Here is a 55,717-nt window from a genome sequence, read left to right as displayed (position 1 = left end):
CCCCAGGCGGTGTTTAAAGGGGCGGGGCATTGTGGCGAAAAGCGGAAGGGCTTTTTTCAAGACACTTTTTCCGTCCCTTGCCTACTGACCGTACGGTTAGTTACCCGCGTGCAGATCTTTGCGTAAATTTCGCCCCGCACAAGCTGCGGTCCAGGGAGGAGCTTATAGACAGCCCCCGTGCCGCCCAAGACGCTGGCATAACGGGGGGGAAGGGCCATGCGCCTGAGTAAATCCGATTTAATCGCAGGGCTGGCGGTAACGATAATCTGGGGCGCCAACTTCTCGGTCATTGGCCTGGGCCTCGAGGATTTGGACCCGTTTGTGCTGACCCTGCTGCGGTTCACCTTCTGTGCGTTACCCCTGGTGATGTTCATTCCTAAGCCACAGGGCGCTTCCTACGTCCTGCTGGCCGCCTATGGCGTGTTGTTCGGCGCCGGGCTGTGGGGCGTGGTCAACGTGGCGATGCACAACGGGCTGTCGGCGGGGATGTCTTCGGTGTTCCTGCAGTTCAGTGCGTTCTTCACCCTCATCATGAGCCGGTTGTTTCTCAAGGAACCCATAAGCAGGGTCCACGGGGCGGGAATGCTGTTGTCTGCGCTGGGGCTGTTCATGATCCTGCACCTGTCGGCACACGCCTCGACCACGCTGGGCATTTTGCTGGTGTTGCTGGCGGCGTTGTCGTGGTCGTTGTGCAACTTGATCGTCAAGGTCAACCAGCCTGAGGACATGGTGGCCTTTATCGTCTGGTCCAGCCTGTTTTCGATTCCCGTCCTGTTGTTGATGACCTTGTGGTTCGAGGGTGCCGAGCCGCTGACCCACCTGGTCACCGACCTGACCTGGGGAGCGGGGTTCTCGATTGTGTTCCAGTGCTATATCACTACCATCGTCGGGTACCGGGTATGGAACAACCTGATGAAGAAATACCCGGCTTCGCGGGTGGCGCCGTTGTTGTTGATGGTACCGGTGTCGGGGCTGTTCACGTCCTATGTGTTCTTCGGTGAACAGCTGAGCCTGGGGCAGGGGGTTGCGATTGGGCTGGTGTTTGTGGGGATTGCGATTTTCGTCAATTCGGCGGGGATCATGGCGAGGTTGGCGCGCTAGAAATGCGGGGCTGGTGTGATGATTCGATGGCGGTGGGTCGGTCACAGATCTGTTTGCTGACATTCCCTCATCGGGAGCAAGCCCCCTCCCACAGTTGATCGCATTTATTCAGGCAAAACGCGGTTGAAATGTGGGAGGGGGCTTGCTCCCGATAGCGGTGGTTCAGTCAGCACCTTGCGAAACGTTTCCACCAATGGTCGCAGGTTGACCCGGTGCCATGCCGCCCACAGCGGTGTGGTGTAGCTCAGCCATGGCAGCTCGCGCAACACCACGCCGGGCGGTGCGTTGCGGCTCAGGCCCTTCTGCACCATCGCCACTCCAAGCCCCGAGGCCACCAGGCCCAATGCGGTAAAGGGCTCGCTGGCTTCCATGGGAATCTGCGGGGTGAACCCGGCACGGATGCAGGCGGCGACGAAATCATCGGCGGGGTTGGCGCCGGGTTTGCGCTGCACGCCGATCCATTGTTGTTCGGCCAGGTGTTCAGGCAACAATTCGCTTTGCCTGGTCAGCGGATGCTGTTCGGGCAGGGCCAGCAGCATCGGGTCGTCGAGCACTTGCAAGGCGGTCAGGTCCGGGTCGTCGGCGGCAGGCGGTTCGCCCACCAGGGCGATGTCCAGGCTGCGTTGGCGCAAGCCCTCCAATTGCTCAAGGGAGGGCAGGTTGTACAGCTTGATGTGCACGGTGGGCCGGTCATCGCGCAGGATGCGCAGGGCATTGGGCAGTACGCCGGCATGCATGGCATTTTCGATATAGCCGATGCACAAGCCGCCTTCTTCCCCACGGCCCAGGCGCTTGCCCAGGGACTCCAGGCGATTGGCGTGGGTCAGCAGCGCCTTGGTTTCGGCCAGGAAGGTCTGGCCGTCGCGGGTCAGGCGGATTCGCTGCTGGCTGCGTTCGAACAGGGTCAGGCCCAGCCGCTCTTCGAGCTGGGCGATCTGGCGGCTCAGGGGTGATTGAGAGATGTGCAGGCGTTCGGCGGCGCGGCCGACGTGTTCTTCTTCGGCGACCACTTCGAAGTAGCGCAGTTGGCGTAGATCGATCATGTAAGACCTCTGGGGACTCAAGTTGGTCGCAGTATGTCTTGGACGGTCTGACCAGCGCAATCTAGGATCTGCTCAACGGTCACCCCCTTGAACCGATTGAGGATCCCACCATGAGCTTGAAAGACAAACTGCCCGGCGTACTGGGCTTTGGCACCGCCCCCCTTGGCAATATGTTCCGCGCCATTCCTGAAGATGAAGCCCAGGCCACTGTCGAGGCCGCCTGGAACCACGGCGTGCGTTACTTCGACACTGCACCCTTCTACGGCTCGGGCCTGTCGGAAATCCGCCTGGGCCAGGCCCTGTCTAACTACAATCGCGATGACTACGTGCTCAGCACCAAGGTCGGCCGGGTGATTCTGGATGAAGTAGAAGCCGGCTCTCGCGACCTCGGCGAAAAAAGCGGCGTGTTCGAACACGGCCGCCCGAACAAGATGCTCAATGACTACAGCGCCGACGCCACTCTACGCTCCATTGAAGACAGCCTCGAACGCCTGCAGACCGATCGCCTGGACATCGTGTGGGTTCACGACATCGCCCAGGACTTCTACGGCGACCAATGGCTGGAGTACTTCAACCAGGCCCGTACCGGCGCGTTCAAAGTACTGACCCGCTTGCGTGAAGAGGGCGTGATCAAGGCCTGGGGCCTGGGCGTCAATCGTGTCGAACCTTGCGAACTGACCCTGGACCTGGCTGAGGCCCAGCCCGACGGTTTCCTTTTGGCCGGCCGCTACACCCTGCTGGACCACGAGCGCGCCCTGCAACGCTTGATGGATTCGGCCTTGGCCCAGCACGTCGAAATTGTCGTTGGTGGCCCCTACAGCTCCGGCATTCTTGCCGGCGGCACGCACTTCGAATACCAACCAGCCAACCCGGCGATCATCAGCAAGGTCGAACAGATCAAGGCGATCGCCCAGGTGTTTGGGGTGAGCGTGAAAGCCGCGGCGCTGCAGTTCTCTCTGGCGCACCCGGCAGTGGCGGCGGTGATTCCCGGTGCCAGTCGTCCGGGGCGGATTGCCGAAGACGTCGCGGCGTTGTCAGAGAAGATTCCAGCAGCCTTCTGGCAAGCGTTGCGCGAGGCCCGATTGATATCTGACCGTGCGCCTTTGCCTCTCTAATTCCCAAGGAGTTTAAGTATGAACATCGATGTGAGCGGCAAAGTGGCCATCGTCAGCGGCAGCACCGCTGGTATCGGCCTGGGCATCAGCCAGGCCCTGGCGCAATCCGGGGCCACGGTAGTGGCGATCGGTCGGGACCCGGGCAAGGTCGAAGACGCCTTGGCCAGCATCCGCCAAGTGGTGCCCGGCGCCGAACTGCGCGGATTGGTGGCCGACCTCGGCACCCTTGAGGGCGCCGAGAAACTGTTCGCCGCCGAACCTCGCGCCGATATCCTGGTCAACAACCTCGGCATCTTTAACGATGTTGATTTCTTCGAGGCGCCGGACAGCGAGTGGGCGCGCTTCTATGAGGTCAATGTGATCTCCGGCGTGCGCCTGGCGCGCCATTATGCGCCGGGCATGGTCGAGCAGGGCTGGGGCCGGGTGATCTTTGTGTCGTCGGAGTCCGGCGTGGCTACGCCGGCCGATATGATCAACTACGGCGTGACCAAAAGCGCCAACCTTGCGGTGTCCCACGGTTTGGCCAAGCGCCTGGCGGGCACCGGCGTCACCGTGAATGCAATCCTGCCGGGGCCGACCTTTACCGACGGCCTGGAGCAGATGCTCAAGGACGCTACGGCCCAGTCCGGGCGCAGTGCGCGGGAAGAGGCCGATGTGTTCGTGCGTAATGCGCGGCCCACCTCGATCATCCAACGCGCCGCTAATGTGGATGAAGTGGCGAACCTGGTGGCGTACATTGCTTCACCGCTGTCGTCTGCCACCACCGGTGCCGCGTTGCGGGTCGACGGCGGCGTTGTCGACAGCATGGCGATCTGATTTTTCTCTGTTTGGAGTATTTATCGTGGCAACAGCATCTTCTGTAATTGAAATCCCGGCACCGGCCGATCAGGTCTGGCAACTGATCGGCGGCTTCAACAGCCTGCCCGACTGGCTGCCCTTCATCGCCAAGAGCGAGCCAGGCGACGGCGGCCGTGTGCGCCACCTGACCACGGCTGACGGCGGCCAGATCGTCGAGCGCTTGCAGAGCTTCGACAACGTGGCGCGCACCTACAGCTATACCATTGAGGCGTCGCCGTTTCCGGTGAGTGCTTATCTGGCGACCCTGCAGGTTGAAGCGCTGACTGAGACGTCGGCGAAAGTGACTTGGTCCGGCGTGTTCACCCCGGCAGCAGGCACTACGGATGCGGCAGTGGAAGAACTGTTTGCCGGCGTCTACAGCGGTGGGCTCGAGGCGTTGCGCGGTAATTTCCCCGACTGAATCCGGCTAAAGCTCGACAGCTCCCACATTGAATAGGTGTGCGTGGGCTGTCGCGACTGCCTGTGCCGGCGTCATCCGCGCTGTATCAAGCCTGAACGCCGGTTCATCCCAGGGTTCGTACTCATGCACCAGCACTGACTGCCAGGTCGGCGACGTCAGCCCGGGAACATCGCCCACCCGGCTTTCCACACGGCGCCGGTGCTCCTGCTGATCAGAACACACCACCTGGATATTGATCAGTTCTACCCCCGCTGTCGTCGCCACCGCCTGCCAGGCTTGGCGGCTCTCCCTGACCGGGTTCACGCAATCGGCAATGACCCGCTGCCCCAAGCGCAAATTACTCAGCGCCAGCGCATTCGCGACGCCGTAGCCGCTGGCACCCACATCGCCCATCAATACCGCTGCGTCCCGCAGTGCCTGTTCGATCACATCAATGCGCAGGTAAACCGCGCCGATCTGTCGCGCCAGTTCCCTGGCAATCGTGGTCTTGCCGCTGCCGGGCAGGCCGCTGAATACGATAAGCATGACCATCAACCCTTTGTAGGCGCGAGCTTGCTCGCGAAGAACGTCAACGATAACGCGTACTTGCAGGTAAAACGTGTCGTCTTCACGATTTTCGCGAGCAAGCTCGCTCCTACAGTGTTATTAGAACTGCTTCACTTCGACAACAGGACCTGCACCCATGACCTTGCCGTTCGTGAAAATGCACGCCCACGGCGACGACTTCATCATCATCGACCGCCGTGGCCAGGACAACCCCATCACTGCGCAGGTTGCCCGTCGCCTGGGTAATCGCCACACGGGCATCGGTTTCAATCAACTGGCGGTGGTGCTCGACTGTGAGGATGCCGCCGCGCGTATTCAATTCTGGAACCCCGACGGCACGCGCCTGCACACTTGCGGCAGCGCTACCCGCGGCGTGGCTGACCGCCTGATGCACGAGGCCGGTACCCAGACCGTCGTGCTGCGTACCGAGCGTGGGTTACTGACGTGTACCCGCGTCGAAGGGCAGCAGGTGTCGGTGGACATGGGCGCGCCGTTGCTGGACTGGGCAGCGGTGCCCCTGGCCAAGGCGATCGACACCCGCGTGCTGCCCATCGATGGCAGCCCGGCGGCTTGCAGCATGGGCAACCCGCACTGTACGTTTTTCGTGGAGGACATCGCCGCCATCAACGTCGCGACGGTCGGCCCGGCACTGGAAGTTCACCCACTGTTCCCGGCCAAGACCAATGTACATTTCGTACAAGTGCTGAGCCGCAGCCATATCCGCCTGCGCATCTGGGAGCGTGGCGGCGCTGTGCCGTTGGGGTCCGGTTCGTGTTGTTGCGGGGCGGTGGTCAATGGAATTCGGCGCGGGCTGCTCGATGACACCGTGGCGGTCGAGTGCGACGGCGGTACGGTCACGGTGCAATGGGACGGGCAGGGCGGGGTGATACTGACCGGCCATGTAGAACCGATCATGCAGGGCGCCGCGTACCTGTACTAGAACATCACGGTAAAGGTGGTGCCGGCCACCACACAGGAACTCACCGCCACATCGCCGCCGTGCACCCTGGCCAGTTCGCGCACGATATACAGGCCCAGGCCGACGCTGCGCACGTCGCTGCCCTGATCGGTGCCACGGGTCATGGGTTCGAACAGCCCCGCAAGCAGTGTTTCGGGAATTGCCGGGCCATGGTTGTGCACGGCGACGGCGCAGGCGTTGTCGCCCAGGCGCGAGGTGATGGTGATCGGTTGCAGCAGGTCGCCATAGGCCACGCTGTTGGCGACGAGGTTGCCAATGATCTGCTGCACCCGGTCGGCATCCAGGCACGCTTGGCCAAGGCCCTCGGCGTGATGCACCAGCGTGGCGGCAGGGAAGGCTACGCGCAGTTCGTCCACCGCATGCTGGATCACATTGTGCAAATCCAGCGGTACCGCCTTGATGGTGATGCCTTGGCCGACTCGGGCCTGGGTGAAGTCCAGCAGGTCGGCGATCATGCGTTGAGCGCGTTCCGACGACTGGCCGATGTGCCCCAGCAACTGGCGCTCCTTGGCCGTGCGCTCGCCGCGCTGGAGAAAGTCCGAAGCCATGCGGATCGCGGTGAGTGGGTTTTTCAAATCGTGGCTGACAATCGCCACCATCTGCTCAGCGAACAACGCCCGGCGCTGGGCGATGGCATAGGCCTCGCTCAATTCGGCCTGGGCCTGGTGCAAGGCCAGTTCGGTGGCGGTTTTTTCCTGGAGCAGGGCTTCGGCCAACTTGCGCGCATTGAGCAGTTCGCGCTCGTACTTGTCACGGTCGGTGGTGCCGAACAGCGCCAGGTCATACACCACGCCGTCGGGCTGCTGGCGCTGGCTGGCGTTGAGCAAGACGGTGAATTTGTGCCCGGCGCAATGGCGGATGTCGAGCTTCACCTCGGTGACGCTGCCATGCATGCGCAGCATCGGTGCCAGGTGGGTCTGGTAGAAGATCCGCCCGCCCATGGTCAGCAGGTCCTGGAACCTGCGCCCCTGCAACTCGGCCGCGCTGAACCCGAGCCAGTCGCTCAGGCGCGGGTTGACGTGCAGGATGCTGCCGTCCTCCTGGGTCACGGCCAGGGCGCAGGCGGCGCTGTCAAACAGCGAGTCAGGCATCGGCAACTGCCCATGGCGCCAGGAACGAGTCCATCGCCGCCGCGCACGCCTGGGGCGCGCTCATGTGTGGGCAATGGCCGACATTGTCCACCAGGCAATAGGTGCTGTTGGGCATCACGGCATGCAGGTATTCACCCACGGCCACGGGGGCGATCAAGTCGTCGCTCGATTGCAGGATCAGTACCGGAGTGGCCAGGCCCTGCACGTCGTGGCGGTTATCCGAGAGGAAGGTCACGCGGGCCAACTGCTTGGCGATGTCCGGCTCGGTGCGGCAGAAGCTTTCGGTGAGTTCGTTGCTCAATGCCGGTTGCGTCGGGGCGCCCATGATCACTGGGGCCATGGCGCTGGACCAGCCCAGGTAGTTGCTGTCGAGGGTATCGAGCAGGTCTTCGATATCGTCGCGTTTGAAGCCGCCGACGTAATCCTCGGTATCGATATAGCGCGGCGATGGGCCGATCATCACGTGCGCGGCAATGCGCCCGGGGGTGAAACGGTCGGCGAGGGTGCCGATCATCGCACTGACGGAGTGGCCAACCAGAATCACCGGGCCTTGGGCGTAGGCGTCGATGATCTCGTTGAGGTCGCGGGCATAGCCGTCCAGGCTGCTGTATTTGGCTTTGTCGAACGCACTCAGGTCCGACAGCCCGGCGCCGACCAAGTCATACAGCACCACGCGAAAACGCTCGAGAAAGTGCGGCGCCAGGTAATTCCACATCGCCTGGTTACAGCCAAAGCCGTGGGAAAACACCAGGGTCGAAGGGCCATGGCCCATCACACTGACATTGTTGCGGTGGCGTAGGTCCATGGCGTTCTCGTAGATGGCGAATAGCTATGTGGGCGTGGCGGCAGTTTAGATAGTCGCAGGCCTGGGGTCACGTGTTATACGTCGATAAGGTAAAGTCGGCGCCTTCAGGAAGATACTTCAGGTAACAAAGCATGGTGATGATTCTGCGGCAATCGGTGTTGAGTCTATTGGCCCTGTTGCTTGTCGGCGTGATGAGCCTGGCCCAGGCTGACCCGTCGCCTATCGGGGTGGCCCTGGACCAACGGGTGATTGATCTGACCAATACCCTCGACGCCACCACCACCCAGCGCTTGAAAAACCAACTCGCCGAGCTTGAACGGCGCAAAGGTGCGCAAGTCGCGATATTGCTGGTGCCGACCACCGGCAGCGACGGCATTGAGGACTATGCCAACCAACTGTTCCGCGCGTGGAAGCTGGGGCGCAAGGACGTCGACGACGGCATCCTGCTGGTAGTGGCCAAGGGCGACCGCAAGGTGCGCATCGAGGTGGGCTACGGCCTGGAAGGCACGGTCACCGACCTGCTGGCCCACCGCATTATCGAAGAGCGCATCACCCCGGCGTTTCGCCAGGGGGACTTTGCTGGTGGTGTCCAACAAGGTGTGGATGCGCTGATCGTGTTGGTGGACGGCGGCGACCTGCCCAAGGTGGCCGGGCCCGGGGTCAACCCCCGATTTATCGCGATACTGGCGGCGTTTGTCCTGGGTGGCCTGGGTGGCGTGCTGATCGCCGCCGGCAAGCTGCGTTGGCGCAAAGGCTTGATCCTTGCGGTGGCGGCCACGTTGTTGCTGGCACTGCTCGGTGGCGGTCAACAATGGCCGATGTTCCTGTTTGTCATGCCGCTGACCCTGTTGATTGGCGGCGCCACCTTCGGTGCCTTGTGGCAGGTACGCCCGCTGTTCTACGGCGTGATCGGGCTGCTGGTCTATAGCGTCGGGTTGGTGGTTGCGGATCACTATGTGGACGTCAGTTTTATCCATTGGCTGCTATGGCCGCTGTGCGTAGGGGTAGTGCTGGGCTTGTACCTGGTGCTGCTGCTGATCATGAGGCACACCTGGAGGAGCAGCCGCGCAGGGTTTTTCGTGCGACTGCTGGCGGCGTTGGCCGTGTACGTGGTCGCCGGGCTGGTGATCGATGGCGGACGCGATGGCTGGCTGCTGGCGTTTCCCATCGCATCGTTTGTCGCGCTGATTATCTTTGGCAAGGTTGGCGAGGGGGCTGGATCTGGCTCGGGCGGCGGGTCCGGTTCGAGTTCCAGCAGCTCCAGCTCCAGCAGCAGTTCGTCTGGTGGCGGTGGTTCCAGTGGCGGTGGTGGGGCTTCTGGCAGTTGGTGACGCGTTGGTTGATACCCAATTCAGACGTGGGAGCGAGCAAGCTGGCGCCCACATTCAGGCTGTGATTCGGCTCTGGCAGGGTTTGTAGCCCGCCCAGCCTTTAAAGCCTGGGTTAGGCTTTTACCCAACCGGGTTTTACTCTTGGCAACATAAATACGATGATTTCCATGAATGGCGCTACAGCACCATCACCATCTCATGCCACGCCATCCCACCGTGATCCGACGGCGACGGGCGCACATAGGTGTAGCCCATGCGGGTGTACAACGGCACATGCTGCTCCTTGCACATCAGGTGAATGGTCTGCTTGCCCAGCGTACGCATGCGTTGCACGAACTCAGTCATCAGGGTTGTTGCATAGCCTTTGCCCTGATACGCCGGGTCGACCACTACCGACATGATCACCACATTCTGTGCCTCGGGTGAATGACCGACCAACTCCTTGAAGGCTTCGTCCGACATTACCACCTCGTGGGCGCAGCCTGAGTTGATAAACCCGACCACATCGTCGTCTGCTTCCAGGATCAGAAAACCCTGGGGATACTGCGCGATGCGCGTGGCGATCTTTTCCAGGGTGGCGGCTTCGTCGCCTTCGTAGGCGCTGGTTTCGATTTCAAAGCAGCGGTGGGCGTCAGCGGGGAGGGCGTTGCGCAAGGTGAGGGTGGGCATGGGTGTTTCCTGGGGCGTTGAGCGAAAGGCCACATCATAGAGAAACATTGGGTGTATGGCACCGGAAGGCTATTTGCTTCGAGGGGAAGAAGTGAGGTTCAACTGACCCATGCAGATCCAGATCAAGAGCGGCTCGCTTCGCATCGTGGTTACGTATCGGGGGCAAGCCCCCTCCCACAGTTGACCGAGTTCGACATATCCTGGCGGTAGGTTTGAGTTCTTCAAAAACCAGAAAACCCGCCGAGGCGGGTTTCGTCACAGCCTTGCTGCTGCGAAACAGACTGGGGGGCGACTGTGCGCGGGTTCGCAGACCAGGAAGAATCACCCCCGGCAGACCCGAAGGTCTCCCACGCACAGCTGCCGTTAATCAGACCCCACCCACCAACTTGCCCCCATCCATGCGGCGCTTATACGCACTGTCGCGACTCGCCAACCAGAAGTACAACGGCGACGTCACCACCAACCCCACCACCCAGGACAGATCCGCACCGTTGATGTGCTCGGAAATCGGCCCCACGTACAGCGGTGTGTTCATAAACGGAATCTGCACCGCAATCCCCACCGCATACGCCAGCAACGCCTGGGGGTTGTACTTGCCGTAGATGCCGCCATCCACGCGAAATATCGAGGCGATGTCGTACTTGCCTTTGTGGATCGCATAGAAGTCGATCAGGTTGATCGCCGTCCACGGCACCAGCACCACCAGCAGCACCAGCACCATGTCGACGAAGTGGCCGATAAAGTCCTTGGAGGCGAACACTGCCGCAATCGAACAGGCGGCCAGCACGATGATGGAGATCACGGCGCGGCTTTTGGCCGTGGGGATCCAGCGGTAGGCGAAGGTCTGCACCAGGGTGATGATCGACAGTACCGCGCCGTACAGGTTGAGGGCGTTGTGGCTGATCACGCTGAGCAAAAACAGCACCAGCATCAACGGGCCGATGGCCCCGGTGGCGAGTTTGACGGCGTCCATGGTGTCCATGCCTACCGGGGTGGCGAGCACGGCGACGGCACCGAAGATGAAGGCCAGGCTCGAACCCAGGGCCGAGCCCAGGTAGGTGGTCCAGAAGGTCGCGGCGACGGGTACGTCGGCCGGCAGGTAGCGGGAGTAGTCCGAGACGTACGGCGCAAAGGCGATCTGCCACAGCGCAGCCAGGGAAACCGTCGCCAGCCAACCGGAGATGTTGAAGCTGCCGCGGGTCAGGAAGTCGGTGGTCTGCACGTGGGTGAAGATGTAGCCGAAGCCCAGCACGATGCCGGCGCCCAGCACCCAGGTGCCAATACGGTTGAGCACGTGGATAAAGCGATAGCCGATGATGCCGATGATGCCGGAGCCGATGGCGCCGATCACAATGCCAACCGGCACGGGCACCGCGTCGACCACGCCGTGCAGGGATTTACCGGCGAGCACGATGTTGGACGCGAAGAAACCGATGTACATCACCCCGGCAATCACCACCACCAGCAGCGCACCGAGGGAGCCGAACTGGGCGCGGCTTTGGATCATCTGCGGGATGCCCATCTGCGGGCCCTGGGCCGAGTGCAACGCCATTAACACACCGCCAACCAGGTGGCCGACGAGGATGGCGACAATGCCCCACACCAGGTTGAGGTGGAACAGTTGCACACCCAGTGCGCCGGTGACGATCGGCAACGGCGCAATGTTGCCGCCGAACCATAGAGTGAACAGGTCTCTTACCTTTCCATGGCGATCTTCCGGGGGCACGTATCCAATCGTGTGTTTTTCGATAAGCGGGGCGCTGGATGTTGCAGTGGTAACCATGACGAGCTCCAAGGCAAGGTGAGTACGTTGACGTACTTCGCTATGCGCTGCACGGGGCGGCGCTTTGTTGTTGGAGTGATCATCTGCAATGGGCGCGGGGAGGTAAATTAGTAAGTTTGTTGCTATAGACCTTAAAAAAAGTATCTCGCGCAGATTTTTGCTCCGGTATGTTGCATGGGCTCGAATCGATGAAAAAAGCGCGATTTTTTCGCACTTGTTTGGGGCGAAATCCCACGTTTATGGAGGTGCCGATGGCTGCCTATAACCTGCGCCAGCTCAGATATTTTGTGACAACTGCCGAATGCGGCAGCGTCGCCGAGGCGTCGCGCAAGCTGTATATCGCTCAGCCGTCGGTGTCCACGGCGATCAAGCACCTGGAGGAGAGTTTTGGCGTGCAGCTGTTTATCCGCCATCACGCCCAGGGCGTTTCGCTCACCCCCAGTGGCGCGCGTTTTTATCGCAAGGCCCTGGAGCTGTTGCGGGTGGCCCATGAGTTCGAGCAGAACGCCCTGGCGGACAATGATGTAGTGGCGGGGCAGATCGATATTGGCTGCTTTGAAACCGTGGCGCCGCTGTACCTGCCGCGTTTGATCGCCGGTTTCAAGGCGCGCTGGCCGGGGGTTGAGATCCGTATTCGCGACGGCGAGCAGCAGGAGCTGGTGCAGGCGCTGACGGCAGGCAGTATCGATGTGGCGATGCTGTTCGAACACGACCTGGGCGGCACCATCGAGACCACGTCACTGATGCCGCCGCAACAGCCTTATGCGTTGCTGCCGGCCGATCACCGTTTTGCACAACAGGCCAAGGTGTCCCTGGCCGACCTGGTGCTGGAGCCGATGATCTTGCTCGATGTGCTGCCCAGCCGGACCTACTTCGTGAGCATCTTTGAAGAGCGCGGGCTGACGCCGAATATCGTGTTCAGCTCGCCGTCCATCGAGATGGTGCGCGGCATGGTGGGGCGTGGGTTTGGGTTCTCGATCCTGGTGACCAAGCCGTTCAGTGAATACACCTATGATGGGCAGAAGGTGGTGTGTATTCCGTTGGCGGAAACGGTGACGGGGTCGGGGTTGTCGGCGGTGTGGCTGAGGCGGGCCCCGCTGACCAAGCCGGTGCAGTTGTTTGTGGATTACTGCCGTGAAGAGCTCGCACGGTTACTCGGCTGAACGCAGGACCCAGTGTGGGAGGGGGCTTGCTCCCGATGGCGGTGTGTCAGTCACAGCTGCTTTCACTGCCACTCCCTCATCGGGAGCAAGCCCCCTCCCACATTGGATCTGTATTTTCTTCAAATCTGAATCGAGTCCAGCATCCTTCGCAGCATGGCATCGCAGCCGTCGAGCTGTTCCACACTCACAAACTCATCCGGCTTATGCCCCTGGTCCATGCTCCCTGGCCCGCACACCACGGTCGGAATACCCACCGCATCAAACAACCCACCTTCGGTGCCAAACGCCACGGTGCCAAAGTCCCGCGAGCCTGAGAACGCGGCGATCAACTCCGCTGCCTGGCTGCGTTCATCCGTGACCAATCCCGGGTAGGCCGACAACTCGGTAAACCGAATCGAACTCTGCTTACTCACGGCCTGCATCTTCGGCAGCACCTGCTGCATCGCGTACGCTTGCAACTCTTCAGCCACTTCACCTGGGTCCATGGCAGGCAGGGCGCGCACTTCGAAATCGAAGCGGCAATCGGCGGGCACGATGTTCAATGCCTTGCCGCCGCTGATCATGCCGGTCTGTACCGTGCTGAACGGCGGATCGAACCTCGGGTCCTGGCGCGAGCGCAAACGCTGGCCAATACGGCCCAGCTCGCCGATCAATTCGGCGGCGTGTTCAATCGCATTCACCCCCGAGGGCGCATACGCCGAATGGCATGCGTGGCCCTGCACATCGCAGCGCATAGCCAATTTGCCCTTGTGGCCCAGCACCGGTTTGAGTTCGGTCGGCTCGCCAATAATGCACAGCATGGGCTTTACCGGGCGCTGTTCCAGCACGGTGAGCAGCGAACGCACACCGAGGCAGCCGACTTCCTCGTCATAGGACAGGGCGATATGCACCGGCAGGCGCAACGGCGTCTTGACCAACTCCGGCACCAGCGCCAGCACACAGGCGATATACCCCTTCATGTCGGCAGTGCCGCGCCCGAACAGCTTGCCGTCACGCTCGGTCAACTCGAACGGCGGCAGTGTCCAGGGTTGCCCATCCACCGGCACCACATCGGTGTGCCCCGACAGCACGATGCCTGGCAGTTCTACCGGGCCGATGCTGGCAAACAGGTTGGCCTTGCTGCGCTGCGCGTTATAGACGAGTTCACTGGCTACACCAAATCCGGCGAGGTAATCGCGCACAAACTCGATCAACTGCAGGTTGGTTTCGCGGCTGGTGGTATCGAACCCCACCAGCGTGCGCAGCAATTCGCGGCTGCGGCTCATCGGTCGTCTCCGGCCACGCCGTAGCCGGGGGAGCGGTCGGGGGCGAGGGCGCGGTCGATATAGTCCTGCACTTGCGGGCGGTAGGCGTCCCAGAGTGATTGAAGTTCGACAAGGGGGGCTTCATCGGCCCAGTCCACACGCAGATTGATGATCGGCCAGGTCAGCTCGCCCACCACCACCAGCGCGGCAGAGTGCACCGGACCGGCTTCGCCACCGGCGGCGATGGCGGCATGCATGGCCGCCAGCAGCCGGTCTGCCAGTTGCCCTTCACCCTGTTCGAAGGCGGTGACCATCGCCGTGATGACTTCGCGGTCGGCGAGCATATTGCCCGCCGCCACGCATTGCTCGCCCGATACCGCATGATGGGTACCCAGGGTCTGGCTGCCGCTGAAATGCACGCTGCGGCCCAGGTGGTCAATCGCCGTCACTTGCCGGTATTGGCTGTAGCCGTTGCGCGTTAGGGCTTGGTCGAGGGCCTCGGCCGGAGCCAGGCCCTGTTCCAGCAGGTCGAGCACGTCCGGGCCGAGGGCGGGCAGGGTGATGTTCTGGGTCGACACCGCGCCCACACCGGGCCGCAGCCACGGGCAGCGGGCGCCCACGGCAATGCTCGATGAGCTGATGGCGATGCCCAGCTGGCCGGTTTCCGCACAACGGCCGACGATGGAAAAGGTCATGGCTAGCCTCCTTACTCTGGAATAACCGCGATCACATCGATTTCCATCAGCCACTGTGGCTGGCCGAGGGCCGAGACCACCAGCCCGGTGGAGATCGGGAACACGCCTTTGAGCCACTTGCCGACTTCTTGGTACACCGGTTCGCGGTAGCGCGGGTCGATCAGGTAGGTGGTGGTCTTGACGATATGGCTGAGGTCGCTGCCGGCTTCTTCGAGCAGTTGCTTGACGTTCTTCATCGCCTGTTCGGCCTGGGCGCGGGCATCGCCAAGGCCCACCAGGTTGCCGTCGAAATCGGTACCCACCTGGCCGCGTACATACACGGTGTTGCCGGCGCGCACCGCCTGGCACAGGTCGTTGTCCAGGCTCTGGTTGGGGTAGGTTTCTTTGGTGTTGAACATGCGGATGCGAGTGTGGGTAGGCATCAAAAAAACTCCAGGAAAAAGTGCTCAGGCGCTGACAGGGGTGTGGTGAACAACCGGTGCGGGTTCGCGGTACTCAAGGTACTGACGCTGGATGGCGATGTGGTCGGCCACGTATTTGGCGTCGTGCCACACACCCCAGATGAATGACGAACCACGCCGCGATTGCCACGGCAAGCCGAGGAAGTAGATGCCCGCTTCACTGGAGACCCCGCGCTGGTGCTGGGGCTTGCCGGCGGCGTCGAAGGCGTCGACTTTCAACCAGCTGTAATCCGTGGCAAACCCGGTAGCCCAGATGATCGAGGTGATGCCGGCCTGGGCCAGGTCCAGTTGCAGGATCGGGTTGCTGATGCATTCGGCATCGGGAAACACGCGACGCGCTTCGGGCTCCAGCGGCAGGTCGAGGCCGTTGCGCTCGATATAGGCGTCAGCCGCATCCAGCAGGGCCAGGTAGTTTTCGTCGCCGCGGGCCAGGTTTTCCACCAGGTTGGGCTGGAAGGTGGCCACGTTGCCGTCAAAGGCTTGGGTCAGGCCGACCAGGGTCATGCCTTGCTGGGCCAGTTCACGGAAGTCGATGGTCTTGCCGCCGTGGGCGCCGCTGACCGCGATGGTCACATGCTCGCGGCCGGGCTTCATCGCCACCTGGTCCCATTCACCCAGCACCCCCAGCCACCAGCAGAAATCGCGGTTGCGATAGGCGCGGGGCGGGCGGTCATGGGCGCCGACCGACAGGTACACCCGGCGCCCGGCGCGCTGCAATTCATCGGCGATCTGCACCCCGGAAGAGCCGGCGCCCACCACCAATACAGCGCCCGCCGGCAGTTGCCCGGGGTTGCGATAGTCGGCGGAATGGATCTGGTGCAGCGCGGTGTCTTTGGGCGCAATGGCCGGAATCACCGGCTTCTGGAACGGCCCGGTGGCAGCCACCACGCGGTTGGCTTCGATCACACCTTCGCTGGTGTGCACACTAAAACCGGGACGGCCGACGTTGCGTACCACTGAGGTGACGTCCACCCCGGTGCGGATCGGTGCATTGAACTTGCGTGCATAGGTTTCAAAGTAATCCGCCACGCGTTCTTTGGGCGCGAAACCATCGGCGGGCACATCAATGAATTCCAGGCCGGGGAAGCGGTCATGCCAGGCCGGGCCATTGGCGACCAACGAGTCCCAGCGCCCGGTGCGCCAGCGCTCGGCGATACGGCTGCGCTCCAGCACCAGGTGCGGCACGCCTTGCTTGCTCAGGTGCTCGCTCATGGCTACGCCAGCTTGACCCGCTCCCACTACCAGCGTGTCTATTTTTGTTATTGCTTGAGTCATGTGTCTGTCCTTGCGTAATGCAGTTGGATTCAGCTTGGGCATGACGTCAAGTTAGGCGGCGGGGGGGGATTAATAAAATATTATTAAGCTGGGAATTGAGCATAAATATCGGATGCAGAGCCGTGAAGGGCCGACTGCTGCACCTCGGTCTAATGTGGGAGGGGCGGTGGACCTACAACTCTCCGGAATACTTCACCGCTGCTGCCGCCCGTGACGGCACGTCCAGCGTGCGCAGCAGCGATGACACATGGATACGCACGGTAAACGGCGAGATATCCAGGGCCTTGGCAATTTCCTTGTTGGTCTTGCCCTGGGCAATCAGGCGCAGCACTTCCCGCTGGCGGGTGGTGAGGGTGTGAGTGCCCAGCGGCAGCAGGCCCGAAGGCGCGAACTTGACCAGCACTTCGCCGTCGCGGATCGCCAGCAGCGCCTGGCCGATCTCGTCGGGGGTGATGTTCTTGCCGATAAAGCCGTCCATGCCCAGGGCCATGACCTGTTCGATCAGCGCGGCGTCGTCGACCATCGACACCACGATCAGGGTGGTACGTCGCAGTTGCTGGCGCAGTTCGGCCAGTTGGCTGATGCAGGTCAGGCCGGGGAAGCGCAGGTCGAGGATCAGGGTGTCGACTTCGCCAGCCTCGCGCAGCAGCGCATTTACCGTGGCCAGGTCGCCGGCCTCTTTCACCTGGGCATCGGGCAACAGGCGTTGCACGGTACGCGCCATGCCTTCGCGAAACATCGGGTGGTCGTCGGCGATGATGATCCGGCCGGTCATGGTGTGCTCCTTCCTGGGGCAAGGGTGTGCTGAGGCATGTTACTTTACCCCTCTCAATACTGTAGGAGCGAGCTTGCTCGCGAAGGACGCACAGGCACCGCGTAATATCAGACAACACGCGTTATCGGTAGCGTTTTTCGCGAGCAAGCTCGCTCCTACAGTGGATATGTCAAGGATATGACTATGGGTCTCGAGACCAACTCTGAACTCGACCAGGCTAACCTGCGCATTGTGGTGGCCACCATCGCCATTGTGTATATCAGCCTACTGGGTTTCCTACCCGGGCACTCGCTGGACACCTACCTGCCGGTGATCCTGTATATCTTCATGTTCCTGCTGGCGTCCATCGTGTTGCGCCAGGTCATCGCACGTTGGCCCGGGCATTACCCGGCGCGGCGCATCTTCGGCATGCTTCACGACTACACCGGCACTTCGTTCGGCCTGGTGGTGGGCGGTGAAGCGGCGTTGCCGCTGTATGCGGTGATGGTGTGGGTGAACCTGGGCAACGGCATGCGCTACGGCTCGCGCTACCTGGCGATTGCCACGGGGCTGGCGTTGCTGGCGCTGTTGGTGGTGTACCAGCTCACGCCGTTGTGGCAGGCGCAGCCGTTCATGGTGCTGATGCTGATGATCACCAGCACGGTGATCCCGGTGTACGCCCATATCCTGCTGGAGCGTACGCGCAAGGCTTCCGAAGAAGCCATCGCCGCCAACCTGGAAAAATCCCGTTTTCTCGCCCAGGCCAGCCATGACCTGCGCCAGCCGATCCACTCCATCGGCCTGTTCACCGCCTGCCTGCGCGAAGCCCGGCTGGGGGATGACGAGCGGCGGCTGGTGGATAACATCGACCGTTCGCTGCTCAACGTGTCGCAACTGTTCCGTTCGATTCTTGATCTCTATACCCTCGACAATGGCCGGCTGCTGCCCAAATACCAGGTGATCCACCTGGGCGACTTCCTCGCCGACCTGATGCGCCAGAACGCCGAAGCCGCACGCTGGGCCGGCGTGGAGCTACGCTTGCGGCCTTGCACCCACTGGGTACTGGTGGACCCGGGTATGTTGGCGACCATGGTGCAGAACCTGCTCTCCAATTGCTTCAAATACGCTGCACAACGGCCAGTGCTGGTCGGCGTGCGTATTCGCGATGACGGTCTGGTGGTGGAGGTGCATGACCAGGGGCGGGGGATTGCCAGGGAGCATCTGTCACAGGTCTTCGAGGAGTTCTATCGCGTGCGCCAACTGCGTGACAAGGACGTCGAAGGCGTTGGCCTGGGGCTGTCCATCGTCAAGCGCCTGGGGCAATTGATGGGGCTGCGCGTGAGCCTGCGTTCGCGGGTGGGCCGTGGCACCTCAGTAAGCCTGCATGGCCTGGCACTCGCCACTGCGCCGGTTCAACCGACATTGCGCGCCGATGCGCGCCAGGCCGGCCTGCTCACGGGTTTGAAAGTGTGCCTGGTGGAAGATGACCACAACGTACTGCTCGCCACCCAGGCCCTGCTGGAGCGCTGGGGTTGCGAGGTGCAGGCCGAGTCCAGTGGGCAGGGCCTGGTCAGCGACTGCGACATCATCGTTGCCGACTATGACCTGGGCAACCACGCCACCGGTATCGAATGCATCGATCAGCTACGCCAGCAACGTGGCTGGGCGGTGCCGGCGTTGATCCTCACCGGTCATGACGTGGAGAAAATCCAGGCCGCGTTGCACGACCGTCAGATCGCAATACTCTCCAAGCCGGTGCGCCCAGCGGAACTGCGCGGCAGGTTGCGCGACCTCAGACGGGAAAACATTACTGCATGAATGGCGTCAGCCCGTTGCCACGTGCGCCTTTGGGCTGGCAGTAGGCGGCAGGTTTCATCAGGCCAAAGCTGGCGATTGCGAACGCACCGCCGCTGGCGCCGCTGGGTACGGAGCAGTTGTATTCGCCGGATGCGGTGTTGGCCACATAGTAGGTGGTCATGGAGTCGCTGCGCACATTGGAGATACGTTTTACCGGCTCGCCCAGGTTGGTCTCCGAGAGCGTCTTGAGATGGTCTTCGGTGGGCTTGATATTGCTGCAACCGGCTACGCCGATGATCAGGGCGCCCAGCAGGGCAAGGCGAGTAACAGAGGAGTGGAGTTTCATGGTGCTTCTTCCTTGGGGTTGTTATGGTTTTTCCAGCGCACAACGAACCCGCGCGCAATGGATGCGCGGTGCCGGAGGAGCGTTGGAAGTGCCGGGGAATATAGCGCCGCAGGTGGGAAGGGTCGATTAGCACAAATGGGCTAATGGCAAATTGAGGTCACACAAGGACATTGCAATGCTGGAGATAATCCGCGCGACACCCGAGGACGCCAACTGCGCGTTTGACATCCGCCGCGACGCCATCCTTGGCCAGTGCATCGGCGCCTACAGTGCCGAGCAGATGGCGCTTTGGACGCGGGGCAAAGCCGCCGATGGCTATGACACGCTGATGGACAAATTGTTTTACCTGGGGTGGGTGAATGGCGCGGCCGTCGCCACCGGCATGCTCGATCTTGATAACAATGAAGTGGGGGCGTTATTCGTGCGGCCTGGGTTCACCGGACGTGGATATGGCAAGGCGATGCTTGACTATTTGGAGGACGTTGCGCGACTGAGGGCCATTGAAGAGGTGATGCTCGATTCCACCTTGAATGCGGTGAGTTTCTATCGGGCGTGTGGTTATGTGGGCGATGAGCCGGCGGAGTATCACTCGCCGTCGGGGCTGGCGCTGGCGTGTATTCCGATGGTGAAGCGGCTGCGTGTCATGCCTGAGGCTTGAATGCCGCACGCAGTTGCTCAATCACCTGCTCAACCCCCGGCCCTTGAATCTGCGGGGGTGTAGTGCTTTCGCCAAACTCACGCCATACAAACAGGGTCAGTTCGGCCCCATCGGTCAGTGTTTCCTGGAGTTCCTGGGCGCCAAAACGCTGCAGTGTGCGATAGCGTTCATCCTGCCAGAAGGCTTGCTCTACCCAGTCATAGACGGGGATGAAGTGAAAGTGCAGCGGCAAGCCTGGCATATGACCGTAACGGCTGATGTACAACCATTTTGGCTGGAGTTGGGCTTGCATCACGCGCTGGATGTTGGCGAGCAAGCCGCCCAGTTCGGCCAGCGCGGCGTCAGGCATATCGGCGAGCGAATCGATCTGTGCCTGGGCGCCCAGCATCAGGTAGCCCGGCAGCTTTGACGCCTGGTGGTGATTGAGCAGCCAGTGCTCGGTCTGGTGCAGGATGAAGGCGGGGGCGATCTGCATAGGCGCGCGTCCATGTGGGTTGGAGCGGCAGGATAACAAGTATTTTTGGATTGGTTGTATTCGGTCAAAATGTGGGGCTTGTCCTAATGCCAGTCAGTTAAGGCTTTTGTAGGAGCGAGCTTGCTCGCGAAAAACTCACAGGCGCCGCGTTCATTCAGGAAGCACGCGTTATCGTTGACGTTTTTCGCGAGCAAGCTCGCTCCTACAAAGGGCCCTCTGCCACAGCCCAATCAATGCATCTTGCTATGGTCCATCTTGCTGTGGTCCATCCCATCCAGGCCACGGGCGGCAGCCTTTACTTCAACCGTCTGCTTTTCACCCTTGGCATCCTGCACCGTAAGGGTCAGCGGCACCTGGTCGCCTTCCTTGATCTGGCCGGTCAGGCCCATCAGCATCACGTGGTAGCCGTTCGGGTCGAGCTTGACGGCTTTGCCAGCAGGCAGGGCCACCGAGTCCACCGGGCCCATGCGCATCACGTCGTCCTTCATGCTCATTTCATGGATCTGCACGTCCTTGGCCACCGGCGAGGCCACGCTGAGCAGCCGGCTGTCGCTGTCGGCGGTGACGGTCATGAACGCGCCGCTGGACGGCTGGCCTGCTACTGAGGCGCGCACCCAGGCGTCGGTGACCAGTACCTGGGCGCTGGCGTGGGCGGCGATGCCCAGCAGGGTGAGGCCCAGGGTCAAGCGTTTGAGGTGTTGAACGGCAGTCATTAGCAGACCTCCATGACGGTGAGCAGGTCTTCTGCACACTCTTGAGCGGTAAGGGATGCCTGCAAGCCAAGGCGCAGGTTGCCACGGGTGTCGAACACGAAACTGGTGGCGGTGTGGGACAGGGTGTAGGTGTCGCCGGCAGGGATCTTTTCATAAAAGATCCCGAATTCCTTGGCGGCCACGGCGATTTCTTCCGGGGTGCCGTAGAGCGCTTCGAAGCTGGGGTCGAAGGCCTTGACGTATTTGTCGAGGATTTCGGGAGTGTCGCGCTCGGGGTCCAGGGTGATGAACACCACCTGCATGATCTCACCGTCGCGGCCCATCAGCTTCTTGGCCTGGGCGGCGCGGGCCAGGGTCGTCGGGCAGACCGCCGGGCACTGGGTGAAGCCGAAGAACACCACCGGCATCAGCCCACGGTACGAACTCAGGGTGACGGTTTCGCCGTCGGTGTTCTTGAGCTTGAAGGTGCGGCCCATGATCTTGTCACTGAGGTCCTTGCCGTATTTGAAATTCAGCTTGGGGCTGTAGTCACAGCCGCCCAGCAGGCTGCCCAGGCCCAACAGGCCCATGCCGGTCAGCACTTTGCGGCGGGTGAATAACGTACTCATTAACTGTGCATCCTGTGAAACGCCTGCATTGCTCTGGATCTACACATCAGGCTTTGAAAGCCAGGCTTTGAAACGTAGAAACGAGGAGGGCCCACAGTCTAGCAACCCTGGCTGGCCCACGTAATCTGCGACGTTCTGCCACAGGGGCGCGCCGCACTTCATCCTTTTGCGGCTTCGGTGGTAGAGTCGCCGCCATGAAATTGCGCCATTGTGACCGTTCGCTGATCGCCTGGGCCCTGTACTTTTGCGTGCTGATGAACCTGTTCGCCTGCGGTTTAGGGCATGGTCAGATGATGGGCCAGCAACTCAATGGCATCGGTGGCCTGTTCTGTTCAGCCGACGGCGGCCAGTCGCCGATTTCCGATAAAGGGTTGGCTAACCCGAATTCCAGCAACATCTCGAACTACTTTGCCTGCCCGGTGTGCAGCGCCGTTACCGTCGCCATCGTCTTCCTGATTGGCCTGGCCTGGCTGTTGGGCCAGGCGCAAACCCCGCGTCCTGCCCATGAGCGGCGCAATAAGGCGCCACCGCGTTACTCCTGGCCCTCGGCCAACCCCCGCGCTTCCCCAGACTTCTGACGTGTGCCTTGGGCCCCCTGTGACCAGGGGGCGTTCTATCGTCACGACTGTGAGTGCGACCCATGAATCATCAATTGCCTGCAGGCGCCAGCCGCCTGGTCAGCAAGGCGTCCCGCCGCCTGCGCAGCGAGCCGGCGCTGCCCGACTACCCGAGTAATTCCCGCTGTTTCGTGCACCTGGATGCACGCTTGCTGCCCCATTGGCACACGTTGTTTGATATCTGCCCGGCACTGCTCAAGCTCGACCCGCCGGAGGGGCTGAACCTGTTTCGCAGTTTCATGACCTGGGCCTACCGCAATCAGCCGGCGCTGGATTGGACCTACCACCTGAGCGTGTGCCGCTGGCTGCTGGGCTCGACTTACCGGGCGCAGATCGACGACGAGCCTATCGAAGCCTTTATGGCAGCCTCGGCGGCGTGTTGGGTCAATACCGATCAAAGCCAGGCCCTGGGCATAGTGCTGGCCTGGCAAGGTACAAGGGTTTTCGATTGGAAGGGCGTGCCGTTACCTGGTGTTGAGCGCCAGCTGTTGCCCGCTCCGACAGGGGACGTTGCCTGGTGCCCATTGACCCGCCAGGCGGGTTTCAGCGCGTGGTTACCGGTGCCTTGAGGCGCTGTGCGACGCGGCTAACGGCGTCGCCCTGGTGGTATTTAATGAGCTTGTAGGAATTACCTGATTTTTCCTACTGCCTATGGGAATGGTGTTTTTTTACCGGCAGGAGTGCGATGTTCACCTTCGATATCAAAAAAAAAAGAGGCCGCGATGAAGGATACTTTCGAGACACCCCGTTCCCCTGATGATCACTACGATGCTGTCAGCCGAACACTGCATTGGCTGATGGCTCTGGTGTTCACCTGGAGCTATTGCACGGCAGTGGCCCATTACCTGGCGTCCGATTCTGCGCTGGACAAACTGCTATGGCCCTACCACAAGCCCGCGGGCCTGCTATTGCTGGTGCTGCTGATACTACGGGCCGGCTGGAACCTGCTGCAGCGCCACAACCGTCCGCCGAGCGTCAACCGCCTGGCGTCATTCGGGCATGGCGCACTGTATGCGTTGATGTTCCTGATCCCGACTATCGGGCTGCTGCGCCAGTACGGTTCCGGGCGGGAATTCTCGGCATTTGGCCTGACCATCATGCAGGGGTTCGAGGGTGAGAAAGTGCAGTGGATGATCGACCTGGGCCGGGATTTCCATAGCGAACTGGGGTGGGCGATGCTGGTGTTGATTGTCGGTCACATCGGTGCGGTGATCCTCCACGCGCTGCGAGGCGATACCCGGGTGTTGCGGCGTATGCTGGGCAAGGTTCGCCGGGTCTGAGTGCATGACTTCCTTGCATCACAACACCCTGTCGCTGACGGTCATCGACCCTCGTGGCTTGACCGTACGCAACGTGACTTACCACCACCATATAGCCGAGCCGCCGCCCCAGGCGTTCGTCACCTCCAGGTGTTCGACCCCCGGGGCTTCTTGCAGCGGTAATGGGACCCACGGCTGTTCAGGCGGATCCGAAGTCGCGTTTCCAGCGACGGGTATCGATCTGTTCATCTTTGCTCACAGGATTTACTGGAACCTGGCAGTGCAAAGATCTCACCCAGGCGAGGCACGTTAAGGAAGATCACTACACCGATTGTCATCAGGGACGAATGGCCTCACTCATCTGAGAACACTCGAATGTCCACTGCTATCGCCAGCCATCGTCCGCGCCTGGAGTTTATTTCACCCCCCCTCAGCCCTCTGTCGTTGCACGCATCGACCCTTGCGGAGGTGGAGGGGATTGCGCCCGTACGCGCCAATCGTTCAGGCCTGCTAAGCGGGCTGCAGATCACCGACCAACGCCTGCTGCTCAACGAGTACCAGGCCCTCAACCAGCAAATCCAGGGCCTGATGGACAGGCAGCCAACCCGCACCGACTCGCCGGCGGAACAACCAGGCCAAGCCTCTGAAGAACCGTCGCCGTTGAGCCCTTCGCGGTTCTGGACTGAAGCGCGCCCGGGGGAGGTCAACCCTGAGCCCGCGCAAAACCAGCTGTTGGCCATTCATCGGCAAATGCTTTCGACCCTGGCCGCGCTGCTTGTAGAGGACGGCACGTTGTCATTGGCCGCCAAGGCGCTGATCGATACCGCGTTCGAACATCCCACCCTGGCCGAGCGTGAACGCGCCATACCGGATGGCGAACGGCCTGGGGTCTACCCGCTCAAGCTCGATACACCCATGCCTGACGGCACGCTGATGGCGGGCAGCTTCCTGATCACTCGCGACGATGGGTCGTCACCGACGCGTCGGTATGACAGCCCCGACGCCGACCGGACCTTGCAGCCTGGGGATCAACAAGGCCTTACGGTGTTGTATACCCCGCGTGATGGCTTCGAGGTATTCAATACCCCGGCGCAGGCCTTGCAGAGGGTTCGCCGGCGTATCGCCGACGACCCAGACGCCGCGCAGCAGTTCAAGCACAGCCTGCCCCTGGCGACTCAGCACAGCCTCAAGTCTGGCTGGGAAAACCAATTGAGCCAGGCCTTGGCGCCACTGCACAACGACGTGATTGCCGCAGGTGTACAGCAACTGCTGGAGGGGCTGGAGCAAGGAGCTGACCTGGCGCCCCATTTCGACGGCAGCGATGCGCTGTGGGCTCGCAATGAACGCCTGCTGGAGCGCCTGGATAGCCTGGATGCGCGCCAGGCGCTGGGCCAACACGTGGAGAACCAGAAAAACTGGCAATACCTGGCACAACAACTTGCCCTGGCTGCCCAGCGCCTGCCGGAAACGGCTACACCGCGGGAGGTGGCGGCGGTGTTGAAAAGCGCGCCGATGAATGTGGCCCCGGGCTCGGCCCAGCATGTGCCCTACATCCTGGAGCCTGGAAAGGCGGTGACCCTGGAAGCCTTCATGGTTGAAAACGGGCTGCCTTTGCCCACGACCCAAAGCGAGTTGCTGGCGCTGGCACGCACCGTGGCGGGGCGTGCCCGGCAGCACCCGTTCGGCAACTTCGGCGGCGCCTTGTCCTGGCCGATACCCTTGAGTGCCAGCGAGCAGCAGGTGCTTCGGGCAACCGCGATTGAACAGGCAAGCCAAGCTTCGGATTCAGCTCAAGAGCCCGCGGCACAGGGTTTGCTGGACTATTTGAACCGGCATGTGCAACTGTCGGGCGCGGCACTGGAAGACCCGGTCAAGGTGCTCGAAACCTTGGTCACTTCCAGCGAGGGGCAGGCGCTGGGCCGGGCCGCACAAGCCAAGTTGAATGGCATCGCCACGGACACCAGCGTCAATGACTACACCCTGGCTGCGATCCAGCTGGCGCTGGATCCGGAGTCGATCACCACGCCTGGGCGCAATCGGGTGGCCGGTTTCGACCTGGCGGCGCCTCAATATGCGTTCCAGCCGCCCTCGGTGGTTGTCGAAGGCCTGCGCCAGCATTTGATCGATACCGAACGGGTTTCACCGGCTCTGGCCCAGACGGCGGCGCATGCGCTGTTGATGCGGGCAGCGCCGCAGTTCCTGGTCAAGGATATTCCCGACACGGTGCTTTACGGCAGCCAGGCCTGGGCGAATCTGTGCATCGCGGTGGCCGCCGCAGGCACGGGGAACAACTTTGCCGAAGTGATGGTCAACGCGGCTGGCTTGGGCGCCGCCCCCGAGGCGGCACAAAGGGCAGCGCTGGTGGACTGGGGAGTGGCCAATAACCTGCTCGATGCCAAGGACGACGCGCTTTATACCCAGGCCGATATCGATAGGGTTCATGCGGCGTTTATGCATCAGCAAGCGACCCTCCAAGAGGGCTCGGCCTTGCAGGACACGGTGATGCCCGATCGTCGGCAGATGGCCATGGACTTGCTCAAGCAGACCTTTGGCGACACCGTATCTTTCGAGGACAAGGTGTTTTCCAGGCTATCCGATACCTTTCCTCCCAAGCCCGGCAAGCCTTATTCCATGCTGGATATCGTCATGGAACAGGTGCAGATGGACAGCCGCTGGAGTATCAAGAAAGGCACTGAGGGAGTTGACCTCAAGGCGTTTGTCGCCTTTACCAAAAGCCCGGCGTTCAATATTCAGGAAACCTTCGATAAAGCCTTCTCAGTGGCTACGGACAATCATAAACAAATCAAGAAGCTGTCGGTCATCAATGCATTGACCAACCTGTCGCCTGAAGACAAGAAGAACCTCAGTACCGGGCAACTCAAGTATTACCAGGAGAAAAGCTACAGGATCAGTACGCTCCCTTTTGTCGGACCGACGTTATTCCACACCAGCCCAAAAATACTGGTCACGGCGCAAAACGGCAGCACGCTTTCCAAGTATGAATTTGATACGGAAAAAGGCGTTATCAGGAATATCGGCAACAGGCCTGTGCCACGCGACCCGGAATACGTGGCGGACGAAGTCAGCAAGGTCGAGGAGTTCTTCCCCGACATAGATAAAAGTAAAACCGTGGAAGGGCTGCGTACGTTCGCCAGCTACCTGCCGTTCAATCCGGCGCTGACTTGGGTGAATACCGACAGCTACAAACGCGACCGCCTCGATGAAGAACAAGCGTCTACAGCGTCTGCGCCATACATGTTCGTCAACCCGCGTGCCCACCATATCGCTGACTCGATCGTCAAGGCGCTGGATCTCGACAACCCCGCCATCCGCAAAGCCGCGGCAGGTACCACGTCCTCCGAGCAGCGCGCCGAACAGACCCACACTTTGAGGGATGCCTTCCTTGACCTGATTCCGTTTCGCTCGGCCATTGTCAATTTCAGGGACGGTAACTACAGCGAAGGGATCAACGATGTGGCCTTTGATATCTTCGGTTTTATCACCGCAGGATTCGGCGCCGCGGCCAAGGCTGGAAGAGCCTTGAGCAGTACTGGGTCGGCGCTGGGCAAGGCGCTCAAGGTGACCAAGATCATGGTGCCGCCGTTGCTCAAGGAGCTCAACCCACTCGAAGGCGTGGGTGACGTGGTGATGGGTGCGGGAAAGGTGCTTTACGAGGCCGGCACTACCGCCAGCAACGGCCTGCGAACCCTCAAGGGTACGACGGGGCGCGACGCACTGCGCGCGGCGAGCAACCGCTACGACGCTGCGGCACTCGGCACCTTCAAGATCGACGAGCAAGCGGTGCAGGGCTCTGCTGTGCAACACAATGGGCAATGGTATGCCTACGATGCGCTGACGCAAAAACCTTATGGCCCGCCCATGACGTTTTCCTCAAGCAATACATTGATTCCGCAGTCGCCCATCCTGCGTGTTGCCAGCAGGACGGAGGGCGTGCGGCACAACCCACTGAGCAGAAGCGCCCGCCCGGCGAAACCCGCCGCCAGGGTCCCTTTGCCTATGGATGAATACGTAACGAGCAAGCAAACCAATGGAGCACTGATTCCCGACCATTTCACACCGGATAGGATCAAGTTCACCCGGCAGAAATTCACACTCGAAAAAAACGGTCACCTTCAAGATTTCGTCCAAGGTGGTGGTATACAACGGCCCACAATTCCCGAGATCGCCGGTGAGACACCTAATGAATTGGTCGCCAAGGCCTTAGAGCAAACCGACGTATTGGTCTTTGGCGATAATCACGATGAAATCGCCTCCCTGATAGTGATACGTGACGCCATGCCGACGCTCAAGGAAGGGCAAGTCGAAGCTATCTTCATGGAAGGTATCTCACTGGATGAGTATGGGCTTAACTATGACAGAGCGCTCAGGCACGGCAATCCAGAAAGGGTCAGGCTTTACGAAGAGGTACTGGCGGCCGCTGAGAAATATGGCATCGAGGTCATGCCCCTTGAACATCGCTATTTGACCCGGCACGCAGACGCCCCAGGTTATTTCGACGGCCTGTCAACACTCCCCCAGAGCTTCCCCCGAGCGTATGGCATTGTCCAGGCAACGTCTTGACGAAGTGAACTATTACGGTGCCAAGCAAGTGCTGAAAAATGAACTGGGGGGCAAGTCGGTCGTCTGGGTCGGCCGCTCACACATGAACACCTCCGAAGGCGTGCCCGGTATTGCCGAGTTGACCGGTGGCATTGGCATCGGGGTTTATCAAAAGCCGGGTATCGAAAAAAGTGTAGGTCGTAAAGCCGAAGGGCATCCCGATCCTTTGGCCAGCCTGTCCGTGGCGGATGACACGGCGGGCGACTTGCAAATCGATATCAAGGTGTAATCCGTCAGGCGCTGGGGCACTCAGGTTTAAATTGGATGGAACCCTCAGGCCAGATACTTGACCTAATGCATAGACCTCAGGAGGTGATTCATGCAAGTAGACTATATCTGGATCGTATTGGCGGTGGTTCTGCTGCTGGCGGAGTTGTGGGCAATCAACGTCGTATTACGCAGCACTGGTGGCTGGGAGACCAAGGGGCTGTGGCTGGTGATCCTGATCTTCGTGCCGTTGCTGGGCTTGATTGTGTGGGCGCTGTTCGGGCCCAAGCGCGAGATGGCCTCAGCGCGTAAAGACTGAGGTGCAGGGTTGGCTGCATGCCAACAGGTAGTGTGTTTAACAATGCCCCGTATCGCAAGATACGGGGCATTGTTGTGATAGCGGTAGAAAAGCCACAGCACGCAGACGCTATCGGATCGGGCGCCTGTGATTGCTTCTGCCGCCATGGCTGAGCACTTGGGCCAGGCCCTCAGGCAGCCAACGGTTTGCTGGCGTGCGCCTTTTTATAGGCCGCTTTCATCGCTTCCATTTCGGCGCCCAGTTCGTCTAGCACCGCCTTGCCCAGCAGTTTCTTGGCCTGGGGGAACATTTCGGTTTCTTCCTCTTCGATGTGGTGCTCAAGCAACTCCTTGACCACTTTGACCCGCCCGGAAAACTCGGTGGACGATGGGTCGGTCTGCTTCAGGTCGGGCAGCACCAGTGTGTCGACGGTGCGGTGCTCTTCCTTGGCTTCGTGGTACATGATGTCCTGCTCCTTGCCGCCGGCTTTGCGGAAAGCGGGGTAGAGGATTTCCTCTTCGAGCTGGGTGTGCAGGGTGATTTCCATCTCGAGCTTGGCCAGCAACTCGGTACGCTTTTTAACCCCGCGCTCGGTGGATTCACTCAATTGGGTCAGCAGGGTCTTCACGCGCTCGTGGTCGGCTTTGAGAAGGTCGATGGCATTCATGTAGAACCTCACGGTAGTGGACGGGCGTGTCGAAATGCACGCCTCGTATTAAGGCTATTGCATCAGGCGTACCAACTTTTTCTTCTGAATATTTATGTTTAAAATCAATTATTTATAAGTTAAGCAATGATTGGCTTTCGTGCAGCTTGCATGGTCGGGCTCCCGCAGGATTGCACAATGCTGCCCCGGGCCAAATGTGAGAGGGGGCTTGCTCCCGATGGCGGTGAGTCAGCTACACATAAGTTGACTGAAACACCGCTATCGGGAGCAAGCCCCCTCCCACATTTGGATCTCCAGCGTCCTGGAGATTTTTATCTCGTGATCAGCCGGCGACAGCCTTGGCAATCGCCTCGTTGAACGCCGGCAAGTCGTCCGGCGTACGTGAGGTGATCAAGGTCCAGCCGTTGGCCTTGCACTCCTTGACCTCGGCATCGACCACACCCGCAGCACCTGCGTTTTCAAGGTCGATGCGCACGCTTTTATAGGAAGTCAGGGTCTTGCCCTTGACCACGCCAGCATCGATCAGAGCCCATGGCCCGTGACAGATGGCCGCGATGGTTTTACCGGCGTCGGCAAAGTCCTTGATCAAGCGCAGCGCTGCTGCGTCCTGGCGCAAGGTATCTGCATTCACCGTGCCGCCCGGAATGACCAGCGCATCGAAGTTGCCGCTGACCACATCCGACAATTGCACGTCGGACTCCACGGTGCCGTCCTTTTCGGTATCGCCGACAAAGGTCTGGGTGGTGCCGCCTTTGCTGGAAGCGTGGGTCACGGTGGCGCCGTAGCCCCGCAGGGCTTCCAAGGGTTTGAGCAGCTCGTCGCGCTCGATGCCGGTATTGGAGGTGATGATCAGGATTTTCTTACCGTTGAGTTGCGCACTCATGAGCGGATATCTCCTGTGTGGGTGAGTGAATTACTTGGCGTATTTGCTTTGCAGCTCCTTGGCCATTTTCAGGTGTTTTTCCAGGGTCGGCAGCTTCTCGCTGGCAAAAGCCTTCAGCTCGGCGTTGTCCGAGGAAGTCGATTCTTTCTTGAACAGTTCGACGGCTTCTTCATGGGCATTGACCTGGTTGTTGGCATAGGCCTTGTCGAAGGATTCGTCGCGCATCTCGAGAATGGCTTTCTTGGCCTTGTCCATGAGCGCGGCATCATCCGGCACTTCAAGATCATGTTTCTTGGCCAGTGCCATCAGTTCCTGGTTGGCCTTGGTGTGGTCGTCGACCATGTGCTGAGCGAAGGTCTTCACGTCAGCCGAACTGCTTTTTTGCAGGGCGAGCTTGCCGGCCTCGACTTCGGTGATACCACTCTGGGCGGCCTTGTCGACGAAGTCATTGGAGGTCGCCGCCATGGCAACGGAAATCGAACCCGCAGCCAGTGCGAAGGTCAGGCCCATCTGTTTCATCAGCTTGCTAGTCATGGTGCATCTCCTTATGGATGACGTGATGTCGTTACCTGAGTGTTGAGCCGGCGGCCGCGCAAAAGGTTTAAATTTTTTTTGCGTTTTTTTCGCCAGCGGTGACGAGGGCAATTTCCTTGAACTATCGAATTTCGTCGGGCTCTTCTGCATAAGTGCCTGCCAATTTTCGCAGGCTCGCATCTGCCAGGAGATACACCGTGACTGACCCCAAGACTGCCGACAAAACCCCCAATCCCATCAGCTCCGAAGACGCCCAGAAAGGAGCCGCAAAACCCGCCAAGGGGCAGACCCTTGAGCATCCGGACCCAAAGACAGAAACCGTCGACAAGGTCCTGACCCCGACGTCGATCAAGGAAACCGAGCGCCAGACTGACGCCATCAATGAGCAGGCCGACAAGGCTGAGCGCAAGCTGGGCCACTGAGCATGGCCAAGTCGATCACGGCGTTTGAACTGGGCATCGAACTCACGCCTGACGATGACGCCAGCCTGTTTAAATGGTTTATCGCCAGCTTCCTGATGGGCAAGCGTATCCAGGCGCCGATTGCGGCCCAGGCGTATCGGGTGATTATCGAAGAGGAGGGCCGCGATACTGCGCGCAAGCTGCAGCATTGCACCTCCCGTGAGCTGGTTTCGATGTTGGGGCGTGCCCACTACGTACGCTACGACGAAACCACCGCCCAGCGCCTGCTGGACCTGAGTGCCAAATTGAATGCCGAGTACGCGGGCAAGATCACCCAGATCAAACACGCCAGCGAGAACCGTCACGCCTTCGAACAGCGCCTCGGCGAGTTTGACGGGGTCGGGCCCAAGACCATCGAGATTTTCATGCGCGATGCAGCCAAGGTGCTGTTTTGACGGCACCTGTGTATGTGGGATGTGCGGGGTGGAGCCTGCCGCGCGAGCACTGGGCGGCCTTTGCCGAAGAGGGCACTCACTTGCAGCGCTATGCCTCGCGCTTCAACGCGGTGGAAATCAACAGTTCGTTTTACCATCCGCACCTGCCCAAGACCTATGCACGCTGGGCGCAGTCGGTGCCGTCGGTATTTCGTTTCTCGGTCAAGGTGCCCAAGCGCATTACCCATGAACTGCGCTTGCAAGGGTGCGCTACCGCGCTGGATGAGTTTCTTGAACAGTGCCTGCATCTGGAGCAGAAGCTGGGCTGCCTGCTGGTACAACTGCCGCCTTCGTTGCGCTATGAACCAGCGTTGGCCACAGGTTTTTTCACTGCACTGCGCCAGCGTTTTGCCGGCGCCGTGGTGCTGGAGCCGCGTCACCCCAGTTGGCTTGACGCCGAGGCCATGTTGCTGGACATGCAGATAGGCCGGGTAAACGCCGACCCGGCCGTCATCGACCCGGGCGCCGGCTGGCAAGGCGTGCAATATTGGCGCCTGCACGGCTCGCCGCGCATTTATCACAGCGCCTACGGCCCGCAGCGTGTGCAGGCCTATGCGCGGCTGTTGGAGGCGTCGGCTGCGGCGGGTGTTCCCACTTGGTGCATCTTCGATAATACGGCCAGCGGCCATGCGGTGATGGACGCTCTTTTGATGGTGAACAGCGAACATCTGGTTATGCCGCACGCTGCACCTCTTAGCCAATAAAACGTTGGTTGCGAGCCGGTGGTTGGCTGCGCAGCCGATCGCCGGTTAATCTCTTGCCTCAGTTCAGGGAGAGGTGACCCGATGTCGTTGATCACAACCATCGAAGACTTACGCAAGCTGGCGCAAAAACGCGTGCCACGGATGTTCTACGACTACGCCGATTCAGGCTCCTGGACTGAGAGCACCTATCGCGCCAATGAGCGTGATTTTGCGCGCATCCAGTTCCGCCAACGGGTGGCGCGCAATATCGATGAGCGTTCGATCCGCGCTACGATGATCGGCCAGGACATGGCCATGCCCGTGGCCCTGGCGCCCACCGGCCTGGCGGGCATGCAGCATGCCGATGGCGAGATCCTCACCGCCCGTGCCGCTGCCGCATTCGGGCTGCGTTATACCTTGTCGACCATGAGCATCTGCTCCCTGGAAGACATCGCCGAGCATGTCGGCCAGCCGTTCTGGTTCCAGCTGTATGTAATGCGCGACCGCGGGTTTATCGAGCGGTTGATCGAGCGTGCCAAGGCCGCGGGGGTGGATGCGCTGGTGCTGACCCTTGATCTGCAAATTCTTGGGCAACGCCACAAGGACTTGATCAATGGCCTGTCGGCACCGCCCAAGCTGACCCTGCCGAATATCCTCAACATGATGACCAAACCACGCTGGGTGATGGGCATGCTCGGCACCCAGCGCCGTGGCTTCGGCAATATTGTCGGGCATGTGAAGGGCGTGGCCGACATGAGTTCGCTGTCGTCTTGGACCGCCCAGCAATTCGACCCGCGCCTGAGTTGGGACGATGTGGCGTGGATCAAGAAATGCTGGGGCGGCAAGTTGATCATCAAGGGCATCCTCGATGTGGAAGATGCGCGGCTGGCGGCCGATTCCGGCGCCGATGCGCTGGTGGTAAGCAACCACGGCGGTCGTCAGCTGGATGGCGCGCCGTCGAGCATCAGCCAACTGCCGGCGATCGTCGAGGCCGTGGGCAAGCGCATTGAAGTGTGGCTCGACGGGGGCATTCGCTCCGGCCAGGACGTACTCAAGGCCATCGCCCTGGGGGCCAAGGGCACCATGATCGGTCGCCCGCACTTGTATGGCCTGGGAGCGATGGGTGAGGCGGGCGTGACCAAGGCGCTGGATATCATTGCCCGAGAGTTGGACGTGTCGATGGCGCTGTGTGGCTATAACGATATACGTGATGTGAACCGCGAGATTTTGCTGCCCGGGAGCTTTCCTGAATGTGTTGCCTGAGCAAAAAAATCGTAAAAAAATAAAAAGAGTTGTCCACGAAAACCGTGGGTATCTCTGTGGATAACTTTACGAAGGCCCGGCAGCGTTGGCGATTTCAATGCAGGTCATTATTTGATCAACTTCTGTTTCGGGCCAGTATGGGCAGGGTTTGCGCTTGACAGCCAAGCGCGAACCCAGTGCCGAAAAGCCTGTTTATGACGCGTTGTCGCGCGCTGTGGAATGAGTCACCACCGGGTCGGGCATCTTGGTGTGCATCAGCTTGTCCAGCGCCTGGCCATAACTACGCCCGGCCAGGCTCATGCTGTTGTTATGGCTGGCACCCGGCACCAGCAACAGGTGCTTTGGTTGCTGGGCGGCTTCAAACAATTGCTGGCTGAAACGCGGTGGCACGTAGCGGTCGTCGAGGCCATGAACCACCAGCAACGGCATGTGGATGTCGGCAATCTTGTCGATGGAATCGAACTTCTGCGACAGCAACCAGCGCACCGGTAACGACGTGTTACTGACGGCTGTGGCCACATCCGCCAGGGAGGTGAACGTGGATTCGATCACCAGCCCACGTACCGGCAGCGGTACCTGCTTGCCCAGTTCGGCGGCCAGGTCGATGGCCACCGCGCCACCCAGGGAATGCCCGTAGATCAGGCGCTTGCCCGGGTCCGGTTGCAGGGTCTGGAAGCGCTCCCAGGCGATGCGTGCATCCTCGTACACGGTGGTTTCCGAAGGCAGGTCGCCGTGGCTTTGGCCGAAGCCGCGATAGTCGATGGCCAATACCGAGAAGCCCAGGGCATGCAATTGCTCGATGCGAAACAGCTGGCCTGTGAGGTTCCAGCGTACCCCGTGCAGGTAGAGGATGGCCGGCGCATCTTTGTTCGCAGCCGGGTACCACCAGCCATGGATGTTCTGCCCCGATTTGAAACTGGCGGGCCTGAGTTCGAATTCCTGCACGGCCTTGGGCAGGCCGGTGTACCAGCCGGCGGTCCCCGGCTCGATGCGAAACACCAGTTCGCGTTCCTTGTGCTGCAGCACGGCGCAGCCGACGGGTAGGCCGACGATCAGCACAGCCATGCACAGCAGGGGCAGCCAGCGCAGGCCCAGGCGGGCGATAAAGCGAGAAGACATGAAAGCTCCAGGACAAAAGCGAAGCACGGGTTTTACCAGATGGCCCGAGCGCGCAGGCATTAATGCGACGGTTGTAGCAGAGCAAAGTGTTACAGCATTGAACAATCCCGGCGCAGGTTGATAGGGTGGTCGGCTCAACGGCAGCCATCGCCACTGAACCTGTTCCCACCTGCATAGGCCCCACCATGGACAACAGCCCCGTTCGCATCACCGCCGAAGAAACCCTATCGGACAGCTGGTACCTCTTGAAAAAATACAGCTTCGACCTGCGTCGCCGGGATGGCAGCTGGCAAGCCCAGACCCGCGAGGTGTATGACCGCGGCAACGGCGCGACGATCCTGCTGTACAACCGCGGGCAACGCACGGTGCTGTTGATCCGTCAGTTCCGCATGCCCACGTTCGTCAACGACTACCCCGGCTACCTGATCGAAGCGGCGGCCGGGTTGCTGGATAACGCCAGCCCTGAAGAACGCATTCGCCTGGAAGCCGAGGAAGAGACCGGGTATCGCGTGGGGTATGTGGAGAAAATCTACGCGGCGTTCATGAGCCCCGGCTCGGTGACTGAGCGGATTCACTTCTTCATGGGAGAGTACCAGCCAGGGGATCGGGTGGGGGCGGGCGGTGGCCTGGCGGAGGAGGGTGAGGATATCGAGGTGCTTGAACTGGGCTTCGAGCAGGCACTGGAGATGGTGCAGAGTGGGGATATTGTGGATGGCAAGACGATCATGTTGTTGCAGCACCTTGAACTGAAGATGCTGAAAGAAGGCTGGTGAGGGAGCTTGCTCGCGCAGCGGCCCGACAGCCGCCGATGATCCCACTGACGCACCTGCGATCCAATGTGGGAGGGGGCTTGCTCCCGATGAGGGAGTATCAGGCAACGCATCTAGGACCGACCCACCGCCATCGGGAGCAAGCCCCCTCCCACATTTTTTACCGGGTGCAGTCAATCAGACCGTTATGAAATCAAGCTCCCAGATCAGAGTCGCGCAACCACCTCGCTAATCTCAACCCCGACTGACGGTAATTGTCAGAAATTTCCCATAAGAGTACAAATGTACTCCATGACGAATCTGACCCCCCGCCGTACCGCCATCCTGACCTTTATCCGCGACCGCATCGCGCAACAAGGCCAGCCTCCCAGCCTCGCCGAGATCGCCGAGGCGTTCGGCTTCGCCTCGCGCAGCGTCGCCCGCAAGCATGTGGTGGCCCTGACCGAAGCTGGCTTTATCGAGGTCAACCCCAACCAGGCCCGTGGTATTCGCCTGCTTAATCAACCCGAGCGTCCCGAGTGGCTGGATGTGCCGGTGCTGGGGCGAGTGGCCGCAGGCCGGCCCATTGGGGCCGATGCCGAAGTGCACAGCCGCTTGCAACTGGACCCTGCCACCTTCGCGAAAACCCCCGACTACCTACTGCGAGTGCAGGGCGATTCGATGATCGAAGACGGCATTCTCGACGGCGACCTGGTGGGCGTGCGCCGCAGCGTCGAAGCCTTGAACGGGCAGATTGTGGTGGCGCGCCTGGACGGTGAAGTCACTATCAAGCGTTTCGAGCGCAGCGGCGACCGGGTTCGCCTGTTGCCACGTAATCCGGCGTATCAACCCATCGTGGTCGGACCCGATCAGGACCTGGCCATCGAAGGGGTGTTCTGCGGCCTGGTGAGGCAAGGCTGATGGGCGCCGTGGTTGCCCTGGACTCGCTGTTCAATGGCGGGCGAGTCTGGAAGGGCCGGCCCGCCGCGCCACCGGCCAGCGTGCACCCTACGGGGCTGGCGGCGCTGGATGCGGTGCTGCCCAGTGGCGGCTGGCCGGAAGCGGCCTTGAGTGAAATCCTGATGGCCAAGGACGGTGTGGGCGAGTTGCAGTTGGTACTGCCGACCCTGGCGCGCTTGTCGGCTCTGGGCGAGCGCATTGTGCTGGTGGCGCCGCCCTATAGGCCGTACCCCCACGCCTGGCAGAACGCCGGGGTGGATGTGCGCAAGCTTTCCATCATCCAGGCCGAGGAGCGCGACGCATTGTGGGCGGTGGAACAATGCCTGCGTTCGGGCAGTTGTGGTGCGGTGCTGTGCTGGCCGCGCAAGGCCGATGACCGGGCCTTGCGGCGTTTGCAAGTCGCGGCGGAAACCGGCCAGACCCTGGCGTTTGCCTGGCGCTCCTTGAGTGAGGCGGTCAATGCATCGCCCGCGGCATTGCGCCTGGCGGTTGAGGCCCGGCCCGCGCAAGTGCGGGTGCTCAAGTGCCGGGGCGGGCTGGCCCATCCGGCGCCGATTGCCCTGGCGGGGCATTGAGGTTGCCATGCGTTGGGTGTGTATTGTCTTCCCGCAATTGGCGCTGGACGGGGCGCAGCGTGTGCATCCCGAGCCCGACCAGCCGCTGGCACTGCTGGCCGGCACGTCGCAGCGGCGGGTGCTGCAAACCGTCAATGCCGCCGCCCGGGCCTTGGGCCTGCGCCCCGGCCAATCCTTGACGGCGGCCCATGCCCTGGCCAAAAGCTTTGCCTGCGTCGAATACGACACCTTGGAGATCGAGCGCCTGCAGCAGTTGCTCGCCGCCTGGGCCTACCGTTTCAGCTCCCAGGTCAGCCTGTATTACCCGCGGGCCTTGTTGTTCGAGATCGAGTCGAGCCTGGGCCTGTTCGGGCCCTGGCCACAGTTCGAGGCGCGTTTGCGCAAGGAGTTGACCGAGCTTGGCTTTCGTCACCGCATCGTCGCTGCGCCCAATCCTGCGGCGGCAAGGGTGTTGGCGAACCTTTACGATGGCTTGGCCGTGGCCGATGACAGCGCCTTGATGCACGCCCTGGCGCTGCTGCCCATCGACCGCGCCGGCCTCGAGCCGCAGGCCGCCACGGCCTTGTCGCGCATGGGCCTGCGCACCCTGGCCCAGGTGCAGGCGTTGCCCCGGCACACCCTGGCGCGGCGCTTTGACGCCAGCCTGCTCAAGCACCTCGACGTCTTGAGCGGGCAACGGCCCTTGGCCTTGGAGTTCTATCAGCCCCCGGACCAGTTCGATGCGCGCATCGAGTTGAACTTCGATGTGCAATCCCACCAGGCGCTGCTGTTTCCCTTGCGCCGCTTGACCGGCGACTTGTCGGCCTTCCTTTGCGGGCGCGACAGTGGCGTGCAGCGCTTCGACCTGCACCTGGAACATGCCCAGGCACCCGACAGTGTGATCAAGGTCGGCCTGCTCAGCGCCGAACGCGAGCCCTTGATGCTGTTCGAGCTGGCTCGGGGGCGCCTGGAGCAGGTCCAGGTCACCTCGCCGGTGCGCGGCTTGCGCTTGGTGGCCGAGGACTTGCCGGTGTTCGTGCCGCAGCGCCAGGACCTGTTTGACGACCGCCCGCAACAAACCCTGCCGTGGGAACAATTGCGCGAACGCCTGCGTGCGCGCCTGGGGGATGACGCCGTGCAGGGCTTGCGTTTCCACGCCGACCACCGCCCCGAATGCGCCTGGCAGGCCGCGACCGACAGCCGCGCCTGCCCAACCTTGAGCAAGGTCCGGCGCCCCGGCTGGTTGCTGCACGAACCCACCTTGCTGAGCGAGCAAGGCGTGCACATCCTCATGGGCCCGGAGCGCATCGAAACCGGCTGGTGGGATGGCGCCGATGTGCGCCGCGACTACTACCTGATCCAGACCCGCGCCGGCCAGCAAGGCTGGGCCTACCGCAACGTCGGGAACAGCGATGGGCTGTGGCTGCAAGGCTGGTTTGCATGAACCCTGTAGGAGCGAGCTTGCTCGCGAAGGTCGTTAACGATAACGCTGGCATCCTGAAGGAACGCTGCGGCTTCACGTTTTTCGCGAGCAAGCTCGCTCCTACAGGGGAAAGTAGTGCATGAGTTACGCCGAGCTGCACTGCCTGTCCAACTTCAGCTTCCAACGCGGTGCCTCCAGCGCCCTGGAACTGTTCGAACGGGCCAAAGCCCAAGGCTACAGCGCGTTGGCAATCACTGACGAATGCACGCTGTCAGGCATTGTGCGAGCCTGGCAAGCGGCGAAGGCGGTAGACCTGCCGCTGATTATCGGCAGCGAGATGCGCCTCGAAAACGGCCTGAAACTGGTGCTGCTGGTGGAAGACCTCAGCGGCTACCAGCACCTGTGCCGGTTGATCACCCTGGCCCGGCGTCGCGCCGAAAAAGGTCGTTATCGCCTGCTGCAGGAAGATTTCGAGCAACCGCTGCCCGGCTTGCTGGCACTGTGGGTGGCACAAGACGAGGACACCCAAGCCTCGATCCAATGGCTGCGCCGTACCTTCGCCGAGCGCCTGTGGCTGGCGGTGCAGTTGCATTGCGGCCAAGACGACGAACGCCACTTGGAACAGCGCCTGCAATTGGCCGCCAGCCTGCACATCCCCGCCGTGGCCTGCGGCGATGTACATATGCATGCTCGCGGGCGTCGCGCCCTGCAAGACACCATGACCGCCATCCGCCACCACGTAGCGGTGGCCGACGCCGGCACGCTGTTGCACCCCAATGGCGAGCGACACCTGCGTAGCCTGGACGCCCTGGGCGAGCTCTACCCGCAAGCACTGCTGGACGAAACCCTGGCGATCGCCCGGCGTTGCACGTTCGACCTGAGCCAGCTGCGTTACCACTATCCACGGGAGCTGGTACCCAGCGGCCATGACGCCGCCTCCTGGTTGCGCGCGGTCACCGAAGAAGGCATTGCCCGGCGCTGGCCCAAGGGCGTCGATGCCAAGACTCTGGAACAGATCGATAAAGAGTTGAAGCTGATCAGCGAGCTGGGCTACGAAAGCTATTTCCTCACGGTGCACGACATTGTGCGCTTTGCCCGCAGCCGTTCGATCCTGTGCCAGGGCCGAGGCTCGGCGGCCAATTCGGCGGTGTGCTTTGCCCTGGGCATCACCGAGATCAACCCAAGCCTGACCAGCCTGTTGTTCGAGCGCTTCTTGTCCAAGGAGCGCAACGAGCCGCCGGATATCGACGTCGACTTCGAACACGAACGCCGCGAAGAAGTGCTGCAATACGTCTTCCAGCGCTACGGCCGCCACCGCGCGGCATTGACGGCGGTGGTCAGCAGCTACCACGCGGCCGGCGCGGTGCGGGATGTGGCCAAGGCCCTGGGGTTGCCGCCAGACCAGATCAATGCCCTGGCTGACTGCTGTGGGCGCTGGAGTGACGACGCGCCGCCCCTGGAGCGCCTGCGTGAAAGCGGCTTCGATCCGGACAGCCCACTGTTGCGCCGCGTGCTGACGCTGACCCAGCAATTGATCGGCTTTCCCCGGCACCTGTCCCAGCACCCTGGCGGCTTCGTGATTTCCGAATACCCACTGGATACCCTGGTGCCGGTGGAAAACGCCGCCATGGCCGAGCGCACTATCATCCAGTGGGACAAGGACGACCTCGACGCGGTGGGCCTGCTCAAGGTGGATATCCTCGCCCTGGGCATGCTCAGCGCAATCCGCCGCTGTTTCGACCTGCTGCGCCGTCATCGCAATCAGGACTTGAGCCTGGCAAGCATTCCCAAGGAAGACCCGGCGACCTACGCGATGATCAGCAAGGCCGACACCATCGGTGTGTTCCAGATTGAATCGCGGGCACAGATGTCAATGTTGCCCAGGCTCAAGCCACAGACGTTCTATGATCTGGTGATCGAAGTCGCCATTGTGCGCCCCGGGCCGATCCAGGGCGGCATGGTGCATCCGTATTTGCGCCGACGGAACAAGGAAGAGGCCACGACCTATCCCTCGCCGGCATTGAAAGTGGTGCTGGAACGGACCCTGGGCATCCCGTTGTTCCAGGAGCAGGTGATGCAGATCGCCATGGTCGCCGCCGACTACAGCCCCGGCGAGGCCGACCAGCTGCGGCGTTCCATGGCCGCCTGGAAACGTCATGGCGGGCTCGAGCCGCACCGGCAACGGCTGCGCGCCGGCATGCTCAGGAACGGCTACACCGAAGCCTTCGCCGCGCAGATTTTCGAGCAGATCAAGGGTTTTGGCAGCTATGGCTTCCCCGAATCCCACGCCGCCAGTTTTGCCCTGTTGACCTACGCCAGTTGCTGGCTCAAGTGTCATGAACCGGCAGCCTTCGCCTGTGCCCTGATCAACAGCTGGCCCATGGGCTTCTACAGCCCCGACCAGATCCTGCAGGACGCCCGGCGCCACCGCTTGCAGATCCGCCCGGTGGATGTGCAGGCCAGTGACTGGGATTGCAGCCTGGAACCCATCGACGGCCAGCAGCCGGCGATTCGCCTGGGCTTGCGCATGATCTCGGGGTTTCGCGAGGAAGACGCACGGCGTATCGAAGCGGCCCGCCAGCGGCAACGCTTCAGCGACATCGCCGACCTGGATGCACGCGCCGGCCTGGATGCCCGGGCCCAGGCGCTGCTGGCGGATGCCGGTGCCTTGCGCGCCCTGGCCGGCAACCGGCATCAGGCGCGTTGGGACGTGGCCGGTGTACATCAGCAGCTCGGCTTGTTTGCCGGTTTGCCGAGTCCCGAGGAAGCGGTGGTGGCGTTACCCGCACCCAGCGTAGGCGAAGACTTGCAGGCCGATTACGCCACGCTCGGCACCACCCTTGGCCCGCATCCCTTGGCCCTGCTGCGCAGCGAGTTGCGCAAGCGACGCTGCCGCAGTTCCCAGGAGCTGCTGACGGTGGAGCATGGGCGCAACGTCAGCATTGCCGGGCTGGTCACCGGTCGCCAGCGCCCCGGTACGGCCAGTGGCGTGACCTTTGTCACCCTGGAAGATGAATTCGGCAACCTCAACGTGGTGGTCTGGCGTGACCTGGCCGAGCGCCAACGCCAGGCGCTGGTGGGCTCGCGGTTGCTCAAGGTGGACGGCCGCTGGGAGGCGGTAGGCGAGGTACGGCACTTGATCGCCGGGCGCTTGACTGACCTGACGCCGCTGCTGGCAGGGATCACTGTGCGCAGCCGGGATTTTCATTGAGGCCGCTGGTTTCTGCGTTCACGACCACCTAATTTATACAAGATGAAACCATCTCGCGCCGGTGCGCTCCAAAAGTTGCGATTGTCCTCTTTGCGCAGAGTTGAACCATGCCATTTTTATCCAACCCTCACGGCTGTGACGGCTGGGCCGGCGAAATGGCCCAGCGTATTCGCGCATTTGACTGGTCGACCACTGACCTGGGGCCCATTGACCGCTGGTCCACCAGCCTGGCCTGTACCGTACAGATGATGCTGGCTTCGCCGGTGCCAATGGTGATGCTGTGGGGACGTGCGGGCTACATGATCTATAACGACAGCTATTCAGCCTTTGCCGGCGGCCGGCACCCGTACCTGCTCGGCACGCCGGTGGAGCTGGGCTGGCCGGAAGTGGCCGAGTTCAACCGCCATGTGGTGGACACCTGCCTGGCGGGAGGCACCCTGTCCTTCAATAACAAGGACCTGGTGCTGTCGCGTAACGGCAAGCCGGAAACCGTGTGGCTGGACCTCTATTACAGTCCGGTTGCCGGTGATGACCAGCAACCGGCCGGGGTGCTGGCGATCGTGGTCGAGACCACTGAACTGGTGAAGTCCGAGCACGTGCGCCAGGAACTCACCCACAACCTTGAACAGCGGGTGGCCGCCGAAGTGCAGGCGCGTTCTTCTGCCGAAGACCAGTTGCGCCAGTCCCAGAAGCTGGAGGCGATTGGCGGCCTCACCGGCGGCGTGGCCCATGACTTCAATAACCTGCTGCAAGTGATCGCCGGCAACCTGCATTTGCTCGCCCGCCATGAGCCGGACAACCCCCAGGTGCAACGTCGCGTCAACGCCGCGATTGCCGCGGTGGAACGTGGCGCCAAGCTGTCCTCGCAACTGTTGGCGTTTGCCCGGCGCCAGCCCTTGTCGCCGGCGGTGTACAACCCGCAACGCATCTACGCCGGCTTGGGCGAGCTATTGCAACGGGCGCTGGGGGAAACCATTCATATCGATGTGCAATTGCCCCAGGATTCCTGGTGCATCAACGTCGACCGCAACCAGTTGGAAAACGCGCTGCTCAACCTGGCGATCAACGCCCGCGATGCCATGCAGGGCGAAGGCGTGATTCGTATCACTGGCGAAAATATCATCCTCAACCCCGGCGATTGCATCGGTAAAAGCATCAAGCCCGGCGAGTATGTGCGCCTGGCGGTGTCTGACACTGGTGTGGGCATGTCCGAGGCGACCCTCAAACGTGCATTCGAACCCTTCTTTACCACCAAGCGTGAAGGCCAGGGCACCGGCCTGGGGCTGAGCATGGTGTTCGGCTTCGTGCGCCAGAGTGGCGGGCATGTGGACATGTGGAGCGAGGAGGGCAAGGGCTCGGTGGTGCAGATGTATTTCCCCCACAGCCTGGAGCCCGAATGCCTCGACGCACAGAATGAGTTGGACCTGCAGGGCGGCGGCCAGGAAACCATTCTGGTGGTCGAGGACAATGAAGGCGTGCGCCTGACCGTGGTCGAGTTGCTGGAGCAGTCGGGCTACACCGTACTCACCGCCGAGGATGGCGATCACGCTATGCAAGCGTTGCACGGCGGCTTGGCGCCGGACCTGATCTTCACCGATGTGGTCATGCCCGGCCGGGTCAAGAGTACCGACCTGGCCGACTGGGCCCGGGCGCAGAACCCGCCGGTGGCGGTGCTGTTCACCTCCGGCCATACCCGCGACATTCTGTCGTCCAATCATCTGCTCAGCGCCGATATCCATCTGCTGAGCAAACCCTATAGCCCCGATGCCCTGACGCAACGCGTGCGCACGGTGCTCAACGCAAGACAAGGTTGCCCATGACTTCACCGCGCAACATCCCTCCGGTCACCGCCCAGCCCTCGGGCTTCGTGCGGGTGCGTGGCGCCCGCGAACATAATTTGCGTAACGTCGACGTGGATATTCCCCGGGATGCCCTGGTGGTATTTACCGGCGTGTCCGGCTCCGGCAAGTCTTCCCTGGCGTTTTCTACCTTGTATGCCGAGGCCCAGCGCCGTTATTTCGAATCGGTGGCGCCCTATGCGCGACGCTTGATCGACCAGGTCGGGGTGCCGGATGTGGACAGCATCGAAGGTTTGCCGCCGGCCGTGGCCCTGCAACAGCAACGTGGCACGCCGAGTGCGCGCTCCTCGGTGGGCAGTGTCACCACTTTGTCGAGCTTAATCCGCATGCTGTACTCCCGCGCCGGCAGTTACCCGCCGGGGCAGGCCATGCTGTATGCCGAGGACTTCTCGCCGAACCTGCCCCAGGGCGCGTGCCCGCAATGCCATGGCCTGGGCCGGGTGTATGAAGTGACCGAAGCGCTGATGGTGCCGGATCCGTCCCTGACCATCCGCCAGCGTGCGGTGGCGGCCTGGCCGCTGGCGTGGCAGGGCCAGAACCTGCGCGACATTCTTGTAACCCTGGGCTACAACGTGGATATCCCGTGGCGCGAGCTGCCGAAAAAACAACGCGACTGGATCCTGTTCACCGAAGAAACCCCGACCGTGCCGGTGTACGCCGGCTTCACCCCAGAGCAGACCCGCGATGCTTTGAAGCGCAAGCTTGAACCCAGTTACCAGGGTACGTTCAGCGGCGCGCGGCGCTATATCCTGCACACCTTCGCCCATACCCAGAGCGCGCTGATGAAAAAGCGCGTGTCGCAATTCATGCAAGGCAGTGCCTGCCCGTTGTGCCACGGTAAACGCCTCACCCAAGCAGCACTGTCGGTGAAGTTTGCCGGGGTGGATATCGGTGAATTGTCGCAACTGTCCCTGGCGCAACTGGCCGAGTTGCTGCGCCCGGTAGCGGCCGGGCAGGACAAGATGAAGCTGTCGGTGGAAAAACGCCTGGCGGCCCAGCGCATCGCCCAAGACCTGCTCGAGCGGGTCAGCACCTTGATCGACCTGGGCCTGGGCTACCTGTCCCTGGAGCGCAGCACGCCGACCTTGTCGTCCGGGGAATTGCAGCGCCTGCGCCTGGCGACCCAATTGGGCTCGCAGTTGTTCGGCGTCATCTATGTGCTGGATGAACCCTCGGCGGGCCTGCACCCAGCGGATGGCGAAGCGCTGTTCACCGCGCTTGAGCGCTTGAAGGCCGCGGGCAATTCGCTGTTTGTGGTGGAACATGACCTGGAAACCATGCGCCGCGCCGACTGGCTGATCGACGTCGGCCCCGCCGCCGGTGAACATGGCGGGCAAGTGCTATACAGCGGCCCGCCTGCGGGGTTGGCACAGGTCGAGGCATCGCAGACCCGCGAATATCTGTTCGCCGAACAGCGCCCTTCGAATCCGCTGCGCCGCGAACCCAGTGCCTGGCTGAAGCTGGAAGGCGTGACGCGTAATAACCTGAGCGACCTGAAAGTGGATTTCCCGCTGGGCTGCTTTACAGCGGTGACCGGTATCTCCGGCTCGGGCAAATCCAGCCTGGTCAGCCAGGCGCTGCTGGAACTGGTGGGCCAGGGCCTGGGGCGTGTACTGGAAATCGACGACGAGCCGAGCCTGGAAGACGCCGCACCGCAAGCCAGCGGCGGGCATATCAGCGCCGGGTTGGAACACATCCGCCGGCTGGTGCAGGTGGACCAGAAACCCATCGGCCGCACGCCGCGTTCCAACTTGGCGACCTACACCGGACTGTTCGACAACGTGCGCAAACTCTTCGCTGCCACGCCAGCGGCCAAGAAGCGCGATTACGACGCCGGGCAATTCTCCTTCAACGTCGCCAAGGGCCGTTGCCCGAACTGCGAGGGTGAAGGCTTTGTCAGCGTTGAACTGTTGTTCATGCCAAGCGTGTATGCGCCATGTCCGACCTGCCATGGTGCGCGCTATAACCCTGAAACCCTGGCGATCAAATGGCAGGGCTTGAACATTGCCCAGGTATTGGGCCTGACAGTAGAGCAGGCGGTGGACGTATTTGCCGACCAGCCTGGTGTACTGCGCTCATTGCAAGTGCTGCGCGATATCGGCCTGGGGTACCTGCGCCTTGGCCAACCGGCCACCGAATTGTCGGGCGGTGAGGCTCAGCGCATCAAGCTCGCCACCGAGCTGCAACGCAATGCCCGTGGCGCTACGTTGTATGTACTCGACGAGCCCACAACCGGGCTGCACCCCAAGGACGTCGACCGCTTGCTCATCCAGTTGAATCAGCTGGTGGACGCCGGGCATACCGTGGTGGTAGTGGAGCATGAAATGCGCGTAGTGGCCCAGAGTGACTGGGTGATCGATATCGGCCCGGGGGCAGGGGACCTGGGCGGGAAGGTAGTGGCGTGTGGCACACCGCAGAAGGTCGCCAAAAGCAAGAACAGCCGCACGGCGCCCTATCTGGCCAGAGAGCTGGTCTAAAGCGTGATGATGTTCAAATGTGGGAGGGGGCTTGCCCCCGATAGCGGCGGGTCAGTCACAGATGTATCACTGACACGCCCTCATCGGGAGCAAGCCCCCTCCCACACTTAGATTATTCTTCTGTCAGTTGGATTTGTCGCTTGGCCAGCTTCACCACATTCTCCACGGTGAACCCAAACTTCTCCTGCAACTTGGCCAACGGTGCCGACGCGCCGAAGCTGTTCATCACCACCTTGGCGCCGGTCTGCCCGACATACCGGTCCCAACCCAAGGGACCTGCCTGTTCCACCACCACCCGGGCTTTTACTGCTGGCGGCAAGACGCTGTCGCGGTAAGCCTGGTCTTGATCTTCAAACAGTTCCCAGCTCGGCATCGATACCACCTGCGCGGCAACGCCTTCGCCCTTGAGCTGTTCATAGGCAGCCACTGCGAGACTGACCTCACTGCCTGTGGCGATCAGAATAACCTCAGGTTGATCCGCACCGGCCAGCACATACGCACCCTTGGCTGCCCCGGAGGCTGGCGCATACTTATTGCGATCCAGCGTAGGCAGCGCCTGACGCGACAGCACCACACAGCTTGGCCGGTGGGTTTGGGCCAGGGCCACTTTCCACAGTTCCAGGGTTTCATTCGCGTCGCCCGGGCGCAGGGTCAGCAGCCCCGGGGTGGCGCGCAGTTGGGTCAGGTGTTCGATAGGTTGGTGCGTTGGCCCATCCTCGCCTACGCCGATGGAATCATGGGTGAATACGAAGATTACCGGCAGTTCCATGATCGCCGCCAGGCGGATCGGCGGTTTCATGTAGTCGCTGAACACCAGAAAGGTCGAGGTGTACGGACGCAGGTAGGACAGCGCCATGCCGTTGGCAATCGCGCCCATGGCATGTTCGCGGATACCGAAGTGCAGGTTGCGCCCACTGTAGTCGTCGGCGCTGAAACGCCCGGCGCCGTCGAAGGTGAGGTTGGTCTTGGTCGAGGGCGACAAATCCGCCGAGCCGCCCAGCAGCCACGGGATCTGTTGGGCAAAGGCATTCAGCACTTCGCCACCCGAGGCACGACTGGCGACGCCTTTGGCATCGGCGGCGAAGCTCGGCAGGTGTGCTTGCCACTGCTCGGGCATTTCTCCGGCACGCATGCGCTGCAGTTCATCGGCTCGTTGCGGGTCGAGGGACGCCAGGGTCTGGTTCCACTCGGCATACAGCGGCTCGGCGCGTTCGTAGAGGGCATCGCGCAATACCGCACGGGCCTCTTCGGGCACCAGGAAACTCGAATCCTGCGGCCAGCCATAGGCAGCCTTGGTCAAGCGAATCTCGTCCTCGCCCAGCGGCTCGCCATGGGCGGCGGCGGTGTTGTGTTTATGTGGCGAACCGTAGCCGATCACGCTGTCGACCACGATCAGGGTCGGTGCGCCGGTGTTGGCCTTGAAGGTTTCCAGGGCCACGCTCAAGGCCTGCAAGTCATTGGCATCGGTGACGTGCACGGTGTGCCAGCCATAGGCCTGGAAGCGCTTGATCACGTCTTCGCTGAACGCAAGCTCAGTGTGGCCCTCGATGCTGATAGTGTTGTTGTCGTAGATCCAGCACAGATTATCCAACTTCAAGTGGCCGGCCATCGACGCCGCTTCGCTGCTGATGCCTTCCATCATGTCGCCGTCACCGCACAGGGTGTACACGTCGTAGTCGAACAGCACCTGGCCGTCGCGGTTGAAACGCTCGGCCAGCCAGCGTTCGGCCATGGCCATGCCGACGCTGTTGGCGCAGCCCTGGCCCAGCGGGCCGGTGGTGGTTTCTACGCCGGTGGTCATGCGGTACTCGGGATGGCCCGGGGTCTTGGAACCCATCTGCCGGAACTGCTTGATATCGTCGAGGCTGATGGCCGGCTGGCCGGAGCGCTTGCCGTGAGCGTCAATTTCCACCACACCGGCCAGATGCAACAGCGAATACAGCAACATCGATGCATGCCCCACTGACAGCACAAAACGGTCGCGGTTAGGCCAGTCCGGATGCTCGGGGTGATAGCGCAGGAAGCGACTCCACAACGTGTAACCTACTGGCGCCAGGCCCATGGGCGTGCCCGGGTGGCCCGAGTTGGCCTTCTGCACGGCATCCATGGCCAGGGTACGAATAGTGTTGATGCATTGGGTGTCGGCAGCAGTGGCAACGTGATTCATAAAACCGTTCTCCCTCGGGTGGCGATCTATAGTGGAGGGCAGGGCACGGCAAAGGTTTGATCCCATCGCCAGGGTTACGACGAACGGACGCGTATTGACCTGGCACATGACAAGACCGCTTGGAATGGGCTAGTTTCATGGGCGTAGGCCATTGAATAACTTGTGGAGGTACGCCATGCCAGTGAAACACGACCTGTATCAGGACTTGGGTTTGAGCAAGGAAGCCGTTCACGAACGCAGGGCGAGTGACAAGCGGCTGGACGCGTTGCTCACGCAATATGACGTTGCGGACGGGGAGGTGCTTAAAGCAGAAAAAGCCAGTGCCAGCGATGAGGATGTGGAAAACCTTAAGAAGAAGCGGCTGCTGATCAAAGACGAGATTGTAGGGCGCTTGGGTTAACAGCAATGCGGCAATATTTGTTCAGATTTACCTGCGGGACATTGTAGGACTCAGTCTTTATGATGCGCCCCGTCCACCCGGCTCTGGGGACTGTTGTGGCGCAAGGATTGTGCCGCTGAGCCGGGGAGGACACCCTATTTCATGCCAGCAGTGTGCCCAAACATTCATCAATGGAACGCTGCTGCGTCTGACCGTAAAGCTGCAACTCATCGATCGTCCTGCGCCCCAGCGCCTGTTCGAATTGCGCCTGGTTGGAGTTGGCGGCGTAATGACTTTGCGCCGCATCCCCCAGGTTTGACTGGAAGATCCCCGCCGCACTCACCGGCAGGAAATCCTCGTACACCAATGGCTCCACCGCCACGTGACCAGCGTTGACCAGCGCTTGCAAGTCACGCGGCTGGTCGGCCTGGCCGCGGGCTGCCAGACCTTTGTCGGTGACGAAGTACCGATAGTACGCCAGGCCCTGTTCCCGCATCTGCCCATGATCATCGGGGAACGCCTGGAAGTGCTGTTCCAGCAATTGCACATAGCGTTCGGCGTTGGCCTCAGTGGGGAACGCGCCGAGTTCATCGCGGGCGACGTTCAGCAGTTGGTCGTACAGCGCACGGCCCTTTGGCGTCAGTGCGACACCGCGTTGTTCTATTTCGCCGAAGCGTGCGCTGTGGCTGCCGTGGGCATCGGTGAAGGCGATGGGTTCGTCGAGGGCCTTGAAGCTGGTCTGGCGCAGCAGGATCGGGCATTGGCGCCGCGGTGGGCCTTCGATCACCGCCTTGGGCGTGATGCCTTTGCCGGGCATGGCGGCCTGCACCTGATCGATGTCCAAAGTACGCGGGGTGAGGTGGTTGATATGCGGGCCCTTGAACGCCACCACGTCGGCGATCAGGCGATGCTGGTCGCTGAGTTGCTGGTATTGCGCGCGCGTTACCGTGGCGGCGTGGTGCCAGCGGAACGTTTCCAGGGCCTGGCGGATAAAAACCTCGGCGTCACTGGCATTCAGGCCACCTTGCGTTTCAGCTTGCTCGATCAACGCCAGGGCGCCGGGGGTGAAGATCGAGCGCTTGGCCAGGGCGCTTTCGGCGAACGTGCGCAACGTTGGGTTTTTGATGAGTTCCAGGCGCAGCAATGAGGTGAACACGCGAAACGGGCTGGTTTGCAGTGCGTGTTCATGCACGGCGCGAAAGGCGGTGGAATGCACCGGCACCCCGGCGGGGGTGAGGTCGTAATAGCCCACCGGTTGCATGCCCATCACTGCGAACAAGCGGCTGATGGTCGCCAGTTCCGCGGCGGTGCCCAGGCGGATGGCGCCGTGGCGCTCCCTGTCCAGGCGCTGGATTTCCCCGGTGCGTTGCAACTGTTGCGCCAGGCGCGGTTCATGGTCGAGCACACTGGCATTGGTCTCGGCCACCAGTTCCAGCAGCGCGCCGTACAGCGGAACTTCATCGCGGTACATGTCGGACATGGCCTTGGAAAAGCCCTTGCGGATCTCATCGGGGCTGACATGTGCAGTGGCGTGCATAGAAAAATTCCTGATGGCTATGGCGATGAAAGTGGCCTTTGCGTGATTTTGTTGAGCCGCAGGCCAGCTTGCAAACGAAGATTCCTCTGGACTTCATTCTGCAAATGAATGATGAGGTGTACATGAGAAAATCAACCCGCCCGATCTTCAACTACACCCACTTCTCAAGTCTTCATGTGCAACCGGGCGTCATTGGGTTTTACACTGATCCTCACTGTGTAGGTGATGGAGGACTCAATGACGGCCGTACCCGCAACCCGCCTGCTGGACACGATTGAAGGCCAGCGCCTGGCGCCGCAAGACGCCGAGCGTTGGCGCGAGTGGGGCCCGTACCTGAGCGAACGCCAATGGGGCACGGTGCGCGAAGACTACAGCGCCGATGGAGACGCCTGGGCCTACTTTCCCCATGAACAGGCGCGCAGTCGCGCCTATCGCTGGGGTGAGGACGGATTGGCCGGTTTCAGCGATAAAGCGCAACGCTGGTGCCTGGGCCTGGCGCTATGGAATGAGCGCGACGCGATTCTCAAGGAGCGCCTGTTCGGCCTCAGCAACGCCGAGGGCAACCATGGTGAAGACGTCAAGGAGCTGTACTTTTTCGTCGATGGCGTACCGAGCCATGCCTACATGCGCATGCTGTACAAATACCCCCATGCCGCTTTTCCCTATGCCGATTTGATCGCCGAAAACGCCCGCCGCGGGCTGGGCGATGCCGAGTATGAAATCCTCGACACCGGTGTGTTTGAAGACAACCACTACTGCGACGTCACTGTCGAATATGCCAAGCACCAGCCCGACGATATTTTCATGCGCGTTACCGTGCACAACCGTTCGGCCCAACCAACACGCCTGCAGGTGCTGCCCCAGTTGTGGGCGCGCAATGACTGGAGCTGGACCTTCGATGCGCCCAAGCCCAGCTTGACCCTGGAGGGCGACCGCGTGCTGGCCCGTCATCATGAACTGGACGATCGTCATCTCAGCGCCTGGGGCCGGGACGGCGTGCAATGGCTGTTCTGCGAAAACGAGAGCAACTTCGCCAAACTGGGCGGGCAGCCGACGCCCGGGCCGTTCAAGGATGGCATCAACGATTACGTGGTGGAGGGTGATCAAGGGGCCATCCGCGGTAACGCGGGCACCAAGGTGGCGGCGCGATTCAGCCTGGAGCTGGCGGGCCTGGAAAGCCAAAGCCTCTATCTGCGCTTTGCTCCTGTGGGCGCCCCCGAGGTCAACGCACGCAAGTTGTTCGAACAGCGCCGCCAGGAGGCCGATGACTTCTACGCAGCCTTGCAACAAGGCATCGCCGATGACGATGCGCGCAATGTGCAACGTCAGGCCCTGGCCGGCTTGCTGTGGTCCAAGCAGCTGTACTATTTCGACGTCAACCAGTGGCTCGACGGCGATCCGGCCCTGCCTGCGCCGCCGCCCGAGCGTTTGCATATGCGCAATACCCATTGGCGGCACCTGTCCAACTTCGACATCCTGTCCATGCCCGACACCTGGGAATACCCGTGGTACGCCTCCTGGGACCAGGGCTTCCAGGCGGTGGCCATCGCGCTGATCGACCCGGGCTACGCCAAGCAGCAGCTGTTGTTGCTGGTGAAGGACCGCTTCATGCACCCCAACGGCCAGCTGCCCGCCTATGAGTGGCGCTTCGACGACGCCAACCCACCCGTGCATGCCTGGGCCAGCTGGCGCGTGTATCAGCAGGACAAGGCGCTGACCGGCGTCGGCGACATGGACTTCCTCGAACGGATCTTCCACAAGCTGCTGCTGAATTTTTCCTGGTGGGTCAACCGCAAGGACGCCGAGGGCCGCAATCTGTTCCAGGGTGGTTTCCTGGGCCTGGACAATATCGCCTTGTTCGACCGCTCCGCCGCGCTGCCAGCGGGTTACCAGTTGGATCAAGCCGACGGCACCGCCTGGGTCGCGGCCTATGCCCTGGACTTGATGCGTATCGGGCTGGAGTTGGCCAAGCGTAATGCCGTGTATGTGGACATTGCGGTTAAGTTTTTCGAGCATTTCCTGTATATCGCCGGCGCCATCAACCGCGTCGACGACAGCGCCGAAGGCCTATGGGATGAGCAGGATCTGTTCTTCTACGACGTACTGCATCACCCCGACGGCCAGAATGAACCGGTGCGTTTGCGTTCGATTGTTGGCCTGATGCCGTTGTTCGCGGTGCTGGTGCTGGAGCAGCGCGAGCATGAGGGGCTGGCAGGGTTGCGCGAGCGCCTGCTGGGGTTTATGCATCACCGACCGGACCTGGCCAAACTGGTCTCACGCTGGAACGAACCAGGGCAGGGCAATCGCCTGTTGCTGGCGTTGCTGCGCGGCGAACGGACCAAGGATCTGCTGCGGCGTATGCTGGATGACAATGAATTCTTGTCGGCCTTTGGCGTGCGTTCCCTGTCCAAGGCTTTCGCAGAACAGCCTCTGGCGCTGAAGATGAATGGTGACACCCTGTGTGCCAGCTACCAGCCCGGCGAATCCGATTCACGCTTGTACGGCGGCAACTCCAATTGGCGCGGGCCGCTGTGGATGCCGGTCAACTACATGCTGATTGAATCGTTGCGGGAGTTTCATCGGTACTACGCAGATAATTTTTCCGTGGAGTACCCGACGGGCAGCGGTTACCTGTCGTCCCTGGAAGAAGTGGCCGACAGCCTCAGCGAGCGTCTGACGCGGTTGTTTCTGCGCGATGAAAATGGCCTGCGACCGTCAATGGCGGGGTATGCGCAACTGGAGGCGGACCCGGCCAGCCGTGACTTGGTGTTGTTCCATGAGTATTTTCATGGGGAGACGGGGCGGGGGTTGGGGGCATCACACCAGACGGGGTGGAGTGCATTGGTGGCGTTGTTGCTGCAACCCAGAATCTGAATACCACCGCAGACCCAATGTGGGAGGGGGCTTGCTCCCGATAGCGGTGGGGCAGTCAACTGAGAGGCGACTGACAAACCGCGATCGGGAGCAAGCCCCCTCCCACAGGGATCAAGGCTTGCTCTTGGATCAGGAAGGGAACAGCTCGCTCAGCTTCATCGCCAGCATCATGTCGCCTTCGGTGCGCAGCTTGCCGCCCATGAATGCCTGCATGCCGTCGGTGGAACCGTCGACGATGCCTTCCAGGGTTTCGCTGTCCATGACCAGGGTCACTTGGGCGTCAGGGTTTTCGCCTTCCTGCAGTTCGCAGGTCTTGTCCTTGACCACCAGCGAAAAGTTCTTGGTGTCGTCGATGCGGAAACCGAATACCAGGTCCAAGCCTTCGGCAGCGCTTGGGTTGAATTTGGCTTTCATTGCTTCTACAGCTTTGGCTACGTCAGTCATGGTTTCGATCCTTTATGGTGAGTCCAGTGACCTTGGGGTCACGGTTGGCCGCAGCTCATCGGAAAGTGATGAGCTGCGGCGCCTTCAACAGTTGCAAGTGGGCATGGTTGTTGAAGGAAGCCAGTACCACCTCGCGACCGCGGAATTTCAGCTGGTTGAGCGAGGTGTTAACAATTTGCCAGTTCATTTCGAACGCCTGGGCAGCGGGCATTCGGGTAATCAGGTGGAGCAGGGCGGTGATGGTGCCGCCGGAGGTGAATACGGCGATTTTGTCGGTGTTGTCGGCGGCTTCGAGGATACGCTGCAAGCCGCCCTGGACACGTTCGACAAACCCCAGCCAGCTTTCCAGCCCCGGTGGGTCATAAGTGCCGGCCAGCCAGCGCTCGACAATCAGCGCGAAGATACGCTGGAACTCGCTGCGGTTCTGCGGGCCGTTACGCAGGATGTGCACGGCATCGGGTTCGCTGCCGAGCAGGTCGGGCAACAGGCCGCGGATGATCGCTTCGCCGTCGAATTCGTTGAACGCGCTGTCGGTCTCCAACGTCGGAACCGGCAGGCCAAGGGCGCTGTATTGCTCGAACGTGGCGCTGGCGGTGTGCTGCTGGCGGCGCAGGTCACCGGCGATGCAGCGGTCGAAGCTCAGGCCCAGGTCGACCAGGTGGCGACCGAGCACTTGCGCCTGCTCCACGCCAACGGGCGACAGAACGTCATAGTCGTCTGCACCGAAGGAGGCCTGGCCATGTCGAATCAGATAGATGCTGCCCACGTCCGTTTTCCCGGTACGTTGAAAGTCTGGCGAGGTTATGAGGATGCCTGCAAGCTGTCAATGAAAAAACATACGCTTGTTTTAAAACCTCGTTGGAGCCCGCCTGCTGGCGGTTTGATCACTGGCCCCTGCGCGATGGCGTCGGTATGCTGAGGCCATCCGCGCCTGGCGCAGTGCATTCTTAAGGAGACATATGGATTTTTTGGCCGAATACGCGAGCTTTCTGGCGAAGACCGTCACTCTGGTGGTCGCTATTCTGGTGGTACTGATCAGCTTCGCAGCCCTGCGCAGCAAAGGTCGTCGTAAATCCGCCGGCCAATTGCAGGTCAGCAAGCTGAATGATTTCTACAAGGGCCTGCGCGAGCGCCTGGAGTCGAGCCTGCTCGACAAGGACCAGCTCAAGGCCTTGCGCAAATCCGAGAGCAAGACTGAAAAGAAAAAGGGCAAGAAGAAACCCGAGCCCAAGCCGCGAGTGTTTGTGCTGGATTTCGACGGCGACATCAAGGCCTCGGCCACCGAGAGCCTGCGCCATGAAATCACCGCACTGCTGAGCCTGGCCACACCCAAGGATGAAGTGGTACTGCGCCTGGAAAGCGGCGGCGGCATGGTGCACAGCTATGGCCTGGCTTCGTCGCAACTGGCGCGCATCCGCCAGGCCGGCGTGCCATTGACCGTGTGCATAGACAAGGTGGCGGCCAGCGGCGGCTACATGATGGCGTGCATCGGCGAGAAGATCATCAGTGCACCGTTCGCCATCCTCGGCTCCATCGGCGTGGTCGCGCAGTTGCCCAACGTCAATCGCTTGCTGAAAAAGCACGATATCGACTTCGAAGTGCTGACTGCCGGCGAATACAAACGCACCCTCACGGTGTTTGGCGAAAATACCGAGAAAGGCCGGGAGAAGTTCCAGGAAGACCTGGACATCACCCACCAGTTGTTCAAGAACTTTGTCTCGCGGTACCGCCCGCAATTGGCGATTGACGATGTAGCGACCGGTGAAGTGTGGCTGGGTGTGGCCGCCCTCGACAAACAGTTGGTCGACGAGCTGCAAACCAGCGATGAATACCTGGCCACCAAGGCCAAGACTGCCGAAGTGTTTCACCTGCACTATGCCGAGCGTAAAAGCCTGCAAGAGCGCGTGGGCCTGGCGGCCAGCGGTTCGGTAGACCGGGTATTGCTGACCTGGTGGAGCCGGCTGACCCAGCAGCGGTTCTGGTAACCATCCTCAGGTTGTAGGCGGTCCCCTGTGGGAGGGGGCTTGCCCCCGATGGCGGCCTGACAGCCGACCAGGATGTTGGATCAGACCGGGTACATATCCGTTATTTGGGCAACGGCCACTATTGGTTCCGCTTTTACAGCGGG

Annotated in this window: 52 protein-coding genes; 29 read left to right on the top strand and 23 right to left on the bottom strand. The window is 61.4% G+C overall.

The features are described 5' to 3' along the window. Window positions 1-216: 216 nt before the first annotated feature. On the top strand, window positions 217-1,101 hold the full coding sequence (locus ASD70_RS09090; RefSeq protein ID WP_056846252.1) for an EamA family transporter: 885 nt from the start codon (window positions 217-219) through the stop codon (window positions 1,099-1,101). A 104-nt stretch (window positions 1,102-1,205) separates the two neighbouring features. Here the strand turns inward: ASD70_RS09090 and ASD70_RS09085 are convergent, their stop codons facing one another. Continuing rightward, window positions 1,206-2,144, bottom strand: a complete 939-nt coding sequence (locus tag ASD70_RS09085) for a LysR substrate-binding domain-containing protein (protein WP_046068551.1) — start codon at window positions 2,142-2,144, stop codon at window positions 1,206-1,208. Between the two features lie 110 nt (window positions 2,145-2,254). Here ASD70_RS09085 and ASD70_RS09080 point away from each other — a divergent pair, with 110 nt between their 5' ends. From ASD70_RS09080 to ASD70_RS09070, 3 genes are read left to right on the top strand one after another with little or no spacing between them, the layout of a single operon-like run. Then, complete coding sequence (locus tag ASD70_RS09080) at window positions 2,255-3,259, top strand: aldo/keto reductase (RefSeq protein ID WP_046068550.1); 1,005 nt, start codon at window positions 2,255-2,257, stop codon at window positions 3,257-3,259. 18 nt (window positions 3,260-3,277) lie between these two features. Further along, window positions 3,278-4,075 carry an SDR family NAD(P)-dependent oxidoreductase gene (locus tag ASD70_RS09075; protein WP_056846251.1) on the top strand — a complete coding sequence of 266 codons (798 nt, stop codon included), beginning with the start codon at window positions 3,278-3,280 and terminating at the stop codon, window positions 4,073-4,075. 25 nt (window positions 4,076-4,100) lie between these two features. Further along, window positions 4,101-4,517: an SRPBCC family protein gene (locus ASD70_RS09070; protein WP_046068548.1), complete on the top strand. Its 417-nt coding sequence runs from the start codon at window positions 4,101-4,103 to the stop codon at window positions 4,515-4,517. Between the two features lie 6 nt (window positions 4,518-4,523). Here the strand turns inward: ASD70_RS09070 and ASD70_RS09065 are convergent, their stop codons facing one another. Continuing rightward, window positions 4,524-5,042 (bottom strand): AAA family ATPase, encoded by a 519-nt coding sequence (locus ASD70_RS09065; RefSeq protein ID WP_056846250.1) that lies wholly within the window; start codon window positions 5,040-5,042, stop codon window positions 4,524-4,526. A gap of 157 nt (window positions 5,043-5,199) precedes the next feature. Here ASD70_RS09065 and dapF point away from each other — a divergent pair, with 157 nt between their 5' ends. Further along, on the top strand, window positions 5,200-6,003 hold the full coding sequence (gene dapF, locus ASD70_RS09060) for a diaminopimelate epimerase (RefSeq protein WP_046068546.1): 804 nt from the start codon (window positions 5,200-5,202) through the stop codon (window positions 6,001-6,003). Here the strand turns inward: dapF and ASD70_RS09055 are convergent. Continuing rightward, window positions 6,000-7,133, bottom strand: a complete 1,134-nt coding sequence (locus ASD70_RS09055) for a PAS domain-containing sensor histidine kinase (RefSeq protein ID WP_046068545.1) — start codon at window positions 7,131-7,133, stop codon at window positions 6,000-6,002. The two genes, dapF and ASD70_RS09055, sit on opposite strands and share 4 nt — an antisense overlap. Further along, window positions 7,126-7,938 carry an alpha/beta fold hydrolase gene (locus tag ASD70_RS09050; RefSeq protein ID WP_046068544.1) on the bottom strand — a complete coding sequence of 271 codons (813 nt, stop codon included), beginning with the start codon at window positions 7,936-7,938 and terminating at the stop codon, window positions 7,126-7,128. The genes ASD70_RS09055 and ASD70_RS09050 overlap by 8 nt, the downstream gene beginning before the upstream one ends. A gap of 131 nt (window positions 7,939-8,069) precedes the next feature. Here ASD70_RS09050 and ASD70_RS09045 point away from each other — a divergent pair, with 131 nt between their 5' ends. Beyond that, the gene (locus tag ASD70_RS09045; RefSeq protein ID WP_056846249.1) at window positions 8,070-9,269 is read left to right on the top strand and encodes a TPM domain-containing protein; all 1,200 of its coding nucleotides are present in this window, start codon (window positions 8,070-8,072) and stop codon (window positions 9,267-9,269) included. Window positions 9,270-9,446: 177 nt separating this feature from the next. Here the strand turns inward: ASD70_RS09045 and ASD70_RS09040 are convergent, their stop codons facing one another. Together ASD70_RS09040 and ASD70_RS09035 are read right to left on the bottom strand one after the other, a co-directional pair. Beyond that, window positions 9,447-9,938 carry a GNAT family N-acetyltransferase gene (locus ASD70_RS09040; RefSeq protein ID WP_056846248.1) on the bottom strand — a complete coding sequence of 164 codons (492 nt, stop codon included), beginning with the start codon at window positions 9,936-9,938 and terminating at the stop codon, window positions 9,447-9,449. Between the two features lie 367 nt (window positions 9,939-10,305). Beyond that, on the bottom strand, window positions 10,306-11,721 hold the full coding sequence (locus ASD70_RS09035; RefSeq protein WP_046068541.1) for a purine-cytosine permease family protein: 1,416 nt from the start codon (window positions 11,719-11,721) through the stop codon (window positions 10,306-10,308). A gap of 251 nt (window positions 11,722-11,972) precedes the next feature. Between ASD70_RS09035 and ASD70_RS09030 the strand changes: the two genes are divergently transcribed. Beyond that, window positions 11,973-12,884: a LysR substrate-binding domain-containing protein gene (locus ASD70_RS09030; protein WP_056846247.1), complete on the top strand. Its 912-nt coding sequence runs from the start codon at window positions 11,973-11,975 to the stop codon at window positions 12,882-12,884. A gap of 119 nt (window positions 12,885-13,003) precedes the next feature. On the opposite strand, the gene argE is transcribed toward ASD70_RS09030, so the two are convergent. The 5 genes from argE to ASD70_RS09005 all read right to left on the bottom strand — a co-directional run bounded on the left by argE (window position 13,004) and on the right by ASD70_RS09005 (window position 17,334). Continuing rightward, complete coding sequence (argE, locus tag ASD70_RS09025) at window positions 13,004-14,149, bottom strand: acetylornithine deacetylase (RefSeq protein WP_056846246.1); 1,146 nt, start codon at window positions 14,147-14,149, stop codon at window positions 13,004-13,006. Next, entirely contained in the window at window positions 14,146-14,823 is a 678-nt protein-coding gene (locus tag ASD70_RS09020) for a DUF1028 domain-containing protein (RefSeq protein ID WP_046068538.1), read from the bottom strand. Before ASD70_RS09020 ends, argE begins: the two co-directional genes overlap by 4 nt. A gap of 11 nt (window positions 14,824-14,834) precedes the next feature. Further along, the gene (locus ASD70_RS09015; protein WP_046068537.1) at window positions 14,835-15,245 is read right to left on the bottom strand and encodes a RidA family protein; all 411 of its coding nucleotides are present in this window, start codon (window positions 15,243-15,245) and stop codon (window positions 14,835-14,837) included. A 24-nt stretch (window positions 15,246-15,269) separates the two neighbouring features. After that, window positions 15,270-16,601: a flavin-containing monooxygenase gene (locus tag ASD70_RS09010; protein ID WP_411741014.1), complete on the bottom strand. Its 1,332-nt coding sequence runs from the start codon at window positions 16,599-16,601 to the stop codon at window positions 15,270-15,272. A gap of 130 nt (window positions 16,602-16,731) precedes the next feature. Further along, window positions 16,732-17,334 (bottom strand): LuxR C-terminal-related transcriptional regulator, encoded by a 603-nt coding sequence (locus ASD70_RS09005; protein ID WP_046068535.1) that lies wholly within the window; start codon window positions 17,332-17,334, stop codon window positions 16,732-16,734. Window positions 17,335-17,517: 183 nt separating this feature from the next. On the opposite strand from ASD70_RS09005, the gene ASD70_RS09000 reads away from it, so the two are divergent. After that, complete coding sequence (locus ASD70_RS09000; protein ID WP_046068534.1) at window positions 17,518-19,131, top strand: ATP-binding response regulator; 1,614 nt, start codon at window positions 17,518-17,520, stop codon at window positions 19,129-19,131. On the opposite strand, the gene ASD70_RS08995 is transcribed toward ASD70_RS09000, so the two are convergent. Continuing rightward, window positions 19,121-19,456: a hypothetical protein gene (locus ASD70_RS08995; protein ID WP_056846245.1), complete on the bottom strand. Its 336-nt coding sequence runs from the start codon at window positions 19,454-19,456 to the stop codon at window positions 19,121-19,123. The two genes, ASD70_RS09000 and ASD70_RS08995, sit on opposite strands and share 11 nt — an antisense overlap. A 175-nt stretch (window positions 19,457-19,631) precedes the next feature. Here ASD70_RS08995 and ASD70_RS08990 point away from each other — a divergent pair, with 175 nt between their 5' ends. Then, a complete protein-coding gene (locus tag ASD70_RS08990) occupies window positions 19,632-20,114 on the top strand; it encodes a GNAT family N-acetyltransferase (RefSeq protein ID WP_056846244.1) in 483 nt (160 codons plus the stop codon). Here ASD70_RS08990 and ASD70_RS08985 read toward each other — a convergent pair. The 3 genes from ASD70_RS08985 to ASD70_RS08975 all read right to left on the bottom strand — a co-directional run bounded on the left by ASD70_RS08985 (window position 20,098) and on the right by ASD70_RS08975 (window position 21,910). Further along, window positions 20,098-20,589, bottom strand: a complete 492-nt coding sequence (locus ASD70_RS08985) for an HIT family protein (protein WP_056846243.1) — start codon at window positions 20,587-20,589, stop codon at window positions 20,098-20,100. The genes ASD70_RS08990 and ASD70_RS08985 overlap by 17 nt on opposite strands. 230 nt (window positions 20,590-20,819) lie before the next feature. Continuing rightward, a complete protein-coding gene (locus ASD70_RS08980) occupies window positions 20,820-21,302 on the bottom strand; it encodes a copper chaperone PCu(A)C (protein ID WP_046068530.1) in 483 nt (160 codons plus the stop codon). After that, window positions 21,302-21,910 (bottom strand): SCO family protein, encoded by a 609-nt coding sequence (locus ASD70_RS08975; RefSeq protein WP_043050409.1) that lies wholly within the window; start codon window positions 21,908-21,910, stop codon window positions 21,302-21,304. Before ASD70_RS08975 ends, ASD70_RS08980 begins: the two co-directional genes overlap by 1 nt. A 194-nt stretch (window positions 21,911-22,104) precedes the next feature. Between ASD70_RS08975 and ASD70_RS08970 the strand changes: the two genes are divergently transcribed. From ASD70_RS08970 to ASD70_RS08945, 6 genes are all read left to right on the top strand, one after another. Then, entirely contained in the window at window positions 22,105-22,488 is a 384-nt protein-coding gene (locus ASD70_RS08970; RefSeq protein WP_056846242.1) for a DUF2946 domain-containing protein, read from the top strand. Window positions 22,489-22,550: 62 nt separating this feature from the next. Beyond that, window positions 22,551-23,096: a putative natural product biosynthesis protein gene (locus ASD70_RS08965; RefSeq protein WP_056846241.1), complete on the top strand. Its 546-nt coding sequence runs from the start codon at window positions 22,551-22,553 to the stop codon at window positions 23,094-23,096. Window positions 23,097-23,249: 153 nt separating this feature from the next. Then, complete coding sequence (locus ASD70_RS08960; RefSeq protein WP_056846240.1) at window positions 23,250-23,807, top strand: cytochrome b; 558 nt, start codon at window positions 23,250-23,252, stop codon at window positions 23,805-23,807. Between the two features lie 354 nt (window positions 23,808-24,161). Continuing rightward, window positions 24,162-28,367, top strand: a complete 4,206-nt coding sequence (locus tag ASD70_RS08955; protein ID WP_056846239.1) for a hypothetical protein — start codon at window positions 24,162-24,164, stop codon at window positions 28,365-28,367. Further along, window positions 28,348-28,635 carry a hypothetical protein gene (locus ASD70_RS29345; protein ID WP_236708699.1) on the top strand — a complete coding sequence of 96 codons (288 nt, stop codon included), beginning with the start codon at window positions 28,348-28,350 and terminating at the stop codon, window positions 28,633-28,635. Before ASD70_RS08955 ends, ASD70_RS29345 begins: the two co-directional genes overlap by 20 nt. A gap of 90 nt (window positions 28,636-28,725) precedes the next feature. Continuing rightward, on the top strand, window positions 28,726-28,932 hold the full coding sequence (locus ASD70_RS08945) for a hypothetical protein (protein WP_046068526.1): 207 nt from the start codon (window positions 28,726-28,728) through the stop codon (window positions 28,930-28,932). Window positions 28,933-29,101: 169 nt separating this feature from the next. Here ASD70_RS08945 and ASD70_RS08940 read toward each other — a convergent pair whose 3' ends face one another. The 3 genes from ASD70_RS08940 to ASD70_RS08930 form a co-directional block, all read right to left on the bottom strand. Continuing rightward, complete coding sequence (locus ASD70_RS08940) at window positions 29,102-29,578, bottom strand: hemerythrin domain-containing protein (protein WP_056846237.1); 477 nt, start codon at window positions 29,576-29,578, stop codon at window positions 29,102-29,104. A 322-nt stretch (window positions 29,579-29,900) separates the two neighbouring features. Beyond that, window positions 29,901-30,461 carry a type 1 glutamine amidotransferase domain-containing protein gene (locus ASD70_RS08935; RefSeq protein WP_046068524.1) on the bottom strand — a complete coding sequence of 187 codons (561 nt, stop codon included), beginning with the start codon at window positions 30,459-30,461 and terminating at the stop codon, window positions 29,901-29,903. Between the two features lie 30 nt (window positions 30,462-30,491). Further along, window positions 30,492-30,995, bottom strand: a complete 504-nt coding sequence (locus tag ASD70_RS08930) for a DUF4142 domain-containing protein (protein ID WP_043050416.1) — start codon at window positions 30,993-30,995, stop codon at window positions 30,492-30,494. 197 nt (window positions 30,996-31,192) lie between these two features. Between ASD70_RS08930 and ASD70_RS08925 the strand changes: the two genes are divergently transcribed. The 4 genes from ASD70_RS08925 to ASD70_RS08910 all read left to right on the top strand — a co-directional run bounded on the left by ASD70_RS08925 (window position 31,193) and on the right by ASD70_RS08910 (window position 33,836). Next, window positions 31,193-31,417 (top strand): hypothetical protein, encoded by a 225-nt coding sequence (locus ASD70_RS08925; protein WP_056846236.1) that lies wholly within the window; start codon window positions 31,193-31,195, stop codon window positions 31,415-31,417. Window positions 31,418-31,419: 2 nt separating this feature from the next. Further along, entirely contained in the window at window positions 31,420-31,851 is a 432-nt protein-coding gene (locus ASD70_RS08920) for a hypothetical protein (RefSeq protein WP_056846235.1), read from the top strand. Beyond that, window positions 31,848-32,594: a DUF72 domain-containing protein gene (locus ASD70_RS08915; RefSeq protein WP_236708698.1), complete on the top strand. Its 747-nt coding sequence runs from the start codon at window positions 31,848-31,850 to the stop codon at window positions 32,592-32,594. The genes ASD70_RS08920 and ASD70_RS08915 overlap by 4 nt, the downstream gene beginning before the upstream one ends. Before the next feature lie 81 nt (window positions 32,595-32,675). Next, the gene (locus ASD70_RS08910; protein WP_056846234.1) at window positions 32,676-33,836 is read left to right on the top strand and encodes an alpha-hydroxy acid oxidase; all 1,161 of its coding nucleotides are present in this window, start codon (window positions 32,676-32,678) and stop codon (window positions 33,834-33,836) included. Window positions 33,837-34,028: 192 nt separating this feature from the next. On the opposite strand, the gene ASD70_RS08905 is transcribed toward ASD70_RS08910, so the two are convergent. Further along, entirely contained in the window at window positions 34,029-34,955 is a 927-nt protein-coding gene (locus ASD70_RS08905) for an alpha/beta hydrolase (protein WP_046068520.1), read from the bottom strand. Between the two features lie 185 nt (window positions 34,956-35,140). On the opposite strand from ASD70_RS08905, the gene ASD70_RS08900 reads away from it, so the two are divergent. From ASD70_RS08900 to uvrA, 7 genes are all read left to right on the top strand, one after another. Then, on the top strand, window positions 35,141-35,728 hold the full coding sequence (locus ASD70_RS08900) for an NUDIX domain-containing protein (protein ID WP_046068519.1): 588 nt from the start codon (window positions 35,141-35,143) through the stop codon (window positions 35,726-35,728). 279 nt (window positions 35,729-36,007) lie between these two features. Beyond that, window positions 36,008-36,625, top strand: a complete 618-nt coding sequence (gene lexA, locus ASD70_RS08895; RefSeq protein WP_056846233.1) for a transcriptional repressor LexA — start codon at window positions 36,008-36,010, stop codon at window positions 36,623-36,625. Next, entirely contained in the window at window positions 36,625-37,239 is a 615-nt protein-coding gene (gene imuA, locus ASD70_RS08890) for a translesion DNA synthesis-associated protein ImuA (protein WP_056846232.1), read from the top strand. Before lexA ends, imuA begins: the two co-directional genes overlap by 1 nt. 7 nt (window positions 37,240-37,246) lie before the next feature. After that, entirely contained in the window at window positions 37,247-38,662 is a 1,416-nt protein-coding gene (locus ASD70_RS08885) for a Y-family DNA polymerase (RefSeq protein ID WP_056846231.1), read from the top strand. Window positions 38,663-38,780: 118 nt separating this feature from the next. Continuing rightward, a complete protein-coding gene (locus ASD70_RS08880; protein WP_056846230.1) occupies window positions 38,781-41,852 on the top strand; it encodes an error-prone DNA polymerase in 3,072 nt (1,023 codons plus the stop codon). A gap of 107 nt (window positions 41,853-41,959) precedes the next feature. Further along, window positions 41,960-43,672, top strand: a complete 1,713-nt coding sequence (locus tag ASD70_RS08875; protein WP_046068514.1) for an ATP-binding protein — start codon at window positions 41,960-41,962, stop codon at window positions 43,670-43,672. Then, on the top strand, window positions 43,669-46,188 hold the full coding sequence (uvrA, locus tag ASD70_RS08870) for an excinuclease ABC subunit UvrA (protein WP_056846229.1): 2,520 nt from the start codon (window positions 43,669-43,671) through the stop codon (window positions 46,186-46,188). Before ASD70_RS08875 ends, uvrA begins: the two co-directional genes overlap by 4 nt. 112 nt (window positions 46,189-46,300) lie before the next feature. Here the strand turns inward: uvrA and tkt are convergent, their stop codons facing one another. Next, window positions 46,301-48,355 carry a transketolase gene (gene tkt, locus ASD70_RS08865; protein ID WP_056846228.1) on the bottom strand — a complete coding sequence of 685 codons (2,055 nt, stop codon included), beginning with the start codon at window positions 48,353-48,355 and terminating at the stop codon, window positions 46,301-46,303. A gap of 175 nt (window positions 48,356-48,530) precedes the next feature. Here tkt and ASD70_RS08860 point away from each other — a divergent pair, with 175 nt between their 5' ends. Then, complete coding sequence (locus ASD70_RS08860; RefSeq protein WP_046068511.1) at window positions 48,531-48,755, top strand: YdcH family protein; 225 nt, start codon at window positions 48,531-48,533, stop codon at window positions 48,753-48,755. A gap of 139 nt (window positions 48,756-48,894) precedes the next feature. Here ASD70_RS08860 and hglS read toward each other — a convergent pair whose 3' ends face one another. Continuing rightward, window positions 48,895-50,271 (bottom strand): 2-oxoadipate dioxygenase/decarboxylase HglS, encoded by a 1,377-nt coding sequence (hglS, locus tag ASD70_RS08855; protein WP_056846227.1) that lies wholly within the window; start codon window positions 50,269-50,271, stop codon window positions 48,895-48,897. Between the two features lie 237 nt (window positions 50,272-50,508). Here hglS and ASD70_RS08850 point away from each other — a divergent pair, with 237 nt between their 5' ends. Next, window positions 50,509-53,145, top strand: a complete 2,637-nt coding sequence (locus tag ASD70_RS08850; protein ID WP_056846226.1) for an MGH1-like glycoside hydrolase domain-containing protein — start codon at window positions 50,509-50,511, stop codon at window positions 53,143-53,145. A gap of 129 nt (window positions 53,146-53,274) precedes the next feature. Here the strand turns inward: ASD70_RS08850 and ASD70_RS08845 are convergent, their stop codons facing one another. Together ASD70_RS08845 and ASD70_RS08840 are read right to left on the bottom strand one after the other, a co-directional pair. Then, entirely contained in the window at window positions 53,275-53,589 is a 315-nt protein-coding gene (locus ASD70_RS08845; RefSeq protein ID WP_005788868.1) for an SCP2 sterol-binding domain-containing protein, read from the bottom strand. A 55-nt stretch (window positions 53,590-53,644) separates the two neighbouring features. Further along, window positions 53,645-54,355: a histidine phosphatase family protein gene (locus ASD70_RS08840; protein ID WP_056846225.1), complete on the bottom strand. Its 711-nt coding sequence runs from the start codon at window positions 54,353-54,355 to the stop codon at window positions 53,645-53,647. Window positions 54,356-54,548: 193 nt separating this feature from the next. Between ASD70_RS08840 and sohB the strand changes: the two genes are divergently transcribed. Further along, window positions 54,549-55,574: a protease SohB gene (gene sohB, locus ASD70_RS08835; RefSeq protein WP_046068507.1), complete on the top strand. Its 1,026-nt coding sequence runs from the start codon at window positions 54,549-54,551 to the stop codon at window positions 55,572-55,574. Window positions 55,575-55,717: the final 143 nt, after the last annotated feature.

This window comes from Pseudomonas sp. Root569, from assembly GCF_001427465.1.
GTDB classification, from domain to species: domain Bacteria; phylum Pseudomonadota; class Gammaproteobacteria; order Pseudomonadales; family Pseudomonadaceae; genus Aquipseudomonas; species Aquipseudomonas synxantha.
This window is presented reverse-complemented; position numbering and strand designations above follow the sequence as displayed.

What these genes read in the sequence shown, in the direction of transcription:
- ASD70_RS08920 (WP_056846235.1), top strand. Translation starts at nt 31,420, where the DNA reads ATGGCCAAGTCGATCACGGCGTTTGAACTGGGCATCGAACTCACGCCT.
- ASD70_RS09085 (WP_046068551.1), bottom strand. Translation starts at nt 2,144, where the DNA reads ATGATCGATCTACGCCAACTGCGCTACTTCGAAGTGGTCGCCGAAGAA.
- imuA (WP_056846232.1), top strand. Translation starts at nt 36,625, where the DNA reads ATGGGCGCCGTGGTTGCCCTGGACTCGCTGTTCAATGGCGGGCGAGTC.
- ASD70_RS08985 (WP_056846243.1), bottom strand. Translation starts at nt 20,589, where the DNA reads ATGCAGATCGCCCCCGCCTTCATCCTGCACCAGACCGAGCACTGGCTG.
- hglS (WP_056846227.1), bottom strand. Translation starts at nt 50,271, where the DNA reads ATGCACGCCACTGCACATGTCAGCCCCGATGAGATCCGCAAGGGCTTT.
- ASD70_RS08880 (WP_056846230.1), top strand. Translation starts at nt 38,781, where the DNA reads ATGAGTTACGCCGAGCTGCACTGCCTGTCCAACTTCAGCTTCCAACGC.
- lexA (WP_056846233.1), top strand. Translation starts at nt 36,008, where the DNA reads ATGTACTCCATGACGAATCTGACCCCCCGCCGTACCGCCATCCTGACC.
- ASD70_RS09055 (WP_046068545.1), bottom strand. Translation starts at nt 7,133, where the DNA reads ATGCCTGACTCGCTGTTTGACAGCGCCGCCTGCGCCCTGGCCGTGACC.
- ASD70_RS08860 (WP_046068511.1), top strand. Translation starts at nt 48,531, where the DNA reads ATGCCAGTGAAACACGACCTGTATCAGGACTTGGGTTTGAGCAAGGAA.
- ASD70_RS09035 (WP_046068541.1), bottom strand. Translation starts at nt 11,721, where the DNA reads ATGGTTACCACTGCAACATCCAGCGCCCCGCTTATCGAAAAACACACG.
- dapF (WP_046068546.1), top strand. Translation starts at nt 5,200, where the DNA reads ATGACCTTGCCGTTCGTGAAAATGCACGCCCACGGCGACGACTTCATC.
- ASD70_RS08965 (WP_056846241.1), top strand. Translation starts at nt 22,551, where the DNA reads ATGAATCATCAATTGCCTGCAGGCGCCAGCCGCCTGGTCAGCAAGGCG.
- ASD70_RS09045 (WP_056846249.1), top strand. Translation starts at nt 8,070, where the DNA reads ATGGTGATGATTCTGCGGCAATCGGTGTTGAGTCTATTGGCCCTGTTG.
- ASD70_RS09010 (WP_411741014.1), bottom strand. Translation starts at nt 16,601, where the DNA reads ATGCCCAAGCTGAATCCAACTGCATTACGCAAGGACAGACACATGACT.
- ASD70_RS09020 (WP_046068538.1), bottom strand. Translation starts at nt 14,823, where the DNA reads ATGACCTTTTCCATCGTCGGCCGTTGTGCGGAAACCGGCCAGCTGGGC.
- ASD70_RS08905 (WP_046068520.1), bottom strand. Translation starts at nt 34,955, where the DNA reads ATGTCTTCTCGCTTTATCGCCCGCCTGGGCCTGCGCTGGCTGCCCCTG.
- ASD70_RS09080 (WP_046068550.1), top strand. Translation starts at nt 2,255, where the DNA reads ATGAGCTTGAAAGACAAACTGCCCGGCGTACTGGGCTTTGGCACCGCC.
- ASD70_RS09040 (WP_056846248.1), bottom strand. Translation starts at nt 9,938, where the DNA reads ATGCCCACCCTCACCTTGCGCAACGCCCTCCCCGCTGACGCCCACCGC.
- ASD70_RS09050 (WP_046068544.1), bottom strand. Translation starts at nt 7,938, where the DNA reads ATGGACCTACGCCACCGCAACAATGTCAGTGTGATGGGCCATGGCCCT.
- ASD70_RS09090 (WP_056846252.1), top strand. Translation starts at nt 217, where the DNA reads ATGCGCCTGAGTAAATCCGATTTAATCGCAGGGCTGGCGGTAACGATA.
- sohB (WP_046068507.1), top strand. Translation starts at nt 54,549, where the DNA reads ATGGATTTTTTGGCCGAATACGCGAGCTTTCTGGCGAAGACCGTCACT.
- ASD70_RS08940 (WP_056846237.1), bottom strand. Translation starts at nt 29,578, where the DNA reads ATGAATGCCATCGACCTTCTCAAAGCCGACCACGAGCGCGTGAAGACC.
- ASD70_RS08975 (WP_043050409.1), bottom strand. Translation starts at nt 21,910, where the DNA reads ATGAGTACGTTATTCACCCGCCGCAAAGTGCTGACCGGCATGGGCCTG.
- tkt (WP_056846228.1), bottom strand. Translation starts at nt 48,355, where the DNA reads ATGAATCACGTTGCCACTGCTGCCGACACCCAATGCATCAACACTATT.
- ASD70_RS08910 (WP_056846234.1), top strand. Translation starts at nt 32,676, where the DNA reads ATGTCGTTGATCACAACCATCGAAGACTTACGCAAGCTGGCGCAAAAA.
- ASD70_RS08970 (WP_056846242.1), top strand. Translation starts at nt 22,105, where the DNA reads ATGAAATTGCGCCATTGTGACCGTTCGCTGATCGCCTGGGCCCTGTAC.
- ASD70_RS09065 (WP_056846250.1), bottom strand. Translation starts at nt 5,042, where the DNA reads ATGCTTATCGTATTCAGCGGCCTGCCCGGCAGCGGCAAGACCACGATT.
- ASD70_RS08955 (WP_056846239.1), top strand. Translation starts at nt 24,162, where the DNA reads ATGTCCACTGCTATCGCCAGCCATCGTCCGCGCCTGGAGTTTATTTCA.
- ASD70_RS08980 (WP_046068530.1), bottom strand. Translation starts at nt 21,302, where the DNA reads ATGACTGCCGTTCAACACCTCAAACGCTTGACCCTGGGCCTCACCCTG.
- argE (WP_056846246.1), bottom strand. Translation starts at nt 14,149, where the DNA reads ATGAGCCGCAGCCGCGAATTGCTGCGCACGCTGGTGGGGTTCGATACC.
- ASD70_RS08990 (WP_056846244.1), top strand. Translation starts at nt 19,632, where the DNA reads ATGCTGGAGATAATCCGCGCGACACCCGAGGACGCCAACTGCGCGTTT.
- ASD70_RS09015 (WP_046068537.1), bottom strand. Translation starts at nt 15,245, where the DNA reads ATGCCTACCCACACTCGCATCCGCATGTTCAACACCAAAGAAACCTAC.
- ASD70_RS08845 (WP_005788868.1), bottom strand. Translation starts at nt 53,589, where the DNA reads ATGACTGACGTAGCCAAAGCTGTAGAAGCAATGAAAGCCAAATTCAAC.
- ASD70_RS08900 (WP_046068519.1), top strand. Translation starts at nt 35,141, where the DNA reads ATGGACAACAGCCCCGTTCGCATCACCGCCGAAGAAACCCTATCGGAC.
- ASD70_RS08885 (WP_056846231.1), top strand. Translation starts at nt 37,247, where the DNA reads ATGCGTTGGGTGTGTATTGTCTTCCCGCAATTGGCGCTGGACGGGGCG.
- ASD70_RS09030 (WP_056846247.1), top strand. Translation starts at nt 11,973, where the DNA reads ATGGCTGCCTATAACCTGCGCCAGCTCAGATATTTTGTGACAACTGCC.
- ASD70_RS08850 (WP_056846226.1), top strand. Translation starts at nt 50,509, where the DNA reads ATGACGGCCGTACCCGCAACCCGCCTGCTGGACACGATTGAAGGCCAG.
- ASD70_RS09000 (WP_046068534.1), top strand. Translation starts at nt 17,518, where the DNA reads ATGGGTCTCGAGACCAACTCTGAACTCGACCAGGCTAACCTGCGCATT.
- ASD70_RS08875 (WP_046068514.1), top strand. Translation starts at nt 41,960, where the DNA reads ATGCCATTTTTATCCAACCCTCACGGCTGTGACGGCTGGGCCGGCGAA.
- ASD70_RS09075 (WP_056846251.1), top strand. Translation starts at nt 3,278, where the DNA reads ATGAACATCGATGTGAGCGGCAAAGTGGCCATCGTCAGCGGCAGCACC.
- ASD70_RS09005 (WP_046068535.1), bottom strand. Translation starts at nt 17,334, where the DNA reads ATGACCGGCCGGATCATCATCGCCGACGACCACCCGATGTTTCGCGAA.
- ASD70_RS08945 (WP_046068526.1), top strand. Translation starts at nt 28,726, where the DNA reads ATGCAAGTAGACTATATCTGGATCGTATTGGCGGTGGTTCTGCTGCTG.
- uvrA (WP_056846229.1), top strand. Translation starts at nt 43,669, where the DNA reads ATGACTTCACCGCGCAACATCCCTCCGGTCACCGCCCAGCCCTCGGGC.
- ASD70_RS08995 (WP_056846245.1), bottom strand. Translation starts at nt 19,456, where the DNA reads ATGAAACTCCACTCCTCTGTTACTCGCCTTGCCCTGCTGGGCGCCCTG.
- ASD70_RS08930 (WP_043050416.1), bottom strand. Translation starts at nt 30,995, where the DNA reads ATGACTAGCAAGCTGATGAAACAGATGGGCCTGACCTTCGCACTGGCT.
- ASD70_RS08960 (WP_056846240.1), top strand. Translation starts at nt 23,250, where the DNA reads ATGAAGGATACTTTCGAGACACCCCGTTCCCCTGATGATCACTACGAT.
- ASD70_RS08935 (WP_046068524.1), bottom strand. Translation starts at nt 30,461, where the DNA reads ATGAGTGCGCAACTCAACGGTAAGAAAATCCTGATCATCACCTCCAAT.